This is a genomic window from Pseudonocardia kunmingensis (assembly GCF_006716445.1).
Taxonomy (GTDB): domain Bacteria; phylum Actinomycetota; class Actinomycetes; order Mycobacteriales; family Pseudonocardiaceae; genus Pseudonocardia; species Pseudonocardia kunmingensis.
In genome coordinates, this window is record NZ_VFPA01000006.1 from 1 (window position 1) to 57318 (window position 57318).

The 57318-nt window shown below is 71.6% G+C and carries 50 protein-coding genes and 2 pseudogenes (1 of these 52 only partly in view); 30 read left to right on the top strand and 22 right to left on the bottom strand.

The features are described 5' to 3' along the window. The 3 genes from FB558_RS36610 to FB558_RS36620 all read right to left on the bottom strand — a co-directional run. Positions 1-851, bottom strand: an 851-nt coding sequence (locus FB558_RS36610) for an ABC transporter permease (protein WP_142062111.1), incomplete at its 3' end; no start/stop codon positions are given. Positions 852-860: 9 nt separating this feature from the next. Continuing rightward, positions 861-2477, bottom strand: a complete 1617-nt coding sequence (locus tag FB558_RS36615) for an ABC transporter substrate-binding protein (protein WP_142062114.1) — start codon at positions 2475-2477, stop codon at positions 861-863. Positions 2478-2541: 64 nt separating this feature from the next. Continuing rightward, on the bottom strand, positions 2542-3807 hold the full coding sequence (locus FB558_RS36620) for an aminotransferase class III-fold pyridoxal phosphate-dependent enzyme (RefSeq protein WP_246107032.1): 1266 nt from the start codon (positions 3805-3807) through the stop codon (positions 2542-2544). A gap of 164 nt (positions 3808-3971) precedes the next feature. Here FB558_RS36620 and FB558_RS36625 point away from each other — a divergent pair, with 164 nt between their 5' ends. Further along, a complete protein-coding gene (locus tag FB558_RS36625) occupies positions 3972-4565 on the top strand; it encodes a TetR/AcrR family transcriptional regulator (protein ID WP_142062117.1) in 594 nt (197 codons plus the stop codon). Positions 4566-4748: 183 nt separating this feature from the next. On the opposite strand, the gene FB558_RS36630 is transcribed toward FB558_RS36625, so the two are convergent. Genes FB558_RS36630 through FB558_RS36645 form a run of 4 tightly spaced genes read right to left on the bottom strand, consistent with a single transcriptional unit; the run spans position 4749 to position 8324 of the window. After that, positions 4749-5717, bottom strand: coding sequence for a glycine betaine ABC transporter substrate-binding protein (locus FB558_RS36630; protein ID WP_142062120.1), 969 nt, complete (start codon positions 5715-5717; stop codon positions 4749-4751). After that, the gene (locus tag FB558_RS36635) at positions 5714-6517 is read right to left on the bottom strand and encodes an ABC transporter permease (protein WP_142062123.1); all 804 of its coding nucleotides are present in this window, start codon (positions 6515-6517) and stop codon (positions 5714-5716) included. The genes FB558_RS36630 and FB558_RS36635 overlap by 4 nt, the downstream gene beginning before the upstream one ends. Continuing rightward, positions 6514-7683 carry an ABC transporter ATP-binding protein gene (locus FB558_RS36640; protein ID WP_142062126.1) on the bottom strand — a complete coding sequence of 390 codons (1170 nt, stop codon included), beginning with the start codon at positions 7681-7683 and terminating at the stop codon, positions 6514-6516. The genes FB558_RS36635 and FB558_RS36640 overlap by 4 nt, the downstream gene beginning before the upstream one ends. Continuing rightward, positions 7680-8324: an ABC transporter permease gene (locus FB558_RS36645; protein ID WP_142062129.1), complete on the bottom strand. Its 645-nt coding sequence runs from the start codon at positions 8322-8324 to the stop codon at positions 7680-7682. The genes FB558_RS36640 and FB558_RS36645 overlap by 4 nt, the downstream gene beginning before the upstream one ends. A gap of 288 nt (positions 8325-8612) precedes the next feature. Here FB558_RS36645 and FB558_RS36650 point away from each other — a divergent pair, with 288 nt between their 5' ends. After that, complete coding sequence (locus tag FB558_RS36650) at positions 8613-9650, top strand: LacI family DNA-binding transcriptional regulator (protein WP_142062132.1); 1038 nt, start codon at positions 8613-8615, stop codon at positions 9648-9650. Between the two features lie 113 nt (positions 9651-9763). Here FB558_RS36650 and FB558_RS36655 read toward each other — a convergent pair whose 3' ends face one another. Beyond that, the gene (locus FB558_RS36655) at positions 9764-11287 is read right to left on the bottom strand and encodes an alpha-N-arabinofuranosidase (RefSeq protein WP_142062135.1); all 1524 of its coding nucleotides are present in this window, start codon (positions 11285-11287) and stop codon (positions 9764-9766) included. 200 nt (positions 11288-11487) lie between these two features. On the opposite strand from FB558_RS36655, the gene FB558_RS36660 reads away from it, so the two are divergent. From FB558_RS36660 to FB558_RS36675, 4 genes are read left to right on the top strand one after another with little or no spacing between them, the layout of a single operon-like run. Then, positions 11488-12765, top strand: coding sequence for an ABC transporter substrate-binding protein (locus FB558_RS36660; RefSeq protein WP_211367107.1), 1278 nt, complete (start codon positions 11488-11490; stop codon positions 12763-12765). 10 nt (positions 12766-12775) lie between these two features. Then, the gene (locus FB558_RS36665) at positions 12776-13726 is read left to right on the top strand and encodes a carbohydrate ABC transporter permease (RefSeq protein ID WP_142062141.1); all 951 of its coding nucleotides are present in this window, start codon (positions 12776-12778) and stop codon (positions 13724-13726) included. Further along, positions 13723-14604 (top strand): carbohydrate ABC transporter permease, encoded by an 882-nt coding sequence (locus FB558_RS36670; protein WP_170231717.1) that lies wholly within the window; start codon positions 13723-13725, stop codon positions 14602-14604. Before FB558_RS36665 ends, FB558_RS36670 begins: the two co-directional genes overlap by 4 nt. Positions 14605-14659: 55 nt before the next feature. Next, positions 14660-15817 carry a mandelate racemase/muconate lactonizing enzyme family protein gene (locus tag FB558_RS36675; RefSeq protein WP_142062143.1) on the top strand — a complete coding sequence of 386 codons (1158 nt, stop codon included), beginning with the start codon at positions 14660-14662 and terminating at the stop codon, positions 15815-15817. Between the two features lie 994 nt (positions 15818-16811). On the opposite strand, the gene FB558_RS36685 is transcribed toward FB558_RS36675, so the two are convergent. Further along, entirely contained in the window at positions 16812-17243 is a 432-nt protein-coding gene (locus FB558_RS36685) for a Rid family hydrolase (protein WP_142062146.1), read from the bottom strand. Positions 17244-17388: 145 nt separating this feature from the next. Between FB558_RS36685 and FB558_RS36690 the strand changes: the two genes are divergently transcribed. Together FB558_RS36690 and FB558_RS36695 are read left to right on the top strand one after the other, a co-directional pair. Continuing rightward, positions 17389-18387: a GlxA family transcriptional regulator gene (locus tag FB558_RS36690; protein WP_211367108.1), complete on the top strand. Its 999-nt coding sequence runs from the start codon at positions 17389-17391 to the stop codon at positions 18385-18387. Between the two features lie 225 nt (positions 18388-18612). Next, positions 18613-19935 carry a lysine N(6)-hydroxylase/L-ornithine N(5)-oxygenase family protein gene (locus FB558_RS36695; RefSeq protein WP_142062149.1) on the top strand — a complete coding sequence of 441 codons (1323 nt, stop codon included), beginning with the start codon at positions 18613-18615 and terminating at the stop codon, positions 19933-19935. A 180-nt stretch (positions 19936-20115) separates the two neighbouring features. Here the strand turns inward: FB558_RS36695 and FB558_RS36700 are convergent, their stop codons facing one another. Continuing rightward, positions 20116-22047 carry a S9 family peptidase gene (locus FB558_RS36700; protein WP_142062152.1) on the bottom strand — a complete coding sequence of 644 codons (1932 nt, stop codon included), beginning with the start codon at positions 22045-22047 and terminating at the stop codon, positions 20116-20118. Between the two features lie 166 nt (positions 22048-22213). Between FB558_RS36700 and FB558_RS36705 the strand changes: the two genes are divergently transcribed. After that, a complete protein-coding gene (locus tag FB558_RS36705) occupies positions 22214-23164 on the top strand; it encodes an AraC family transcriptional regulator (protein ID WP_142062155.1) in 951 nt (316 codons plus the stop codon). A gap of 97 nt (positions 23165-23261) precedes the next feature. Continuing rightward, positions 23262-24173: a DedA family protein gene (locus FB558_RS36710; RefSeq protein WP_246107033.1), complete on the top strand. Its 912-nt coding sequence runs from the start codon at positions 23262-23264 to the stop codon at positions 24171-24173. 41 nt (positions 24174-24214) lie between these two features. On the opposite strand, the gene FB558_RS36715 is transcribed toward FB558_RS36710, so the two are convergent. The 4 genes from FB558_RS36715 to FB558_RS36730 are packed head-to-tail and all read right to left on the bottom strand — an operon-like array spanning position 24215 to position 28600. Then, complete coding sequence (locus FB558_RS36715) at positions 24215-25051, bottom strand: carbohydrate ABC transporter permease (protein ID WP_142062158.1); 837 nt, start codon at positions 25049-25051, stop codon at positions 24215-24217. Beyond that, positions 25048-26043: a carbohydrate ABC transporter permease gene (locus FB558_RS36720; RefSeq protein WP_142062161.1), complete on the bottom strand. Its 996-nt coding sequence runs from the start codon at positions 26041-26043 to the stop codon at positions 25048-25050. The genes FB558_RS36715 and FB558_RS36720 overlap by 4 nt, the downstream gene beginning before the upstream one ends. Before the next feature lie 2 nt (positions 26044-26045). Continuing rightward, on the bottom strand, positions 26046-27356 hold the full coding sequence (locus FB558_RS36725) for an ABC transporter substrate-binding protein (RefSeq protein WP_142062164.1): 1311 nt from the start codon (positions 27354-27356) through the stop codon (positions 26046-26048). Further along, positions 27353-28600: an aminotransferase class V-fold PLP-dependent enzyme gene (locus FB558_RS36730; RefSeq protein ID WP_142062167.1), complete on the bottom strand. Its 1248-nt coding sequence runs from the start codon at positions 28598-28600 to the stop codon at positions 27353-27355. Before FB558_RS36730 ends, FB558_RS36725 begins: the two co-directional genes overlap by 4 nt. 211 nt (positions 28601-28811) lie before the next feature. On the opposite strand from FB558_RS36730, the gene FB558_RS36735 reads away from it, so the two are divergent. Then, on the top strand, positions 28812-29555 hold the full coding sequence (locus FB558_RS36735) for a FadR/GntR family transcriptional regulator (protein ID WP_142062170.1): 744 nt from the start codon (positions 28812-28814) through the stop codon (positions 29553-29555). Positions 29556-29676: 121 nt separating this feature from the next. Next, the gene (locus FB558_RS36740) at positions 29677-29913 is read left to right on the top strand and encodes a hypothetical protein (RefSeq protein WP_142062173.1); all 237 of its coding nucleotides are present in this window, start codon (positions 29677-29679) and stop codon (positions 29911-29913) included. A gap of 48 nt (positions 29914-29961) precedes the next feature. Here FB558_RS36740 and FB558_RS36745 read toward each other — a convergent pair whose 3' ends face one another. Then, a complete protein-coding gene (locus FB558_RS36745; RefSeq protein WP_142062176.1) occupies positions 29962-30663 on the bottom strand; it encodes a GntR family transcriptional regulator in 702 nt (233 codons plus the stop codon). A gap of 141 nt (positions 30664-30804) precedes the next feature. Between FB558_RS36745 and FB558_RS36750 the strand changes: the two genes are divergently transcribed. The 9 genes from FB558_RS36750 to FB558_RS36790 all read left to right on the top strand — a co-directional run bounded on the left by FB558_RS36750 (position 30805) and on the right by FB558_RS36790 (position 40962). Next, positions 30805-32970, top strand: a complete 2166-nt coding sequence (locus FB558_RS36750; protein WP_170231718.1) for an acetate--CoA ligase family protein — start codon at positions 30805-30807, stop codon at positions 32968-32970. A 70-nt stretch (positions 32971-33040) separates the two neighbouring features. Then, a complete protein-coding gene (locus tag FB558_RS36755; protein ID WP_142062182.1) occupies positions 33041-34021 on the top strand; it encodes a Bug family tripartite tricarboxylate transporter substrate binding protein in 981 nt (326 codons plus the stop codon). A 5-nt stretch (positions 34022-34026) separates the two neighbouring features. Beyond that, positions 34027-34542 (top strand): tripartite tricarboxylate transporter TctB family protein, encoded by a 516-nt coding sequence (locus FB558_RS36760; RefSeq protein WP_142062185.1) that lies wholly within the window; start codon positions 34027-34029, stop codon positions 34540-34542. Between the two features lies 1 nt (position 34543). Continuing rightward, positions 34544-36076, top strand: coding sequence for a tripartite tricarboxylate transporter permease (locus FB558_RS36765; RefSeq protein ID WP_142062188.1), 1533 nt, complete (start codon positions 34544-34546; stop codon positions 36074-36076). A gap of 13 nt (positions 36077-36089) precedes the next feature. Next, entirely contained in the window at positions 36090-37256 is a 1167-nt protein-coding gene (locus FB558_RS36770) for an acyl-CoA dehydrogenase family protein (protein ID WP_142062191.1), read from the top strand. Further along, positions 37253-38272 (top strand): acyl-CoA dehydrogenase family protein, encoded by a 1020-nt coding sequence (locus FB558_RS36775; protein ID WP_170231719.1) that lies wholly within the window; start codon positions 37253-37255, stop codon positions 38270-38272. The genes FB558_RS36770 and FB558_RS36775 overlap by 4 nt, the downstream gene beginning before the upstream one ends. Continuing rightward, positions 38269-39048, top strand: coding sequence for an enoyl-CoA hydratase/isomerase family protein (locus FB558_RS36780; protein ID WP_142062196.1), 780 nt, complete (start codon positions 38269-38271; stop codon positions 39046-39048). Before FB558_RS36775 ends, FB558_RS36780 begins: the two co-directional genes overlap by 4 nt. Continuing rightward, the gene (locus FB558_RS36785) at positions 39048-39965 is read left to right on the top strand and encodes an enoyl-CoA hydratase-related protein (RefSeq protein ID WP_246107034.1); all 918 of its coding nucleotides are present in this window, start codon (positions 39048-39050) and stop codon (positions 39963-39965) included. The genes FB558_RS36780 and FB558_RS36785 overlap by 1 nt, the downstream gene beginning before the upstream one ends. 10 nt (positions 39966-39975) lie before the next feature. Then, positions 39976-40962, top strand: coding sequence for an NAD(P)H-dependent flavin oxidoreductase (locus tag FB558_RS36790; RefSeq protein WP_211367109.1), 987 nt, complete (start codon positions 39976-39978; stop codon positions 40960-40962). A 6-nt stretch (positions 40963-40968) separates the two neighbouring features. On the opposite strand, the gene FB558_RS36795 is transcribed toward FB558_RS36790, so the two are convergent. Genes FB558_RS36795 through FB558_RS36805 form a run of 3 tightly spaced genes read right to left on the bottom strand, consistent with a single transcriptional unit; the run spans position 40969 to position 43319 of the window. Then, a complete protein-coding gene (locus tag FB558_RS36795; RefSeq protein ID WP_142062205.1) occupies positions 40969-41727 on the bottom strand; it encodes an SDR family NAD(P)-dependent oxidoreductase in 759 nt (252 codons plus the stop codon). Positions 41728-41757: 30 nt separating this feature from the next. Next, a complete protein-coding gene (locus FB558_RS36800) occupies positions 41758-42927 on the bottom strand; it encodes an acetyl-CoA acetyltransferase (protein ID WP_142062208.1) in 1170 nt (389 codons plus the stop codon). After that, positions 42924-43319 carry a Zn-ribbon domain-containing OB-fold protein gene (locus tag FB558_RS36805; RefSeq protein WP_142062211.1) on the bottom strand — a complete coding sequence of 132 codons (396 nt, stop codon included), beginning with the start codon at positions 43317-43319 and terminating at the stop codon, positions 42924-42926. Before FB558_RS36805 ends, FB558_RS36800 begins: the two co-directional genes overlap by 4 nt. A 64-nt stretch (positions 43320-43383) precedes the next feature. Between FB558_RS36805 and FB558_RS36810 the strand changes: the two genes are divergently transcribed. The 6 genes and pseudogenes from FB558_RS36810 to FB558_RS44980 all read left to right on the top strand — a co-directional run bounded on the left by FB558_RS36810 (position 43384) and on the right by FB558_RS44980 (position 48890). Next, positions 43384-44571 (top strand): CaiB/BaiF CoA transferase family protein, encoded by a 1188-nt coding sequence (locus FB558_RS36810; RefSeq protein ID WP_170231720.1) that lies wholly within the window; start codon positions 43384-43386, stop codon positions 44569-44571. Next, positions 44562-45695 (top strand): acyl-CoA dehydrogenase family protein, encoded by a 1134-nt coding sequence (locus FB558_RS36815; protein ID WP_142062217.1) that lies wholly within the window; start codon positions 44562-44564, stop codon positions 45693-45695. The genes FB558_RS36810 and FB558_RS36815 overlap by 10 nt, the downstream gene beginning before the upstream one ends. Then, positions 45692-46741: an acyl-CoA dehydrogenase family protein gene (locus FB558_RS36820; RefSeq protein WP_142062220.1), complete on the top strand. Its 1050-nt coding sequence runs from the start codon at positions 45692-45694 to the stop codon at positions 46739-46741. The genes FB558_RS36815 and FB558_RS36820 overlap by 4 nt, the downstream gene beginning before the upstream one ends. 2 nt (positions 46742-46743) lie before the next feature. Beyond that, positions 46744-47499 (top strand): enoyl-CoA hydratase/isomerase family protein, encoded by a 756-nt coding sequence (locus FB558_RS36825; protein ID WP_142063229.1) that lies wholly within the window; start codon positions 46744-46746, stop codon positions 47497-47499. Positions 47500-47858: 359 nt separating this feature from the next. Further along, positions 47859-48326 (top strand): annotated as a pseudogene (locus FB558_RS44975) (acyl-CoA dehydrogenase family protein); the annotation flags it as partial. A 139-nt stretch (positions 48327-48465) separates the two neighbouring features. Then, positions 48466-48890, top strand: a pseudogene (locus tag FB558_RS44980) (acyl-CoA dehydrogenase family protein). Positions 48891-48918: 28 nt separating this feature from the next. Here FB558_RS44980 and FB558_RS36835 read toward each other — a convergent pair. After that, on the bottom strand, positions 48919-51273 hold the full coding sequence (locus tag FB558_RS36835) for an arylsulfatase (RefSeq protein WP_142062223.1): 2355 nt from the start codon (positions 51271-51273) through the stop codon (positions 48919-48921). A 221-nt stretch (positions 51274-51494) separates the two neighbouring features. Between FB558_RS36835 and FB558_RS36840 the strand changes: the two genes are divergently transcribed. Further along, positions 51495-52406, top strand: coding sequence for a LysR family transcriptional regulator (locus tag FB558_RS36840; RefSeq protein ID WP_142062226.1), 912 nt, complete (start codon positions 51495-51497; stop codon positions 52404-52406). 245 nt (positions 52407-52651) lie between these two features. Then, the gene (locus FB558_RS36845; RefSeq protein WP_142062229.1) at positions 52652-52990 is read left to right on the top strand and encodes a hypothetical protein; all 339 of its coding nucleotides are present in this window, start codon (positions 52652-52654) and stop codon (positions 52988-52990) included. A gap of 154 nt (positions 52991-53144) precedes the next feature. Here the strand turns inward: FB558_RS36845 and FB558_RS36850 are convergent, their stop codons facing one another. Together FB558_RS36850 and FB558_RS36855 are read right to left on the bottom strand one after the other, a co-directional pair. Next, positions 53145-54335 (bottom strand): FAD-dependent monooxygenase, encoded by a 1191-nt coding sequence (locus FB558_RS36850; RefSeq protein ID WP_142062231.1) that lies wholly within the window; start codon positions 54333-54335, stop codon positions 53145-53147. An 8-nt stretch (positions 54336-54343) separates the two neighbouring features. Then, the gene (locus FB558_RS36855; RefSeq protein WP_142062235.1) at positions 54344-55789 is read right to left on the bottom strand and encodes an MFS transporter; all 1446 of its coding nucleotides are present in this window, start codon (positions 55787-55789) and stop codon (positions 54344-54346) included. 83 nt (positions 55790-55872) lie between these two features. On the opposite strand from FB558_RS36855, the gene FB558_RS36860 reads away from it, so the two are divergent. Then, positions 55873-56508 carry a TetR/AcrR family transcriptional regulator gene (locus FB558_RS36860; RefSeq protein WP_142062238.1) on the top strand — a complete coding sequence of 212 codons (636 nt, stop codon included), beginning with the start codon at positions 55873-55875 and terminating at the stop codon, positions 56506-56508. Between the two features lie 360 nt (positions 56509-56868). Here the strand turns inward: FB558_RS36860 and FB558_RS36865 are convergent, their stop codons facing one another. Further along, on the bottom strand, positions 56869-57318 hold the 3' portion of the coding sequence (locus tag FB558_RS36865) for an IclR family transcriptional regulator (protein ID WP_142062241.1). The gene runs 387 nt beyond the window's last position; only the last 450 of its 837 coding nucleotides appear in the window; the start codon falls outside the window, past its right edge; its stop codon occupies positions 56869-56871.

Consider the following 57318-nt stretch of genomic DNA (forward strand, 5'->3'; position numbering starts at 1 on the left):
GAGATCGTCTCGATGAGGACGGCTCCCATGATGAGCAGGCCGACGGAGACGCCGACGATCGTGATCACGGGCGTGATCGCGTTCCGCAGGACGTGGCGGTTGAGCACCTGGCTGCGCGTCATCCCCTTGGCCCGGGCGGTGCGGGCGTAGTCCGATCCCTGCTCCTCCAGCATCTGGGACCGCACGATGCGGATCACGGTGCCGAGCAGCGCGAGGCTCATGATGAGGGCGGGCATGAGCAGGTGCTGGAAGGCGTCGACGAACAGCGGCCAGTCCCCGGCGAGGAGGGCGTCGACGGTGTAGAAGCCCGTGAGGTCCGGGGGTGGGATGACCCGCGCCGACAGCCTGCCCGGGCCGGGGGCGACCCCGAGGGTGGCGTAGAAGAGGAAGAGGAAGACCAGCCCGACCCAGAAGACCGGGAGCGAGGACCCGAGCAGCGCGAGGACCCGCACCACGCCGTCGACGACCTTTCCCTTCATCCGGGCGGCCAGCACGCCCAGCAGGGTTCCGAGCACGATCGCGAACAGCAGGGCCATGGCGGCGAGTTCGAGCGTGGCGGGAAGGCGCTCGGCGAGGTCCGCGCCCACCGGGGCCTTGGTGCGGAACGAGGTTCCCATGTCGCCCTGCAGGAGGTTCGTGATGTAGGCGACGTACTGCTCGGGCAGGCTCTTGTCGAGCCCCCACCGTTCGGTGGCCGCCTGCACGACGTCGGGGTTGCCGAGGTTGCGCTCGCCGACGATCGAGGCGAGCGGGTTGTCGACGACGGTGTGCGAGAGCAGGAACGCGATGGTCACGATCCCCCACAGCAGCAGGGGTATCAGGGCGAGGCGCTTGGCGACGAAACGGATCATCGGCTCGGGTCACCCCGCGACGAAGCGGATGCGGGTCAGGTCGAGGTTGCGGGTGATGTCGATGTTGTTGCCGGTGACGTCGGCCGAGCTGGCGAGGAGGTACTTCGGGTTGACGACCGGAAGGATGACGGCGTCGCCGTACATCTGCTCGGCCAGCCGGCGGTAGATCGCGGTGCGCTGTTCGCCGGTCTCGGCGAGCGCGGCCGCCGCCAGTCGCTGTTCCTCGGGGTTCACCGGCAGGCCGGCCCGCTCGGCCCAGGTCGAACCCTCGACGAGCCCGAAGTACTGGACGTACTGGATCGCGTCCGGGTGGTCCGGGGCGAAGTAGACGGCCGTGACCGGGATGCCATCGGCCAGGCGGTCGGCCCAGGCCTGGTACTCCAGGGGCTGGAGGTCGAGCTGGATCCCGACGCCCTGCAGCGACTGCTGGATCGACTGGAGCATGGTGGTGAAGGAGACGCCGTAGATCGTGAAGTTCGGGTACACGGCCTGCAGCGCGAGGCCGTCGCCGTAGCCGGCCTCGGCGAGCAGCGCCTTGGCGCCTTCGGGGTCGTACTCGGGCAGGGGCAGACCCTCGGTGCCCTCGAAGCCGTTCGGGATGGCGGTCGCCTGCCGCTCCCCGTTGCCCGCGACGGTCGCGTCGATCACGGACGTGTAGTCGATGGCCTTGCGGATCGCCTCACGCACCCGCAGGTCCTGGAGGGCCTCGCCGCCCGGCTTGCCCGGGGACAGGGCGAGGTAGACGAAGTTCGAGGACGGGACGACCTCGGTCGCGAGCGTCGGGTCGTTCTCGATCTGGGCCAGCGCGTCGAAGCTGGGCTGCATCGCCACGTCGATGTCCCCCTGCTGCAGCTGCTGGAGCTGGGCGGAGGAGTCGGTGACCTCCTTGATGGTGACGTCGCTGAAGTTCGGCGTCTCGCCCCAGTAGGCGTCGTTGCGCCGCAGCACCAGCTGCGACCCCTCGGCGTAGGAGTCGAGCACGTACTGGCCGCTGCCTGCCGAGTTGTCGAGGAACCACTGCTCGGCACGGTCGGTCGACGCCGCGTCGGCGTCCGCGGTGGCGCCGTTCGCCGCGGCGACGTCGGAGTTGATGATGCCCGTGTAGCCGCTGGAGGTGATGTTGAAGAACGCCGAGTTCGGCAGCTCCGAGGTCACCACGACCGTCCGGGCGTCCGGCGCCTGCACGTCGGAGATGCCGGACATGAAGTAGCTCGGCGATCCGGCCAGGTTCTTCAGTCGCTCCCAGGACCACTCGACGTCTTTCGCCTCGACGGGGGAGCCGTCGGAGAACACGGCGTCGGGGCGCAGGGTGAAGGTGAACTGCGTGTTGTCCGCGTTCGCCGTCCAGCTCTCGGCGAGCAGGGGTTCGAGGCCCCCGTCGGGGCTCGCCCGCAGCAGCGTCTCGTAGACCGCCGCGTTGTAGATCTGGCAGGTGTCGCACAGCGAGCGGGAGATGTCGAGGGTGGTGACGTCCATCGCCCGGCCGAGGATGATGCCGGTGCGTTCCTGCGTCGCCGGACCGGTGCTCGAACAGGCGGTCAGCCCGAGGGCGACCACGACGGCGGCGGCTGCCCGTGCGGCGCCGGCCCGGGACTTCCTGGCCCTGCGCGAGTGGATCGGACTCATCGGGGTGTCTCCTTCGTGGTGCCGGTTCCGGCGGGGGACGGGGGAGCGGCGCGAGTGGCGGCGGTCAGGAGCCGGCGCGGCGCGCGGCGGCGACCTCGGCGAAGGCGGCGTCGGTCAGCGTGAGCACCTCGTCGACCAGTTCGACGGTGTGCGCGGTCGACAAGAACATGTTGTGCCAGGGGTGCAGCAGGACGCCGCGCCGCGCCGCCGCGTCGGTGAACGCGAACGCGGTGGACTTGTCGGGGTCGTCGGCGAAAATCAGCAGCGGCATCTGCACCGGTCCGGTGAGGCGCACGGGCAACCCGTACCGGTCGCCCTGCGCCTCGAGCCCGGCCCTGAACCGCTCGCCCGGCTCCTTCATCAGCGCAGGCGCATCGATCTCGATCGCGTGCTGCACCGTGGCGATGGCCGCCGCCATCGGCACCGCCGAGTACCAGAAGGAGCCGGTCACGTAGATCTCGGAGGCGGCGGCGCGCAGGGCGTCGGCACCGACGAGCGCGGCGATCGGGTAGCCGTTGGCGAGGGCCTTCGAGAAGGCGGTCATGTCGGGTCGGACGCCGAGCCCCTCCCAGGCGCCGCGCACGTCGAGCCGGAAGCCGGTGCGGACCTCGTCGAGGACGAGCACCGCCCCGATGCGGGTGGCCAGGGCACGGGCGGCCCTGGCGAACGCGGGGTCGACGGGCTCCTGCGCCACGAACGCGTCGTGGCGGAACGGGGCGACGATGATCGCGGCGACGTCGCCGTCGTGGGCGGCGGCGGCCGCTTCCAGCGACGCGGGGTCGTTGTAGGCGAACTCGACGATGTTGGCCCGGTCCTGCGGCGTCACCCCGGCGTAGCGCGGGGTGAACCAGTCGTTCGCGCCGTGGTAGGCGACGGCGGCCTTGAGGAGCTTCGTGCGGCCGGTCGCGGCGCGCGCGATCCGCACGGCGGTCGACGTGGCGTCGGTGCCGTTCTTGGCGAACATCGCCCAGTCGGCGTGGCCGATCGCCGAGGTCAGCAGCTCGGCCAGCTCGACCATCCGCGGGCTCGGGCCGGACAGCGTGTCGCCCATGGCCGCCTGGCGGGACGCGGCGTCGTCGACGAGCGGGTTGCGGTGGCCCAGGAGCATCGGGCCGAAGGCGCACAGGAAGTCGACGTACCGGTTGCCGTCCGCGTCCCAGGTGTGGGCGCCCTCGCCGCGCGCCCAGAACTGCGGGAAGGACGGCGGCATCGTCCGCTCGTTCGCGAGCATGTGGCCGTACATCCCGCCGGGGATGACCTTCGCCGCCCGGCCGCGCAGCTCCCGGTCGTGACGCGACCGCCGCAGTGGGGGATCGGCAGCAAGGGTCACGGGGTCTCCTCGGTGGCTGGGCCAGGCGGCTAGGATTTAGTTCGAACGTTCGGAATACCTTAAGGGCGGATTATCTTCGTGTGAAGTGCCACGGGGACGGCGTGCGAGCGCGTCGCCGTCCCGCCGCACTCGCCTCGAGCCCGAGACCCCACCCGAGGAGATCCATGCCGAAGATCGTCGATCACGACCAACGCCGGCAGGAGGTGCTGGCGGCGACGTGGCGGGTGATCGCTCGGGTCGGCCTGGACGCGACGACGATCCGCCGCATCGCCGACGAGGCGGGCCACTCGGTCGGGGTGCTCACGCACTACTTCAAGGACAAGGAGGACATCCTCATCTCGGCCCACCTGCTGGCCTTCGCCCGGGCGCGCGCCCGGATCGTCGAGGCGACCGAGGGGCGGAGCAGCCTGGACGCCCTCCGGCTCGCCATGCTCGAAGCACTCCCGCTCGACGAGGAACGGCTCCTCGAAGCCCACGTCGACGTCAGCTTCCTCGGGCACTCGGTCGGCAACGCGCACCTCCGGGAGATCCGCAGCACGTCCAACGCCCGTTCGCGCGTCCTGTGGGGTGGTTTCGTGGCCCAGGCGCAGGACTCGGGCGAGGTGTGCCGCGACGCGGACGCGAGCCTCATCGTCGACGAGATCAAGGCGCTGATCGAGTCCCTGTCGATCCAGGCGATCATCGATCCCGAGCGGATGACCCCGGAGCACCAGGTCGCCCTGGTGTCGCGGTTCCTCGCGCGGATCTCGAGCAGCTGACCCCAACCGTCGCGTTCATGCCGTCCCCTCGGACGGCTGGGGCCCGCGTTCCCGCTCGAGTCGCGGCACCGGACCCGGTCAGCCCCGGATCGTCGGTCCCCGTGGGAAGGCCGGTGTCCGGCGATCTCGGACACCGGCCTCCGGCGCTTCAGGGGGAGGGGGAGGAACCGCCCTCCGGGTCGATCAGGCGGTGTCGGCGCCGATGAACCCCTTGGAGACCATCCAGTCCTTCGCGACGATCCCGGGGTCGTCGCCGTCGACGTCGACCCGCTTCCCCAGCTCGATCATCTCGTCGTTGGTCAACGCCATCGCGACGGGCTGCATGACCTGCTCGATCTCCGGATAGCGCTGGTAGGTCTCCTCCCGGAGCACCACGCAGATGTTGTACTGCGGGAAGAACTTCCGGTCGTCCTCCAGCACCCGCAGGTTGAGGCCCGCGATCCGGCCGTCCGTCGTGAAGATCTCACCGAAGTTGCAGGTGCCGCCCGCGATGCCCGCGTAGATGGCGCCGGTGCCGAAGGTCTTCACCTCCGTGGTCGGGAAGCCGTAGGCGGCCTGCACCCCGGGCAGGCCGTCCTGCCGGCTCGCGAACTCGGTCTCCACGCAGAAGATCGCCTCGTCGGGGTTCTCCTGCAGGAACGCCGTCATGTCCGAGGTCGTGCGCAGGCCGTGCTCCTGCGCGTAGGCCTCGGTCACCCCGAACGCGTAGGTGTTGTTCAGCTCGGAGTACGGCAGCCAGCGCACCCCGTTCTGGGCCAGGTCGGCGTCCCGGACGGCCTCGTACTGCGCCTGCTCGTCGGGGATCGGCTCGGTGTTGCCCAGGTAGTTGATCCAGCCCGTACCGGTGTACTCCCAGGTCAGGTCGATGTCCCCGTTGAGGAGCGCGAGCCGCGAGTTCGATGATCCCTGGATGTTCGTCAGGTCGCGCACGTTCGCCCCCGCTGCCGACAGGGCGAGCTCGGCGATGTAGCCGACGAGGATCTGCTCGGTGAAGTCCTTGGAGCCCACCGTGATCGTCGCGTCCTCCAGCGCGGGAACCGGCGTGATGGTGCCGGGCGTGACGGTGAACGGGATGGCGGTGTTCTGCGACAGCCCGCAACCGGTCACGACGAGCATCGCTGCGGCCACCAGCGCCGCCGCCCGCCGTCTCATGAGACCCCCTTCGGCGCGAGCCAGCGCTCGGCCATCCCGCCGAGCCAGTCGACGAGCAGCGCCAACCCGATCGCCAGCGCCGCGCCGACGTACATCACGGAGTTGAGCTGCAGCTTGTACCCGGTGTCGATGAGCTGGCCGAGCCCGCCGCCGTTGACGAAGAACGCCAGCGTGGCCGTGCCGACCGCCAGCACCAACGCCGTCCGCAGGCCGGCCAGGATCAGCGGGACCGCCAGCGGCAGCTCGACCCGCATCAGCACGCCCGTTGCCGACATCCCGACGCCGCGGCCCGCGTCGATCAGCGCCGCGGGCACCTGCTGGATGCCGACCATCGTGTTCCGCAGAACGGGGAGCAGGGTGTAGAAGACCAGCGGGATCGACACCGCCCACAGGCCCTCGATGCCCGACCACAGGAAGAACAGGACGATGACGCCCAGCGCGGGCGCGGCCTGACCGATGTTCGCGATCACCAGGAACACGGGGCTCAGCCGCTTGAACATCGGCCGGGTCAGCGCGATGCCCAGCGGTATCGCGATCGCGACCACCAGCACGCTCACCACCAGGGTGATCAGCACGTGCTGGCCGGTCAGGGTGAGGATCGTCGGCAGGTTGAGGGTCTCCCGCTCGTTCGCGTTGAGGTCGCTGCTCAGCGCCCAGACCACGACGGCCCCGACGATCGCCACGACCGCGATCGGCTGGATGAACAGCCGCAGCCGGTTGGACCGCGCCTCGACGCTCGGCCGCTGCGGGGTCGACCGGGTGCCGCTGACGCCGGGCAGGGTTTCCGCGACGGCCGTCATGCGTTGTGCTCCTCGCGGAGATTCGCGATCACCTTGGTCACCGTGTCGATGTCGATCGTGCCGAGCAGCTCGCCGCGGTTCCCCGTGACGACCGCCCGGCCCCCTTCGGTGAGGATCGCCTCCAGCGCGTCCTGCAACGTGGACTGGGTGGACACCGAGTCACCCACGGGCTTGCCGGCGCCGTCGAGCGACTGCCGGCCCGGCAGCTCCCGGATGTGCACCCAGCGCTGGGGGCGTTGGCGCGCATCGAGGATCAAGGCGTACGCGCTGCCCGCCTTCTCGAGCTTCTCGATGACGGCCGCCGGACGTTCGTGGTCGCCGACCGCGAGCACCGCGTCGCTGTCGTACTCGACGTCCCGCACCCGGGTGAGGGTGAGCTGCTTGAGCGAGGCGCCCGAACCGACGAACCCCGCGACCATGTCGTTGGCGGGGTTGGCCAGGATGGCGTCCGGGGTGTCGTACTGCTGGATGGTCGAGCGGTCACCCAGCACGGCGATCTTGTCGCCGAGCTTCACGGCCTCGTCGAAGTCGTGGGTGACGAACACGATCGTCTTGCCCAGCTCGGACTGCAGGCGCATGAGCTCGTCCTGCAGGTTGCCGCGGGTGATCGGGTCGACGGCACCGAACGGCTCGTCCATGAGCAGCACCGGCGGGTCGGCGGCGAGCGCTCTCGCCACCCCGACGCGCTGCTGCTGGCCACCGGAGAGCTGCGCCGGCAACCGGTTCGCGAAGGTCTTCGGGTCCAGGCCGACGAGGTCCATCATCTCCTCGACCCGGTCGGCGATCCGCTTCTTGTCCCACTTGAGCAGCCCGGGCACCAAGGCGATGTTCTGCGACACCGTGTAGTGCGGGAACAGCCCGACCTGCTGGATCGCGTAGCCGATGGTGCGGCGGAGCTGGTCGGGGTCGATGTGCAACGCGTCCCGGCCGCCGATGGTGATCGTGCCCGACGTCGGCTCGACCATCCGGTTGATCATCCGCATCGTCGTCGTCTTGCCGCAGCCGGACGGGCCCACCAGCACCACGACCTTCCCGGCGGGGATGGTCATGCTGAACTCCTCGACCGCGGGGGCGGCGGTGCCGGGGTAGCTCTTGGTCACCTTGTCCAGGCAGATCTCGGCGCCGCTGACACCCTGCTCGGTCGGCTCCTGCAGTGTTCCGGTCATCGGATCCCCTTCGGCACGGTCATGCGGGCGATCAGGATGAAGATCGCGTCGAGGACGAGGGCGAGCACGACGACGCCGAGGGTGCCGGCGAGCGCCTGGTTCAACGAGTTGGCCGACCCCGCGCGGGTCAGACCGGAGAACACCTCGGAACCCAGGCCGAAGCCCTTGGCGTACGCGGCGATCACCGCGATGCCCATCAGCATCTGCGCCGAGACGCGCATCCCGGTGAGGATCGCAGGCCAGGCCAGGCGCAGCTCGACGCGGGTGAGCACGCCCACCCGCCCCATCCCGATGCCCTTCGCCGCGTCGGACACCGACGGGTCCACCCCGGAGAGCCCGACGATCGTGTTGCGCACGATCGGCAGCAGCCCGTAGAGGGTCAGGGCGATCACGCTCGGCGTCACCCCGAGGCCGACGACCGGGATCAGCAGACCCAGGAGCGCGAAGGACGGGATCGTCAGGACCGTGCTGGACAGCGCCGTCGCGATGGCGGAGCCTGCCGGGCTGCGGTAGACCAGGATCCCGACACCCACCCCGATCACCGCGGCGAGGATCGTGCACTGGACGACACCGCTGACGTGCAGCCAGGACTGCAACGACAGCCGGTCCCACCGCTCGGCGATGTACTGCCAGAGGCTCACCCTCCGACCACCTCCCCTACCGTTCGCCGGCCGTGGCTCGGCCCGGCGGTTCGCGAACCCTATTGCGGTCCGCCCGCAGATGCTGACCATGAACGTCGGGGCGGCGCCGCCGATCACCCACCGCATCCCCGCCGATATGGCGGCTCCCGCCCGGGCCCAGGCCCACGACCTGCAGTAACGCGGACGTGCCTCCGGTCGGCGCGGGGTCGTCCCGCGCGCGGCGCGGCCGGGCATCGGTGACCCAGTCGTTACGTAGGCTGTCCGCCAGGGCGGCGGAGAAGGTGACGGGTGAGCGGAGCAGCGCGTCGGCGGGCCGGCGTGACCATGACCGAGGTCGCCCAGCGGGCCGGGGTCTCCACGATGACCGTGTCGAACGTGCTCAACGGCCGTTCGCAGCGGGTCAGCGAGTCGACGCGGCGTCGGGTGCTGGCGACTATCGACGAGCTCGGCTACCAGGTGAACATGACGGCCCGGAACCTGCGGGTGGGCCGGACGGGGACGGTCGGCCTCGCGGTGCCCGGCTTCTCCCCGGACTACTACGCGGAGCTCGCAGCCGCGCTGGGGGACCGGTTCGCCGCGCACGGGCTGCGGCTGGCGGTCGAGCGGACCGGTGCGAGCCGGGCCGCGGAGCTGGACGCGTTGACCGCGGCCCGGTTGAGCAGCTACGACGGGTTCGTGCTCAGCGTCGTGGCCGGCGACGCCGCGGATCTGGAGAAGCTGCGGGTCGACACGCCGGTGGTGCTGATCGGGGAGCGCGCTGTTCCCGCCCGGTTCGACCACGTCCTGATGGACAACGTCGGAGGGGCGCGGCTGGCGACCCAGCTCCTGATCCGTTCGGGAGCGCGGCGGATCGCGCTGCTGGGCGGCGTCGTCGGGAGCGAGGAGTCGATGCCGGAGTTGCGGACGCGCGGATACCGCGAGGCCCACGACGCCGCCGGGCTGCACGTCGCCGACGAGCTGATCGTCTCCTGCGAGTTCGCGGTCGCCGACGGCTACGCGGCGACGCGCGGGCTGATCGATCTCGGGGTCGCGTTCGACGCGGTCTTCGCCCTGACCGACTCGTCGGCGATCGGCGCGCTGCGCGCCCTGGCCGAGACCGGCCGCGGGGTCCCGGACGACGTGCAGGTGGTCGGCTTCGACAACGTCGACCACAGCCGGTTCACCACTCCCGCGCTCACGACGGTGGAGCCCGGGAACGCCGAGATGGCCGACGCGATCTGCGAGCTGCTGGTCGAGCGGATCGCGTCGCGCCCGGCGCCGGTACCCGCGCGGGTGATCATGCCGCAGCCGCGGATCGTGCAGCGGGAGTCCACCCGCAGGTCCTGACGGCCATCGCAGGCGCGCAACTCCACGTCGCACCTACTCCCCGTCGCACCTTGGAGCCGTACTGCTGATTTCCGGGCCTGCGGACAGCAGTACGGCTCCAAGGTGGGCTCGGGTCAGGCCAGATCCAGCGCGACGGTGGCGAACGAGTGCGGTGGGAGCACCGCGGTCAGCCGGCCGGACTCCAGTTCGACGGGGAACTCGGCCGGTGCCACGGCGTCCCCGGCCCTCATCGTGTTGTGGGCGTGCGGCTTGTCGGCCGTCAGGATGCGGGCCCGGGCCGCGGTGATCTCCCGGCCGCGCAGGTCCAGGCGCACGGTCGTGCCGGTGTCGAGCGCGAGGTTGCTCATCGAGACGAGCGCGGTGCCGTCCTTCGTGCTGGCGGACACCGAGAGCACGTCGAGCTCGTCGTCGCCGACTGTCACCGCTGCCGGCCCGTCGATGACGTGCACCGGCACCGAGGCCGCGTCCTGGTGCCCCTTGTTCATCTCGAACACGTGGTAGGTCGGGGTGAGCACGAGACCGCCGTCGTCATCGGTGAGGATCATCGCCTGCAGCACGTTGACGGTCTGGGCGATGTTCGCCATCCGCAGCCGGGCGGCGTGCTTGTGGAAGATGTCGAAGTGCAGGCTCGCGACGAGCGCGTCGCGCAAGGTGTTCTGCTGGTGCAGGAATGCCTTGTTCGTGCCCGGCTCGGCCCGCCACCAGGTTCCCCACTCGTCGCACACCAGGCCGATCCGCCGCAGCGGGTCGTAGGCGTCCATCACCGCGCTGTGCCCGGCGATGACCCGGTCGATGTCGGCCGCCTTGAGCATGGTGCGGTAGTGCTGCTCGTCGGTGAACTCCACGGCCGGGCTCGTGGCGATCCCGTCGCCGTCGTGGGTGTAGTAGTGGAACGAGATCGCCTGGAACACGTCGCGGGGCGTGGATGTGCACCCCAGGCAGTTGACGGTCTTCATCAGCGCCTCGGTCCACCTCAGGTCGTCGTCGGCGGCGCCGGCGGCGATCCGGTGGAGCCGGTTGCCGTCGTGATCGCGGCAGAAGGTGGCGTAGCGCGCAGCCAGGTCGGCGTAGGTCTCCGCGCGCATGTGCCCGCCACAGCCCCAGGCCTCGTTCCCGATCCCCCAGAACCGGACCTTCCACGGCGCGTCCCGTCCGTTGGCCTTGCGCAGCCGGACCGCGGGTGAGCCGCCGTCGCGGGTGAGGTACTCGACCCACTCGCTCATCTCCTGGACGGTGCCCGAGCCGACGTTGCCGTTGACGTAGGGCTCCGCGCCCAGGAGCTCGCAGAGGGCCATGAACTCGTGGGTGCCGAAGTGGTTGTTCTCCTCGACGCCACCCCAGTTCGAGTTGACCGTGATCGGTCGGTCCTGTCGCGGGCCGATGCCGTCGCGCCAGTGGTAGGTGTCGGCGAAGCAGCCGCCCGGCCAGCGCAGGTTCGGGATGTCGAGAGCGCGCAGGGCCTCGACGACGTCGAGGCGGAGACCGCCCTCGTTCGGGATCGCGGAGTCCTCGCCCACCCAGAAGCCGCCGTAGATGCACCGTCCCAGATGCTCGGCGAAATGGCCGTAGAGGTGCTTGCTGATCGTCGGGCCGGAGACGTCGAGATCGACGACCACGTGAGCGCTGGACGCGGGCATGCGGGTCCTCCCAGTTTCCGAAACTTTCGGTTCGGATGTTCGAGTCGGGGTGTCTTCACAAGGCGAGGTTTGACGATATACCGTGCTCGACGTCATGCGGCGCCGTAGCTGTAGGACGCCGCCGGGCCGTGAGACGTCGAAAATTTCGAGCAGCTGCGATCGCCATGACCTGCACACCGCCTATCTGGAGGCACACCGCTGTGAATCTCCGCACTGCTGCCACGCTCCTGGCCGCCGCAGCGCTCGCCATGACCGCCGCCTGCAGTCCCGGCTCCGCCGCCGGCGGGGGAGGGGGCGGGGGCGACGGGAAGTCGTTCGAGTTCTGGTCGATGTCCGGGATCGACCAGCAACGGTCCGTCGACCAGTACACGCAGAAGCATCCCGACATCCAGGTGGGCCTCACCGAGGTCGGCAGCTCCCAGGAGACCGCGCAGGCGCTGACGACCGCGCTGGCCGGCGGGAAGGTGCCCGACCTCGTGCTGATCCAGGGCGACGACCTGCCCAAGTTCCTCGAACAGCCGCAGAACTTCTACGACCTGCGCGAGTTCGGCGCCGACGAGATCAAGGGCGACTACCTGGACTGGGTGATGGCGCAGGCCACCGCAGCGGGCGATGAGATCATCGGGATCCCCACCGACGTCGGCGGCCTGGCGGTCGCCTACCGCACCGACCTGTTCGCCGCGGCCGGGCTGCCGACCGACCGGGAGTCGGTCTCGGCGCTGTGGCCGACGTGGGACGACTTCATCGCGACCGGACAGCGCTACGTCGACGCCACCGGGAAGCCGTTCGTCGACAACGTGCCGACCAGCGTCTTCTACCAGGCCGTCAACCAGGTGTCGCAGAAGTACTACGACGACGCCGGCAACCCCATCTACGCCGACAACCCCGAGGTCAAGCAGGCCTTCGACCTGGCGCTGCGCGCGATCGACGCGGACATCTCCGCGAAGCTCTCCTACGCGTCGGAGGGGTGGAACGCCGCCCTGCCCCGGGGTGACTACGCCGTCGTCTCGGCACCCTCGTGGATGCTGAACAGCTTCCGGCGGATCGCGCCCGACACCGCGGGCAAGTGGGACATCGCCACGATCCCGGGTGGCGCGGGCAACTGGGGCGGCAGCTACCTCGCCATCCCGCGACGCGCGCAGAACCCGGAGGCCGCCTGGGCGTACATCAAGGAGATGCAGGCGCCGGAGCGGCAGCTGACGCACTTCCTCGACGTCGGGACGCTGCCGACCACCCCGGAGGTCTACGACGACCCGCAGCTCGTCGGCGAGACCGAGCCGTTCTTCTCCGGGGCGCCCATCGGCCAGATCTACACCCAGGCGGTGCTCGGGCTGGAGCCGTTCCACATGGGCCCGGACACGGCGACCATCGGTGCGGAGTTCCTCAACGCGCTCGTCGACGTCGAACAGACCGGCGGTGATCCGGCCACGGCCTGGGACCGGGCGGTGGGCAACATCCGCACGGCCATCGGACAGTGACCCTCCGCCGATGACCACCACGCTGCCCGGCAGGCAGATCCCGGCACCGGTGGGCACCGACAGGCCGCGGTGGCGGCTCCCCTTCGTGGAGAGCCTGACGCCGTACGCCTACATCGCCCCGTTCTTCGTGCTCTTCGGGATCTTCGGGCTCCTGCCGTTCCTGTTCACCTTCTACGTCGCGTTGTTCGACTGGAACCCGATCGGCGACCAGACCTTCATCGGGCTGGACAACTTCACCCGCATGCTGGGCGACCCGCGGTTCTGGAACGCCACGACCAACACGGTCAGCATCTGGCTGCTGTCGACGATCCCGCAGCTGGCGCTGGCGCTGCTGCTGGCGCACGTGCTCAACCACGCCCGGTTGCGGTTCGCGCTGTTCTTCCGGATGTCGATGCTGGTGCCCTACATCACGTCGGTCGCGGCCACCGTGATCGTGTTCGCGCAGTTGTTCGACCGGAACTACGGGTTGCTCAACTGGCTGCTGGGCTTCCTCGGGCTCGGACCGTTCGACTTCGTCCAGACGACCTGGGGGAGCCACCTGCTGATCGCGATCATGGTGGCCTGGCGCTGGTTCGGCTACACGACGCTGCTGTACCTCGCCTCGCTGCAGGCGGTGCCACGCGACGTGTACGAGGCGGCGTCGATCGACGGGGCCGGCGGGTGGAAGCAGTTCGTCCACATCACGATCCCGTCGCTGCGACCGGTGATCATCTTCACCGTCGTGACGTCGACGATCGGCGGGCTGCAGGTCTTCACCGAGCCGCTGCTGATCTCGGGAGGCGTGCTGACCTGCGGGCCCGTGCGCCAGTGCCAGACGCTCTCGCTGTTCCTCTACGAGCAGGGCTTCGGCCAGTACGAGTTCGGCTACGGCTCGGCGATCGGCGTCGCGCTGTTCGTGATGGTGATCGTGGCCGCCCTCGTCAACTACCTGCTGTCGAGCCGGATCAGGGCGGACCGATGACGATGGAGCCGACGCCGATCACCGGGGCACCTCCGGGACGCGGCCGCCACCAGGGCCGGCTCGGGCGCGTCCGGTGGTGGAACTACCTGCTGCTGGGCGGCGCCACGTTCCTGTGCCTCTTCCCCCTGTACTGGATGTTCATCGTCGCCTCCACCGACTCGGCGACGGCGACGCAGATGCCGCCGGAGGTCGTCCCCGGCGGGAACTTCTTCCACCTCGCCGGGCTCGTGTTCGACACGGTGCCGTTCCTGCAGTCGATCCTCAACAGCCTGTTCGTCGCCACGTCCATCGGCGTCGGGCACGCGGTGCTGTGCGCGCTCGCCGGGTTCGCGTTCGCGAAGCTGCGCTTCCGCGGCAACAACGCGCTGTTCCTGGTCGTCGTGCTCACGATGACGGTGCCGACGCAGCTCGCGGTCATCCCGCAGTACATGATCATCTCTTGGCTCGGCTGGGTCGACACCTTGCAGGCGCTGGTCGTCCCGGGGCTCGCGAGCGCGTTCGGGATCTTCTGGATGCGCCAGCACATCAGCTCGACCATCAGCGACGAGCTGATGCAGGCCGCCCGCATCGACGGGGCGAGCACGTGGCAGATCTTCTGGCGGATCGCCTTCCCGATCGTGCGGCCCGCGGCGTTCGTGCTCGGCCTGTTCGGGTTCGTGAGCGCCTGGAACGACTTCCTCTGGCCGTTCATCGTGCTGAAGTCACCGGAGCGGTTCACCGTGCAGATCGCCATCAAGGCCCTGCAGAACGAGCGGACGATCGACCTGGGCCTGGCCATGTCCGGCTCGTTCCTGGCGACCCTCCCGCTGCTCGTGCTGTTCGTCCTCGTCGGGCGCAGGATGGTCGCGGGCATCCTGGACGGGGCGTTCAAGGGGTGAGCGCCCGCCGGGGCGAGCCGGTCCGCGTCGAGTTCGAGCTGGAGGAGCGAAGTCCTTGAAGATCACTCAGGTGCTGCCGTGGCTGGTCGGGTCCGAGGGCACGGGATGGGGCGAGTACCTGTTCGTGGAGGTGCGCACCGACGAGGGGATCAGCGGCTGGGGCGAGATCACCACGACCACGCCCACGGCCAACCGCGGCATCGCGGCCATGGTCGGGCAGATGACCGACCTGCTCGCGGGCGACGACCCGGCGCGGATCGAGGACACCTGGCACAAGATCTTCCGCGCGTTCACCTACACGGGCAGCCGCGGAGCGGGCACGAACGTGGTGAGCGCGGTCGACATCGCGCTCTGGGACATCCGCGGCAAGGTCCTCGGCCTGCCGATCTGCGAGCTGCTCGGCGGCCGGGTCCGGGACGACCTGCTGATCTACACCCACCCGGACCAGCGACGCTTCGGCGCCCCCGAGGGGGTGGCCGAGGAGATCCGCGCGATCGTCGACTCCGGTCACACCGGCATCAAGTTCGACCCGTTCCCGAGCCGGCCGGGCGTGCCGCTGGCGCAGGACCGCTACCTCGACGGCCGGATGAGCCGCGCCGAGGAGCGGCAGGCCATCGCGCTGACCGCGCTGATCCGGGAGGCCGCGGGCCCCGACGTCGAGCTCCTCATCGACGCCCACGGCCGGTTCGACGTGCCGACCGCCATCCGGCTCGGCCAGGCGCTGGACGAGGTCGGCGACATCCACTGGTACGAGGAGCCGGTGCCGCCGGAGAGCTACCACGCCCTGGAGCAGGTGCGTGAGCGCGTGCGCGTCCCGATCTCGGTGGGGGAGCGCCTGCACACCCGGTGGGACTTCGTCCCGGTCCTCGAGAGGAGGCTCGCCGACTTCGTGATGCCCGACGTCACCTGGACCGGCGGGATCTCCGAGCTGAAGAAGATCGCGACCATGGCCGAGGCCTACTACGTGCCGATCTCACCCCACGACGCGGCGGGCCCGGTCAACCTCGTCGCGGGCGGGCACGTGATGGCGACGGTGCCGAACTTCTACCGGATCGAATCGAGCCGCCACGACCTGAGCAGCTACAACCAGTTCCTGACCGCCCCGCTGGACAACCGGGGCGGGCGGCTCACGCTCCCCGCGGGGCCCGGACTGGGGCTCGACTTCGACGTGGACCACCTGCGCGCCAACGCGCGGGACGGGTTCCACGGCTGATCCGGTCAGCAGGTCCGGGCCGCCGGTGTGGCGGGCAGCACGACGGACGTCCGCCCATACCTCAACGCTCCGGCGGGTACCAGGCGCCTGGTCGTAGAACCAGGTCGTCCCCGGTTCGCGGTCGTGGACGAAGGTCGCGAGCCAGCGCTGCTCGCCCACGTCCGAGCTCACCCAGCCCAGGACGCCGTCGGAGAGCTCCTCCAGGGCGGCCTGGACCTGGGCGAAGTGCGGGTCGACCGGCACGATGCGGGGGCGGTCGCCGGTGAAGCGGGCGGCGATGACCTCGCCGGTGCGGCGGCTGGCGAAGACGGTGGGCGGCAGGGTGTCCGACGCCGCGCTCACGGTGTCCAGGCTGTGCCCGTCCACGGCGGCGACCACGGTCTGCTCGCCGGTCTCGCGGTCGAGCCGCACCAGCCGCAGGTCGTCGGAGTCCTGGTAGTCCCCGATCAGCGCGGCGCTGCCGTCCGGCGTCGGGAGCACGAAGACGCCCATCGGGTGCTCCGGGCCGCCGGCGCGGTGGATGATCCGCCTGCTGCCGGTGTCGGGGTCGGCGGCGGCGATCTCGTAGGTGCCCTCGGCGTCCTGCGACAGGTACCAGGACGCCCGGCCGGTCCGGTCGACGAGGAAGGTCTCCGCCGCGTCGGTCCGCTCCACGAGCGGGCTGGTCTCGCCGGTGGCGACGTCGATCCGGAACACGTCGACGAACAGCGGGCGGGGGTTCATCCAGGCGAGGACCGTGCCGGGCACCGTGGTCTCGGGGTCGACGGCGAACACGCGGGACCCGGGACCGAACGGGGTGAGGTCGACAGCGGGGGAGTCCGGGTCGTCGAGGTCGACGCGGTGCAGGTGCCAGTCCTCGTTGCCGTCGGTGTCCTGCAGGTAGAGCAGCCAGCGGGGGTCGTCGGTCCTCCGGGCCCATCGGACACCGTGCCGTTGCGGCACGGTCAACAGCGTCGACCCCTTCGGGTGGCACCGGCGTCCCGGCCCCGGACCATCAGACCCGGGCGACCATCTTGATCTCGACCAGCAGCTCGGGGAACGCCAGGCGCGGGGTGCCGATCATCGTGCTCGCCACCTGCGGATCCGGCCGCCCGTACGCCTCCTTGCGGACCGGACCGGCAGCGGCGTCGCCCGCGGCGGCGTCCACCACGTAGAGGACCTCGTCGACGACGTCGTCCAGCGAGGCGCCGAACCGCTGCAACAGCCGTGCGGCATTGGCGTAGCACTGCCGCATCTGCGCGCCGGTGTTGCTGAAGTCGGTGACCCGCCCGTCCGGGCCGACCGGCGCCGGCGCGACGAGCTCCGGCCCGTCGTGCGCGACCTGGCCGGACAGGTAGACGGTGTCCCCGCGCTGCACCGCCTGGACGTACCCGTAGCTCTCCTCCCACGCGACCCCGTGCGACTCGACCCGGTTCTCGCTGCTCACGACTCTCTCCCTGCATGTGATCGGGAACTTCTGCCGCGATCGACGCTACGGAGGCCTCGTGGGCGCGAACCAGGCTCGATCGTGCCGTCGATGGCAAGGATCGTGCCGCTCGGGCCTACCCTCGTCACGACGGTGAGGAGGCGGAGTGAGCTCCGGAGACGGCATCTCGGTCGTGGCGATCCTGGCGATGCCGCGCCTCTACCCGCTGGACGTCACGATCCCGGCACACGTCTTCGGCCGCCACCCCGGATACCGGGTCGTCGTCTGCGGTGCGGAGACCGGTGCCGGTGGATCGGGTCCACGGGCCACCGACGGCGTGGTGACCGAGGTCCGGGCCACGCACACGCTCGAGGACGCGACGCTCGCCGACATCGTCGTGGTCCCGGGCTACGAGGGGCCGCACCTGCCGGTGCCCGAGTGGTACCTGCGCACGCTGCGCGCCGCGCACGAGCGGGGATCCCGGATCGTGGCCCTGTGCACGGGGGTGTTCGCACTCGCGGCCGCCGGCCTGCTCGACGGGAGGACCGCGACGATCCACTGGCGGTACTCCGGCGAGCTGCGGTCCGCCTTCCCGGGTGTCGCCGTCGTCGAGAACCGGTTGCTGGTCGAGGACGGGCGCATCGTCACCTCGGCGGGCGCGAGCGCCGGTGTCGACGCCTGCCTGCACCTCATCGAGACGGACTTCGGCACCGTCGCCGCGGACGACGCCGCGCGCGAGGTGGTCTCGGCGCCCGCCCGGTCCGCGGCGGAGCCGCAGTACCACGACCACGACATGGCGCGGCCGGGCGCCCGGGACGACCTGCGCGCCACCCTGGAGTGGGTGACCGGCGACCTCGCCGCACCGATCACCGTCCAGCGGATGGCCGAGCGCAGCCGGATGTCGCGTCGCACGTTCGTCCGGCACTTCCGGCGGGCGAAGGGCATGCCGCCGATGCGCTGGGTCGTGCTGCAGCGGGTGATCCGCGCCCGCCGGCTGCTCGAGACGGGCGACTGGACGGTCGAGCGGATCGCCGCGGAGACGGGGTTCGGCACCGCGGCGAACTTCCGGGTGATCTTCCGGCGGGAGGTGGGGGTGACCCCGACGGCCTACCGGCGGCTGCGCGGCACGGACGTCGAGGACGTGTCGGCTGTTCGCAGCGCCTGACCCTCCGGGCCCGCGCTCGAAGGCGCGCCTCTCGAAGTTAGCTGAGGCTGGCTTACCCGCGGTGGTGAGGTAGGCAGTGATCCGTGTCCAGCGCTTCGGCCTGCCCGTGATCGCTCCCGGCCGCGCGCCCGGTGAGCTCGGGGCTGCCGCACGGTGATGTCCGTCGCCGGCCTGTGGCCGGTCGGTCACTTAGGCTAGGCTACGCTCAGTCGGAGAAAGGTGATCATGTCGGTCGTCATGTCCGAAGAAGCGGTGCCTCCCCGGATCGCGGAGCCGCACAGCGGGGGCGACGAGCCCCTCGATGTCGTCGGAGTGGGGTTCGGGCCTTCCAACCTCGGCCTCGCCATCGCCATCGAGGAGTACAACGCGGAGAGCGCGCGGCCGATCCGGGCCGAGTTCGTGGAGGTCAAGGAGCAGTTCGGGTGGCACACCGGGATGCTCCTGCCCGGCACGACGATGCAGATCTCCTTCCTCAAGGACCTGGCCACCCAGCGCAACGCGCGCAGCCGCTACAGCTTCGTCAACTACCTGGCCGAGCGCGACCGGCTCGTCGACTTCATCAACCACCAGACCTTCTTCCCCACCCGGCTCGAGTTCCACGACTACCTGTCCTGGGCGGCGGAATCGGTGTCGGCGACGGTGCGCTACGCCACCCGGGCGCTCGCGGTGCGCGACGCGGGTGACCGGTTCGAGGTCGACGTGGACGGCCCCGGTGGTGCCGTCGCCCTCCCCGCGCGGAACGTCGTTCTCGCCGGCGGGTTGACGCCGCGACTGCCGAACGGGATCCGTCCCTCGGTGCGGCAGTTCCACAACCACCGGTTGCTCGAGCACCTCGACGAACTCCCCGAACCGCGGCACCACCGATTCGTGGTCGTCGGCGCGGGGCAGAGCGCGGCGGAGGTCACCGAGTACCTGCACGACCGCTTCGCCGCCGCCGAGGTGCACGGGGTCTTCGCCCGCTACGGCTACAGCCCGGCCGACGACAGCCCGTTCGCGAACCGGGTGTTCGATCCCGCGGCGGTCGACGACTTCTTCTCCGCCGATCCCGGCGTGCGCAGGCAACTCCTCGACTACCACCGGTCGACGAACTACTCGTGCGTCGACCTGTCACTGATCGAGACCCTCTACCGGCGGGAGTACGCCGAGCGGGTCTCCGGTGAGCGGCGGCTGTTCATGCACGGCGCATCGGGGGTGCGCACCGTGCAGGAGGACGCGGCCGGCGTGCGCGTGGAGGTGGTCCACAAGCCGACGCGACGGGTGACCGCGCTCGACTGCGACGCCGTGGTGTACGCCACGGGCTTCGACCCGATGCCGCTGCGCGACATCCTCGGGGACCTCTGCGATCGGGAGCTCCTCGACGACGAGCCGCAGGTCACGCGGGACTACCGCCTGCAGGCGGAGCGGCTCCCGGGCGGGATCTACCTCCAGGGCGGCACCGAGCACACGCACGGCCTCACGTCCTCGTTGCTGTCGAACATCGCGGTGCGGTCCGCCGAGATCCTGCAGTCGATCACGGAGTCGCTGCTCCCGGCCGGCGAGCGCGCGTAGGCGCCCCGGCGCTCAGCCTGCGAAGACGTGCACCGCCGACCGCGGCGGGTCGTGCGGATCCCTGCCGGGGTCCCCGGTCCTGGCGAACGCCACGCAGGCGCCGTGCACGCGGGTGGCGAGCCGCCCGCGTTCCAGGAACGCCGGCAGCCGGCACAGCGGGATCGCCTCGTGCGAGCGGCCTCAGGCGCGGTGCGGGTCGGTGCGGCGGCCGCCGAGGTGTTCGGCGAAGTGCCGCTCGATGGCGCGGTAGAGCCGGACCCGGTTCTCGGGGTTGGCGAAGCCGTGGCCCTCGTCCTCGGCGAGGAGGTACTCGACCGGGATGCCGCGTCGACGCAGGGACTCGACGATGTTGTCGGACTCGGCCTGGACGACGCGGACGTCGTTGGCACCCTGTGCGACGAGCAGGGGGGTGCGGATCCGGTCGACCATCGTGATCGGCGACCGGGCCCGCATGTCCGCTTCCTGCTCGGGGATCTCGGGGTCGCCGACGTAGCGCTGCCAGTTGTTCACGGTGAACGCCCGGGTGAACGGGGGCAGGGTGCGCATGAAGTGGGCGAGGTCGGAGATGCCGACGTAGTCGACGGCGGCGGCGAAGCGGTCGGGGGTGACGGTGACGCCGACGAGCGCGGCGTAGCCGCCGTAGGAGCCGCCGTAGATGCCGACGCGGTCGGGGTCGGCGTAGCCCCCCGCGACGGCCCAGTCGACGGCGTCGAGGAGGTCGTCGTGCATCGCACGGGCGAACTCGCCGATCGCGGCGGTGACGTGGCGTCGCCCGTGGCCCAGCGAGCCGCGGAAGTCGACCTGCAGCACCGCGTAGCCCCGGTTGGCGAGGAACTGCGCATCGCCGCTGTATCCCCAGGCGTCGTGGGACCACGGCCCGCCGTGCACCACCAGCACCAGCGGGAGGTTCCGCGGCTCGACGCCGACCGGGAGGGTGAGGAAGCCGTGCAGGGGCAGCCCGTCACGGGCGGGGAAGCCGACGGGCTCCATGGGAGCCATGGTGTCGGGGTCCCGGTGCGGGTAGGCGCGGAACAGCAGCCGGGCGTCGCCGGTGGTGTGGTCGTAGAACCAGGTGACGCCGGGGTCGCGGTCGTGGACGAAGGTCGCCACCCAGCGTCGTCCTGACTCGTCGGAGGACACCGTGGCGAGCACGCCGTCGGAGAGCTCCTGCAGGGCGGCGTGGACCTCGGCGAAGTGCGGGTCGAGGACCTCGATGTGCGGGCGGTCGGCGACGAAGCGGGCGGCGAGGACCTCGCCGGTGCGCCTGCTCGTGTAGATCGGTGGCGGGAGGACGCCGGGCAGCATCGTGCCGCTGATGTCGAGGTCGTGGCCGTCGACGGCGGCGATGACGGTCTCCTGCCCGGTCTCGTGGTCGATGCGGACCAGCCGCAGGTCGTCGCCGTCCTGGTAGGACCCGACGAGCAGGCCCCTCCCGTCGGCGGTGACCTCCTGGGGGTGGATGCCCATGGGGTGCTCGGCGCCGCCGAGGCGGCGCAGCAGCCGAACCCGTCCGGTGGTGGCGTCGATCGCGGAGATCTCGAGGTTCCCGTCCGGGGCGAGCGCGGTCCGGAAGGCGGGCTCGCCGCTGCGGTCGAACAGCACGGAAGCGGTCGGGTCGTCCTGTTCCCGGTGCAGGGTCGTCTCGCCGGCGGCGACGTCGATCCGGAACACGTCGAAGAACAGCGGGCGCCGGTTCATCGTGACCAGCACGCTCCCGGGGTCGGACGGCAGCGGTTCCGCGCCCACCACCCGCGACCCCGGCTCCAGCGGGGTGAGGTCGACGGCGGGGGAGTCCGGGTCGTCGAGGTCGACGCGGTGCAGGTGCCAGTCCTCGTTGCCGTCGGTGTCCTGCAGGTAGAGCAGCCAGCGGGGGTCGTCGGTCCAGTAGTAGGTGGTGATCCCGCGGCGGGTGTCGTGGGTGACGGGGACGGCGTCGTCGTGGGTCTGGTCGATGTCGCGGATCCAGACGTTGCGCCGTCCACGGTGGGGGGCGAGGTAGGCGATGCGGGTGCCGTCCGGGGAGAGCGAGGGGTTCGCGAACTCCGGGTCGGCGAAGAACTCCTCGACGGGGATCAGCTCGGGCGTCGACGCGCGCGGCGTGGTGGCAGTCATCCTCTACTCCAGCTCGGTTGCAGGACGGCCGGTATCGCGGCGGGCGTCACCGGGGTGCGGGCTCCACGGAACACCGTGCCGTTGCGGCAGGGTCAAATGCCGGTCCGCCCGGACGGACCCACGGGTGCGGAGCCGGATCCCTGTGTGATCGTCTAGGGTCGGCGGGGTGGACGCCTTCGGTGACCTGTTCCGCGGGGTGCGTGCCCACGGGTCGTTGTTCGGCAGCTCGACGCTGACGGCGCCGTGGTCGCTGCGGTTCGTCGACGGCGCGCCGTTGACGATGTGCATCGTGCTCGACGGGGCGGGGTGGGTCCTCCCGGAAGGGCATCCCGCCGAGCACCTCGCCGCCGGTGACACGCTGATCGTGAAGGGGCCCTCGCCGTTCGGTTTCGTCGACGAGATCGGGACCGCGGCCGAGCCGGTCGACTGCGGCGAGCACTGCGCGACGCCCGAGCAGGGCGGCACGCGGCACCGGCTCGGCTGGAACGACCCCGCACCGGCGGGGCCGGGCGACGCGACGACCCTGGTCGTGGGGGCCTACCCGGTGCGGGGCGAGATCGGAAGGCGGCTGCTCGACGCGCTGCCCGACGTCCTGCGCATCGCGCCCGACGGCACCGCCGGCGCCGTGCGGGACCTCCTGGTCGCCGAGGTCGCCGTGGACGCCCCCGGCCAGCAGGCCGTCCTCGACCGGCTGCTGGACTGGATGCTGGTCTGCTGCCTGCGCGCGTGGTTCGACCGGCCCGGCGGCGAACCGCCTGCCTGGTACGCCGCGCACCGCGACCCGGTCGTCGGCCACGCGCTGCGGCTGCTGCACGCCGAACCGGCCACCCCGTGGACGGTCGGTGAGCTGGCCGACCGGACCGGCGTGGCGCGGGCGACGCTGGCGAAGCGGTTCACCGACCTGGTCGGCGAGCCGCCGCTGACCTACCTCACCCGCTGGCGGATGACGCTCGCGGCCGACCTGTTGACCCAGCGCGCGCAGGCCACGATCGCCGAGGTCGCACGGACGGTGGGCTACTCCGACGCGTTCGGGTTCAGCGCGGCGTTCAAACGGGTCCGCGGGGTCGCGCCCAGCGAGTTCCGCCGCCGGGCCGTCCCGAGCGGGAGCGGCGTGTGAGCCGGGCCACCCGATGAGGGGTCGGGCTTGACCCTGCCGCAACGGCACCGTGTCGACTGTCCCCTGACGGGGCAGGACGCCCGAGGAGGGGGGAGCGATGACCGGGACGAACGGCGGCGCAGGCGGTCCGGAGGACGAGACGGCCCGGTTGCCGCGCATCGATCCGGGTGCCGGTGGGAGCCCGACGGGGCCGGTGCGGGTCATGTCCGCGGTCGAGGGGTCCGCGGACAGCGCGCCGCCACCGTCGTCGGGGCGTGCCCGCAAGCGGTTCCGGTGGCGGAGCAAGGACTACTCGCCGGAGGAGCTGGAGCAGGCGCAGCAGGCGTGGCGGGCCGCCATGCCGTGGGACCACCCGATGTCGCGGGGGGACAAGGTCCTGGTCTTCTCGACGCTCGGGGTCGTGCTGCTGATGGTGGCCACGATGCCGGTGCGGCCCTTCCTGCTGGCGTCCCACCCGATCGCGTTGAGCGCCGTCACCGGCAGCCTCTCCGCGATCGGTGCGGGGGCGGCGTTCGCGCGGATCGGCGAGGGCGAGCTGTGGCTGGTGATCGCCGCGGGCGTGTTCGGGATGATCAAGTTCGACTGGCTGTTCTGGCTGGCCGGACGGCGGTGGGGCGCCAAGATCGTCGAGTTGTTCGCGCCCGGCGGCGCCGCGAAGCGGCTCGTGTCCCGGGTCCGGTCCTGGCCGGCCTGGGCGATGCCGCTGGTCGTCATGGCGGCGGCGCTGCCCGGGATCCCCGCACCGGCGGTGTACGCCGTGGCCGGGCTCGCCGGTATGCGGCTGACCTCGTTCCTGATCTTCGACGCGCTCGGGGCCGCGCTGGTCGCGGGGCTCGTCGCGGGCCTCGGTCACGGGGTGGGCCAGCACGCGGTCGACGTCGTCCTGATGATCGACGAGTACGCGTTGTGGATCACGCTGGCGCTGGTCGTCGTGGTGTCGGCCCGGGCGGCGCACCGCGGCCACCGGGAGGACCGGGCGAAGCGGTCGGGCGGGCGGCCGGCGGCGTAGGGCGGTGTCTGCGCCGCGGTTCCCCGGTCACGCGCACCGCCTCAGCCCTTGACCGCCCCGGCGGTGAGCCCCTGGACGATGTGCCTGCTGGCGAACGCGAACAGCAGCATCGTGGGCGCGATGGTGAGCACGGCCGCTGCCGACATCGACCCCCAGTCGATGTTGAAGCTGGAGATGAACCCGTTGAGCGCGGTGGGGATGGTCTTGTTGCCGTCGCTGTTCATCAACGTCACCGACAGGAACAGCTCGTTCCAGCAGTTGACGAAGTTGAAGATGAACGCGGCCACGATGCCGGGCCGCATCACGGGCAGCAGCACCCGGAACAGGGCCCCGAAGCGGGAAAGGCCGTCGATCATCGCCGCCTCTTCCAGCGCCTCGGGGATGTTGGCGAAGAAGCCGCGCAGCATCACCGTGCAGAACGGGATGCACACGGCGACGTAGACCAGGACGAGCCCGAACCGGTTGTCGACCAGGTCGAGGTCGGTCATCAGCAGGTAGAGCGGCCCGAGCGCGATGAAGGCCGGGATCATCTGCGTGACCAGGGCGGCCATCAGCAGCGCGGACTTCGTGCGGAACTCGAAGCGCGCCAGCACGTACCCGGCCAGCATCGAGATCACCGTGGCCGCGGCGGCGGCCAGGGTGGAGATGACCAGGCTGTTGGCGAGGTAGACGCCGAAGTCGGCCTTGTCGAACAGGCCGCGGTAGTTCTCCAGTGAGAACGTGTCGGGCCAGTAGGCGATGGGCCAGGCGAAGACGTCACCGGGCGCCTTGAGCGACGTCACCGCGATCCAGTAGAGCGGGAAGACGGTGAAGAGCAGCCAGAGCCCCAGGAAGGTGAACTTCGTGGCCCGGCCGGCCGTGGTCTCCTTGCCGATCACGAGCCGATCACGCCCTTCACCTCTCGCCGCTCGCGGGTGGCCAGCAGGAAGAAGACCGCGAACAGCAACAGCCCGGCGACGATGAGCAGGCCGAGCGCGGAGGCCCGGCCGTAGTCGCCCTGCTGCGTGGTCTGGATCATCCAGGTGGTCACGATGTGCGTCTGGTTGTTCGGGCCGCCGCCGGTCATGCCGAAGATCAGGTCGGGGAAGTTGAAGGTCCAGATGATCCGCAGGAGCACGGTCAGGACCAGCGTGGTGCGGATGTAGGGGATGATGATCTGGAACAGCGTGCGCGCCTTGCCCGCCCCGTCCAGCGCCGCGGCCTCGTACAGCTCGTCCGGGATGGACTGCAGCGCGGCCAGGATCATGATCGCGAAGAACGTGACGCCGTACCAGACGTTGGCGATCACGACGGCGACCATCGCCGTGTCGGGCGCGGCCAGCCACGGGATCGGCGTGTCGATCAGCCCGGCCTTCTGCAGCAGGTCGTTGACCGCCCCGAACTCGCTGTTGAACAACCAGCGGAACAGGATGCCGATGAGGAAGCCGGAGACCGCCCAGGGGAAGAAGACCAGCGCCTGGTAGAGGCCGCGGAAGCGGAACTTCCGGCGCAGCCACAACGCGAGCGCGAAGCCGATCACCAGCTGGGGCACGATGGAGCCGACCACCCACACGGCGGTGTTGGCGAGGACCGTGCCCCACGCGGGGTCGGCGAACACGTCGCGGAAGTTCTGCAGGCCCACCCACGAGGTGTCGGTGAGGTCGGTCAGCTTCCAGTTGCGGAAGGCCATCTGGCTGCCCGCGATCACCGGGTAGTACGTGAAGATCGCGACGAAGATCGCGGCCGGGGCCAGGTAGGCGGCGATGACCAGGCCGCGGCGGGTGGTGAACTCGCGCTTGGGGCGCGCGGCGCCGCCCGGCCGTGACGGGGCGGACCCCGCGGGCGAGCGACGCCCCGCCTCCTGCGCCGTCGTCGCTGACGTGGCGGGCACGCCTAGTTCCCCTGCTGCCACTTCTGCGTCCAGAACGCGTCCCACTCGGCCAGCAGCTCGGTCGGCGTCATCGTGCCGAGCAACACCTGCTGCACGTCGGCGTCGGCCTTCTGCTCCCACTCGGTCCACCAGGCGACGCCACGCGGCTGCGTGATGTTGAGGTAGGTCTGCGGGTTCTCGGTCATCGTCACGTAGCTCGCCCACGGACCGGTCCGGTAGAACTCGTCCTCACCAGCCGACGTGAGCGTCGGCACCAGGCTGTTCCCCTTGGCGAAGGCGGCAGCGGCGTCACCCCCGGCGAGGAACTTCACCAGCTCGAGCGCCTCGGGCTTGTGGGTGCTCGCGGCGGCGACGCCCCAGCCCGCGCTGGCCAGCGGCTGGACGGTCTTGCCGCTCGGGCCGGTCGGCAGTGGGGCCGTGGTCCACTGGTCCTGCGAGATCGCCTGGGACTCGCGGACCGTGGCGATCACCTCGGGGTCCTGCAGCAGGAAGGCGGTGGACCCGTTGGAGAAGGCCTCGACCATCTCCGGGTAGCCCCAGGAGACCGACGACTCCGCGGACGCCGTCCGGAACAGCTGGAAGTAGGTCTCGACGGCCTGCTGCGCCTCCGGCGCGGAGAAGATCGTGCTCCCGTCCGTCAGCTGGAAGCCGTTCGCGGGGTCGATCCGGTCGGCGACGTAGGCCGAGATGGCGGCGGTGACGTTGCTGTTGGCGTTGGAGCCACCGCGGAAGGCGTAGCCGTAACGGCGCTGGGCCGGGTCGTGGATCGCCGAGGCCTGCTGCAGCAGCTCGTCCCAGGTGGAAGGCGGCGCGCTGAAGCCGGCCTGCGCGATCAGGTCCGTGCGGTAGAACAGGCTCAGCCCGTAGAAGCCGTAAGGCACGTAGAAGGTCCGGCCCTCGCCGTCCTGGGCGGCGTTGACCGCGTTCTCGGTCATGGCCTGCCAGCCGTCCCAGCCCTCGAGGTCGGCCTTCATGTCGTGCAGCCACCCGTTGGTCGAGAAGGGGCCGACGGTGATGTCACGCACCTCGAGCACGTCGATGCCGCTGCCCGACATGAGCATCTGCTGCAGCTTCTGGTCGGCCTGCTCGGTGGGCGGCGAGATCAGGTTGACGTCGACGTCCGGGTGCTGCTGCTCGAAGTCCTCGATCAGGCCCTCGAGCAGCTCCGTGCGGGTGGGGTTCGTGAGGCTCTCCACCATGTTGAGCGTGACCGTCCCGCCGTCGCCGTCGCCGCCGCCGCCGAACGCGGAGCAGGCGGGGAGGACCATCGCGGCGGCCACGCCGAGCGCGAGAGCTGCCTTGGTTCTTCTCATGGGCTGACCTTCTCCACTGGTTGGGCGGCCGCGCGGGCCCACCCGGCGAGGACGGGGACGCAGGCGTCGGCGAAGTGCTCGTAGTCGGCGGCGGTGTTGTAGACGTGCGCGGACAGGCGCATGTAGGCGGTGCCGTCGAAGCTGGTGAAGGCCGCCTCGACGCCGAGCTCCCGGGCCACCCGGTCGCGCAGCCCGTCGGCGGCCTCCCGGCTGTCGGCCAGGCCCGCGGGCAGCCGCACCAGCCGCATGCCGGGCACCGGCATGCCGACGTCGACCGCGCGGGGGTCACCGGTCAGCGCGGCGAACGCGGCGCCGACGACCTGCTCGGCGTAGTCGGCGAGCGCCGCCATGTAGGCCCGGGCGGTGTCCCAGCCCCAGGTCCGCTCGACGAAGTCGAGCGCCACGGGCGCCGCCAGGTAGTTGGTGGCGTCGACCGTGCCCTGCTGGTCGAACCGGTCGGGGTAGGGGTCGGCGGCAGCCCACGAGTCGATCAGGGGGTGGAGCCGGTCGCGGAGCGGGCCCCGGGCGACGAGGGCGGCGGTGCCGCGGGGTGCGCAGCCCCACTTGTGCAGGTTGCCGACCCAGAAGTCGCAGTCCACCCCGTCCAGCGGCGTGTCGATCAGGCCGGGGGCGTGCGCGCCGTCGACGAGCAGCGGGATGCCGCGGCGCCGGGCCTCCGCTCCGATCCGCTCCACCGGCATGCGGCGCGCGGTCGCCGAGGTGATGTGGTCCACCACGACGAGGTCCGTGGCGTCGCCGAGCTCGGCGACCACCGCGTCGTACGCCTGCTCCTCGCCCGCGTCCAGGGGTACCCGGGCGGTGCGGACGCGGCCGCCCCAGCGGCGCGCCAGCCGCTCGGCGCCCATGGTCACCGCCCCGTAGCCGTGGTCGGTGACCACGATCTCGCCGCCGCGGCGGCGGGGGAGCGCGGCGTACACGGCGCTGATGCCCGCGCTGGCGTTCGGCACCAGCGCGAGGTCGCCTGGGGCCACCCCCAGGAAGGCGGCGATCTCGACGCGGGCGGCCGCGATCCGCTGCGGCAGCGCCGGGAACCAGACGATCGGGGCGCGCTCCATCTCCGCGCGCAGCTGGTTCTGCCGTTCCTGCGCCGGGAGCGGCACGGCACCGAACGAGCCGTGGTTCAGGTGCCGCATCGCGGGATCGAGGGTCCACGCGTCGGCGGCAGGCCGGCCACCGGCGAGCCGCAGCGGGCGCGGGGGGGCGATGACCTCGATCTTGCTCACGGATCTCCACATCAGACGGCGCGGGCCGGGACGTCCGACGGTCTGCTCAACACGTCGGATGACTGAGCACTGTGGCAGCCGATTGTGGTCGACGCAAGGGGTTCAGCCGAGAAGTCATTGGACGACTTGGTGTCCGAACCTCGAACACTTCTGATGACTCGGTACAGTGCGTGCTGTGCCGCGGTCGCTCGGCGGCGGCCGGGAGGGACCGATGTCCGCAGTCGACAAGGCGTTCCACGGGCTACGCCACATGATCGCGACGGGTCGCCTCGGTGCGGGCGAGCGCATCCCGCCCGAGGGGGACCTCTGCGCGGAGCTGGGCGTCTCGCGGGGCTCGCTGCGCGAGGCCGTGCGGATGCTCGCGGCGCTGGGCGTCCTGGAGCCGCGCCACGGCTCAGGGACCTACGTCTCCCCCCTGCGCCCGGAGGACGTCATCGGCAGCCTGGCGCTGACCTTCCAGCTCCTACCGCTGTCCGGGCTGTTGGAGATGTACGAGATCCGGCGGGTTCTCGAAGCACACGTCGCGGCGAAGGCCGCAGCCCGCCGGACGCCGGAGACCGTGGAGACGCTCTCCGCGCTCATCGAGGCGATGGAGGCCACCGACGACCCGGCCGAGGCGTCGGAGCTCGATCACCGGTTCCACGCCGAGATCGCCCGCTCCGCCGGGAACCCCGCCCTCGCCTCCCTGCTCGCGGTCTTCCGCTCCCGCTCGCGCAAGTACCAGGTGTTCACCCTCCCCGAGGGCCCGGACCTGCGGCGCAAGAGCGACGAGGACCACCGGGTGCTCGCCACGGCGATCGCCGACCGCGACCCGGGTGCCGCCGCCGGGGCCGCCGAGGCGCACGTCGCCCAGACGGAGCGGTGGCTGCGCGACCTCATGCCTCCGCTGGAGGAGGACGGCGCGCCGCGCGGAGGCCCCACGGGCTCCGCGGACGCAGCCGCGGAGCACCACTGACCGCGACGCAGGGACCGCTCAGTGCGGTACGGCGGGGTGTCCGGCGTTCGTCGCACGCCCCGCCACCGTCCGCGATGTCGGCCTTGTTGCCGTCCGGCGTGAGCAGGGGTTGTAGAAGCGGGTGATCTGGGCGCTCGACCGCGGCACGAAGTGGAAGATCAGCGAGCGCCGGAACCGGTCGGTGGTGCGACCTACGCGGGGATGCTGCCAGTTGTCCTTTTTTCTCGTCGCGCTCGTGACGACCGGCCGGATCGGGGCCCCGGCGTTCGCCGGCGTTCTCGCGCTCGCCGTCCTGCGCGCGGTGCATTCGGGGCCGGGCGGTGACGGTGCTGAGGAATTCCGGGAGGCGCTGCGCTGACCGCAGTGGGGAGTTCGCCGTCGATCGCCGGTCCGCCTCCTGGGCCCGTCAGCGGGGACGGGAGCGGCCGAGGCGCCGGATGACCAGCTCCTCGGTGGCGGCACGGTGCGCGTCGCTGGCCGCGATAAGCGCGTCGACGTCCTGGTCGCGGACCGCCTGGATGATCCGCTGGTGGGCGTCGTGGACCTGGAGGGTCGCGGTCTCCTGGTCCAGGTAGAGCGACCGGTAGAAGCTCGACATGTACCAGAGGCGCGAGACCTCCTGGCGCACCAGCGTGAGCGCGGAGTACTCGAAGAGCCGGAAGTGGAAGTCGAGGTTGGCCGACTGGTAGGCGTCCGGCTCGTCGGCCGGTGAGAGAGCGTCGAGGCAGCCGTCGAGCCGATCCAGCTCGTCGGCGTCGACGGTGGCCAGGTCGATAGATCGGATGATCTCGGTTTCGAGCAGCCGTCGCATCAGGTAGATCTCGCTCAGGTCCTCGCTGCTGAACCTGCCGACCGTGAACCCGGTGTTCGGCTTGTGCACGAGCACGCCCTCGGCCTGCAGGGTCGAGAGCGCCTCCCGCACGGGGATGCGGCTCATGTCGAGCTGGGCGGCCAGCTCGGCCTGGTGCACCTTCTGCCCGGGCAGGAGCTCACCGGTGGCGATCATCCGCCGGATCTCGGCGAGGCAGCGCGCCACGCCGGTGGCCTTCTGCGTGGACTTCCGCGGCACCTTCCGACTGGCCTTCGGGGAGGTCTGCGAGGTGGGCATGCGGGCTCCGAGGATCGGCGGCGGCGGCACGAGAGTATGCCAAACTTTTTCGTATACATTATTGCAGTCACGCGCGGGCGGTGCTTCCATGTGCCGACGACGGTGTCACGCGACACACGCGCTGCCGGAAGGGGACACCACGTGACGGTGAACTACGTCGAGCCGCGCGTCAGCGGGACGGTACCCACGTCCCACGTCGACCTGACCGGCCTCGACGCGCTCGCCACGCCGCGCGGGATCGCGATCTTCGGAGCCTCCTCGGATCCGACCAAGATCGGCGGGCGGCCGCTGCGCTTCCTGAAGGAGTCGGGGTTCGGCGGCGGGATCCACCCCATCAACCCGCGTTACGACGAGGTGCAGGGGGTGCGCGCCCACGCGAGCCTCGATGACGTCGACGGCCCGGTCGACCTCGCGGTCGTCGCCGTGCCGCGCGACCACGTGCTGCCCGCGATCGAGGCGTGCGGCCGCAAGGGCGTCAAGGTCGCCACGGTGTTCAGCGCGGGCTTCAGCGAGCAGGACGACGAGGGGGCCGAGCGGCAGCGCCGACTGCTCGAAACCGCGAAGGCGGTCGGGGTCCGGATCCTCGGGCCGAACACGATCGGCAGCCTGAACCGGCGCACCGGTGCGGTCGGCACGTTCGCGGCCGCGACGGGCGTCCGCCCCACCCGCCCGATCCACGGCCGGGCCGCGCTCGTGTCGCAGAGCGGTGCGATGGCCGCGCACTGGGTGGTCGAGGGCCTCGACCGCGGCATCGAGTTCCCGACCTGGATCGCCACCGGCAACGAGGGTGACATCGACTTCGCCGACGCGCTGGCCTGGGTCGCGCTCCACGACGACGCCCCGGTCATCGCCGCCTACTTGGAGGGCGCGCGCGACGGCGACAAGCTGCGGGAGGCGCTCGCCATCGCCCAGCAGCGCGGCAAGACCGTCGTGATGCTCAAGGTGGGCACGTCGGAGGCGGGCGCGCGGGCCGCGGCGTCCCACACCGCATCGCTGGTCGGCGCCGACCAGGTCTTCGACGCCCTGTTCCGGCAGTACGGCGTCATCCGCGTCCACTCCATGGACGAGGTGCTCGACCTGACCTACGCCGCCACCGTCGGGAAGGCCCCGGAGGGCGACCGCGTCGGGCTCTTCACCACCTCGGGTGGGATGGGCATCCTGATGGCCGACGTCGCCACCGAGGCTGGCCTGCAGGTGCCGCCGGTGCCCAACGCGCTGCGCGCCGAGCTCCGCGCGATCTGGCCGCCCGCCGGGGTCAACAACCCGATCGACCTCACCGCGCAGGTGATGAACTCCGAGACGCTGCTGGGCGACTTCGCCGACGTGGTGCTGCGCGAGAAGCAGTACGACTGTCTCGTCATGGCCCTGACCTACATGGGCAGGCTGGAGCCCTGGACCGACCTGGTCGTCTCGATGCTGGGCCGGGTCCGCGAGGCCCACCCGGACGTCCCGCTCTTCATCGCGATGCTCGCCACCCCGGAGGTCCGCAGCGCGGTGGAGGAGCTGGGCATCGCGGTCTTCCCCGACGTCAGCGCCGCGGTCCGGGCCGCGGGCCGGCTCGCCACCCACGCTCTCGAGGCCGGGCGCGCCACGGACGACCGCGGCGGCGGCGCGGCGCCGCGCATCGCCGCCGACGGCGCCGTGACCGAGGTAATGGCCAAGACGATCCTGGCCGAGGCCGGGGTGCCGGTCGTCGAGGAGCGGGTGGTCACCTCCGCCGAGGATGCCGCCGCGGCGGCCGAGGCCGTCGACGGACCGGTGGTGCTGAAGGTCGTCTCGCCCGACATCCCGCACAAGACCGAGGTGGGTGGCGTCGCTCTGGACGTCCGGAGCGGGGACGCAGCCGCGGAGGCGTACACCCGCATCCGCGCGGCCGCCCACTCGGCCCGCCCGGACGCGCGCGTCGACGGGGTGCTGGTGGCGCCGATGGTCACCGACGGCGTCGAGACCATCCTCGGTGCGTTCAACGACCCGACGTTCGGCCCGGTCGTGCTGTTCGGTCTCGGTGGCGTCCTCGTCGAGGTGCTCGGAGACGTCACCTACCGGCTCGCCCCGTTCGGCCCGCAGACGGGGATGGAGATGATCCGCGAGATCCGCGGCTTCGCCGTTCTCGACGGCGCGCGCGGCAGGCCACCGGTCGACCTCGACGCGCTCGCCCAGGCGCTCAGCGCGCTCTCTCGCCTCGCCCACGCGAACCGGGACGTGCTCGACAGCGTCGAGGTGAACCCCTTCCTGGCCCGCCCGCGCGGCCACGGCGGCCTCGCGGTCGACGCGTTGATCACGACCCGCACCGGCCGGCGGTCCTGACCCCCCGGAGTCCCGACGCCCGCGCGTGGCGATCTGTCATCCGAACAACGACGTTGAGGAGAGCAAGGCCATGAGACGTTCCCGGATCTGCGCGACGGTGCTCGTGCTCGCGCTGGCCGCGGCCGGCTGCGCCAACAGCGATCCGACCGCGGGCGCGGACGAGTACCCGGCCGACGAGATCAGAATGGTCGTGACCTACGCCGCCGGCGGTCCCACCGACCTGGGTGGGCGCGCGGTCGCGAGGCACATGGAGGAGAAGTACGGCGTCCCCGTCGTGGCCGAGAACGTCGAGGGCGCTTCGGGTGGCATCGGTACCGCCGAGGTCGCCAACAGCAAGCCCGACGGCTACACCATCGCGATGACCACGGCCTCCGCGGTCAGCCGCGTGCCGCTGATCGAGGACGTCGGCTACACCTTCGAGGACCTGACGCCGATCGGCACGGTCACGGTCGGCCCCGGGATGGTCTACGTTCCCGCCGGCTCGCCGTATCAGAGCGGTGAGGACCTGTTCGCGGCGGCGAAGGCGAACCCCGACACCATCACGGTGGGTACCCCGGGTGCCCAGTCGCCGCAGCACGTCGAGCTGGTCCGGATGAAGGAGCTCTACGGCGTCTCGTTCCGCATCGTCCCGTTCGAGGGCGAGTCGCCCGCGATGACCGGGCTGATCGGGGGCAACGTCGACGCGGTGTTCGGCTCCAACGCGCAGGTCTCGCTCGCGCAGGTCGACGAGGGCAAGGCCCGGGTCGTGGCGGTCGGCGCCGCGGAGCGGCTGGAGTACGTCCCGGACGCCCCGACGCTGGTCGAGCTCGGCTTCCCGGAGCTGACCTTCGGCAACTCCACCTTCATCCTGGCCGCGCCCGCGGAGACCCCCGCCGAGATCGTCGCCTCGCTGGAGTCGGCCTTGCAGGAGGCGCTGGCCGACCCGGAGACCGTCAAGGTGCTCGGAGAGGAGCGGGTCGCGCCCGAGTTCATCGGCTCCGAGGAGCTGTCCGGCCAGATGCGGGCCGAGGTCGACCAGATCGGTCCGATCCTGCAGAAGCTCTTCGCTTGAGCGCGATGAAAGCCCCGGAGGCAGCGGCGCCCGCGACCGGGGGCGGGGAGACCGGCCGGCCGCCGGTGCCGTTGTGGGGCACCAAGCTGCCGCTGGCCGCCGTGGTGGCCATCTCCGCCGTGTTCTGGTCGGCCGGCCGCGACCTCGACGTCGGCTCGCTCACCCAGCCCGGCCCCGGGTTCTGGCCGCTGGTGCTCACGGTGGCGCTCGCCGTCACCGCGCTGCTCGGCCTGGCCATCGACACCGAGGCCGGGACCGAGCGGTTCGGCGCCGAGTCGTGGCGGGTCGGGGTCGGGGTGGTGGTGCTCTACCTCTTCATCGTCCTGTTCAGTTACGCCGGCGTGATCCTGCCCGGGATCCTGCTGGTGATGTTCTGGCTGAAGGTGCTGGCCCGGGAGAGCTGGAAGGTCGCGGTCGGCGTCGGCGTGGTCGGGACGCTGCTGAGCTACCTGCTCTTCGTGGTCGCGCTCGGGGTCGCCCTGCCCGACGACCTGATCGCCCAGCTGTGGGGTGGCCGCTGAAATGGACGCGCTGGGCTCCCTCCTGGAGGGCTTCGACGTCGTCTTCCAGCCGCAGAACCTGCTCTTCGTCGTGCTCGGGGTCGTCATCGGCACCGTGATCGGCGTGCTGCCCGGCCTCGGGCCCACCGCCACGATCGCGCTGCTGCTGCCGATCACCTTCGGCATGCGGCCGGAGTCGGCGATCATCATGCTGGCCGGCGTCTACTACGGGTCGATGTACGGCGGCACGATCACCTCGGTCCTGCTGCGCATCCCGGGTGAGGCTGCCACCGCGGTCACCGCGATCGACGGCTACGAGATGACCAGGCAGGGACGCTCCGGGCCTGCGCTCGGCATCGCCGCGTTCGGCTCGTTCATCGGCGGCACGGTCGCCGTGCTCGGCCTGGTGTTCGTCGCACCGCAGCTGGCTGCCGTCGCGGTCCGGTTCGGGCCGCCGGAGTTCGCCGCGCTCACCGTGCTCGGCCTGGTCCTGGTCACCTACCTCGGAACCCGCTCGACGTACAAGAGCGTGCTCGCCGCGCTGCTCGGCCTGCTGCTGGCCACCGTCGGGCAGGACACGATCAGCGGGACCTCGCGGTTCACCTTCGACAACCCCGACCTGTTCTCCGGGCTCGACCTCGTCGCGATCGCGATGGGCGTCTTCGGGGTCGGCGAGATCCTGCACGCCTTGGAGGACCGCAACCGGCAGGGCGGCCGGATCGGCGCCGTCGGGCGGATCCTCCCGACCCGGGCGGACTGGGCCCGGTCGCGCGGCCCGATCGCCCGCGGCACCCTGCTCGGGTTCCCGATCGGGATGCTCCCCGGTGGCGGCGGCGTGATGTCCTCGCTCACCTCGTACGCGGTCGAGAAGAAGGTCGCCACGCGGCCGGAGGAGTTCGGCCGGGGTGCGATCGAGGGCGTCGCCGGACCGGAGACGGCCAACAACGCCTCCTCGATCTCGGCGTTCATCCCGCTGCTGACCCTCGGGCTGCCGTCCAACGCCGTCCTCGCGCTGATCCTCGGCGCGCTGATGATCCAGGACGTCACCCCGGGACCGTCGATGATCACCGACCACCCCGAAGTTTTCTGGGGCGTCGTGGCGTCGATGGTGATCGGCAACATCATCCTGCTCGTGCTCAACGTCCCCCTGGTCGGCCTCTTCGTGCAGCTGTTGCGGGTCCGGATGGGGGTCATCGGCGCGATGGCGCTGCTGATCTCGATGATCGGCGTCTACACCGTCAACGGCAGCACCTTCGACATGATGGTGATGCTCGGTGCCGGGGTGCTCGGCTACCTGATGCGCAAGACGGGCTTCGAGGCGGCGCCGCTGGTGCTCGCGTTCGTGCTCGGCGCGATCCTCGAGACGGCGTTCCGCCAGTCGATGCTCACCTCCGGCGGCGACGTCAGCATCTTCGTGACCAGGCCGTTCTCCGGTGCGCTGGTCGCATGCACCGTCCTGGTCCTGGTCGGCACCGTCGTCGGTGCCGTCCTCCGGCGCCGCAGGGGCGACTCGACCGGCGTCCTCACCCGGACCAAGCAGATGGCAGAGGACTGAGGCGGGAACTGCGATGGACCTGTTGTTCACCGACGAGCAGAACCGGTTCCGCGAGGAGCTGCGGGCCTGGTTTGCGGCCCACGGCCCGAAGGAGGCGCTCGCGCCCCCCTACGCGGAGCCCGGCTTCTCCCAGCACATGGAGTGGGAGCGCACGCTGTACGAGGCCGGGTACGCCGCCCCGGCCTGGCCGGTCCACGCGGGCGGCCGCGGCCTGGACGCGTGGCACCAGCTGATCTACGACGAGGAGTACGCGCGGTTCGGGCTGCCCGAGCGGCTCAACAAGATGGGCCTGGTCCACGGCGGCCCGACCGTGCTGGCCCACGGCACCGACGAGCAGAAGCAGCGGTGGCTGCCCGGCATCCTCAGCTGCGAGAACATCTGGTGCCAGGGCTTCTCCGAGCCCGAGGCCGGCAGCGACCTCGCCAACCTGAAGACCACCGGCCGCGTCGAGGGGGACGAGCTGGTCGTCGACGGGCAGAAGACCTGGACATCGCAGGGGATCATCGCCGACACGATGTTCGCGCTGGTGCGCACCGATCCGACGGCGCGCAAGCACCGGGGGATCAGCTTCGTCGTCATCGACATGAGGACGCCCGGGGTCGAGATCCGTCCGCTCACCCAGCTGCACGGCAACGCCGGCTTCGCGGAGGTCTTCTTCAGCGGGGTCCGGGTGCCGCTGGGCAACGTCGTCGGCGAGCTGAACGACGGGTGGCGGGTCGCGCAGACCTCGCTGCAGCTGGAGCGCGGGACCGGGCGGGGCACCCACACGCGGATGGCGATGGCGTTGCACGACGTCGCCGACGACGTCGCCCGGCTCGCGCCCGACGACACCGGTGTCCTCGGCAGGCTCGGCGACCTGGCGGCGTGGACCTACGCCTACGAGCAGGCGGCCTACTGCTCGACGGACATGACGGCCCGCAACCTCCCCGACGACCACTTCTCCAGCGTGGTGAAGATCCGCCTGACCGAACTGCAGACCGCGATCCACGAGGAGCACCTCGCCGTGCTCGGGCACGGGGCCGAGATCCCGGACTGGATGGGACCGGACCGCGAGCTGCGCGGGATGCACCGCAACTACTGGCACGGCCGGGCCGCGGAGATCTTCGCCGGTTCCAACGAGATCCAGAAGAACATCATCGCCGAGCGGATGCTCGGCCTGCCGAAGGAACCCCGACCGTGAAGTTCTCGTTCGACGACGAGCAGATCGCCCTCGCCGAGGCGGTGGCCCGGCTGCTGGAGAAGGAATGCGCGCCCGAGGCGATGCGCTCGCTGTGGGACGACCCGACCGGCCGCTCGCCGGCGCTGCGGCGGGGGCTGGCCGGGATCGGCCTGCCCGGCATCCTCGTCCCCGAGGAGCACGGCGGCGCCGCCGGGAGCCTGCTCGACCTCGTCCTCGTGCTCGAGGAGATCGGCAAGGCGTGTGCGCCCGACGCGCTGCTCGAGGCGCTGGTCACCGGGCCCGCGGCCCTCGCGCTGGCCGGCTCGCCGGCGCAGCGGGCGGACTGGCTGCCCGCCATCGCCGCCGGGGAGCGCCGGGTGACGCTCGCGCTGCACACGCTCGACTCCGTCCCGGACGCGCACGTGGCCGACGTGCTGGTGTTCGCCGACGGCGACGGGCTCGCGCTGGCGCCCACCGCCGCGCTCACCCTGACGCCGCTGCGCGCCGTCGACCCGGCGCGCCGCCAGTTTCGGGTCGAGGTGCCCGCGGGAGTCGCCGAACCGCTTCCCGGCGGCCGGGAGGCACTGCCGGCCATCGCCGCGCTGGAGGCGTCCGGCTCGGCCGCGGTGCTGATCGGTCTCTCGCAACGGATGCTCGATCTGACCGTCTCCTATGCCGGGGTGCGGGTGCAGTTCGGCCGGGCGATCGGCTCCTTCCAGGGGGTCAAGCACCAGCTCGCCGCCGCGACCGTCCTGGTCCGCATGGCCCGGCTGGCCGCGCACGCGTCCGCGTGGAGCGTCGCCACCGGGCAGCCGGACGCCACCGCCGCGGCCCGCGCGGCCCGCATCTGCGCCCTCGACGCCGAGTTCGAGGCCAACCGGGTCGCGCTGCAGATCCACGGCGGCATCGGCTTCACGTGGGAGCACGACCTGGGGATGTGGCTCAAACGCGGCAAGGCGCTCGAGCAGGCCCACGGCGGTCGGCACAGGTTGTCGGTCCAGGCCGGTCGGGACGCGCTGGCGAGGAGGGCGTCGTGAGCGACGAGGCCGTCCTGACCGGGCTGCGGGAGAACGTCCTCACCGTCACCCTCAACCGGCCCGCGGTGAAGAACGCGATGACACCGGCGTCGTGGGCCGCGCTCTTCGACGTCTTCCGGGACGCCGGGTCGGACGACGAGGTCCGGGCCGTGGTGATCGAGGGCGCCGGTGACGCGTTCTGCAGCGGCGCCGACATCTCCGCGTCCGCACCCGGTCACCCGCTCACCCGGGTCCGCACGATCGGCCGGACGGCCGAGGAGGTCTGCACCCTGCCCAAGCCGGTGATCGCGAAGGTCCGGGGCGTCGCCGTCGGCGCGGGGCTCGGCCTCGCCCTGTGCGCGGACTTCGTGGTCGCCACCCCGGGCGCGCGGTTCTCCGCGATCTTCGCCAGGCGGGCGCTCTCCCTCGACTTCGGCAGCAGCTGGCTGCTGACCCGCGTGATGGGGCTGCAGCAGGCGAAACGGCTCGCCTACCTCGGCGAGATCATCGGCGCCGACCGGGCGAGGGAGCTCGGCATCGTCACCGAGATCGTCGACGACGACGAGATCGACGCGCACGTCGACGACCTGGCGGGCCGGTTGGCCGCGATGCCGCCGATCGCGGTGGCGCAGAACAAGGAGCTGCTGCACGCCGGGCTGGGTTCGTCGCTCCGGGACGCGATCGACGGCGAGGCCCGGGCCCAGGCGGTCAACTACGGCACCGCGGACCTCGCGGCCGCCCGGCGTGCGTTCACCGCGAAGACCGCGGCGACCTACACCGGCGAATGGGGCGGCTGATGACGACCGGGACCACCGAATTCACCGAGATCACCTATGCGGTCGCCGACCGGATCGCGGTGGTGACCCTGCACCGGCCGGACCGGCTGAACGCCTTCACGCCGGTGATGCGCGCCGAGCTGGTGGCTGCGATGGACCGCGCCGACGCCGACGACGACGTCCGCGCGGTCGTGGTCACCGGCGCGGGCCGCGGCTTCTGCGCGGGCGCGGACCTCGGCGCGAAGGGCGACGCCCCGTTCAGCTACGCCGGTCACCGCCGCGCCGCCGGCGCGACCAGCAGCGACGACACCATCGACGGGCTGCCGCGAGACGGCGGCGGCGTGGTGTCGCTGCGGGTGGCGGCGATGGCGAAGCCGGTGATCGCGGCGATCAACGGTGCCGCGATCGGCGTCGGCATCACGATGACCCTGCCCATGGACGTCCGGATCGCGGCCGAGGACGCGAAGTTCGGCTTCGTCTTCGCCCGTCGCGGCATCGCCCCCGAGGCCGCGTCGAGCTGGTTCCTGCCGCGGCTGGTCGGGATCTCGCAGGCGATGCGCTGGACGATGACCGGCTCGGTCTTCGGTTCCGACGAGGCGCTGCGCGCGGGTCTGGTCTCGGAGGTGGTGCCCACTGCGGACGTGCTCGACCGGGCGCTCGCGGTGGCCCGCGAGGTCGCGGAGAACACCTCGGGCGTCTCGGTCGCGGCCACCCGCCGGTTGCTGTGGTCGATGCTCGGCGAGGCCTCGCCCTGGGAGGCGCACCGGCTCGAGACCCACGTGATCGCCGCGCTGAAGCAGGGCCCGGACGCGGCCGAGGGGGTGGCGGCCTTCCTCGAGAAGCGCCCCGCTGCCTTCACCGCCCGCGTCCCCCATGACCTTCCCGACCGCGTCCCGAGCTGGCCCGATCGGCCGGACCGGACCGTGCACCCGAACTGACAGGAGAGCCGTGCTGCGTACGTCGTTCACCGAGGTCTTCGGGGTCGAGCACCCGATCGTCCAGGGCGGGATGCAATGGGTCGGCCGGGCCGGACTGGCCGCCGCGGTGGCCGAGGCCGGTGGCCTCGGCATCATCACCGCGCTCACCCAGCCGACCCCGGAGAACCTGGTCAAGGAGATCGCGCGGGCGCGCGATCTCACCGACCGGCCGTTCGGGGTGAACCTGACCATCCTGCCCTCGATCAACCCGCCGCCGTACGACGAGTACCGGCAGGCGATCATCGAGGCGGGCATCACGATCGTCGAGACCGCGGGCGCCAACCCCGCCCCGCACCTGCCGTCCTTCCACGAGGCCGGGATCAAGGTCCTGCACAAGTGCACGAGCGTCCGGCACGCGCTCAAGGCCCAGGCGATCGGCGTCGACGGCATCAGCATCGACGGCTTCGAATGCGCGGGCCACCCCGGCGAGGACGACATCCCCGGCCTGGTGCTGATCCCGGCCGCCGCCCAGGTGATCGACATCCCGATGATCGCCTCGGGTGGGTTCGCGGACGCCCGTGGTCTGGTCGCCGCGCTCGCACTGGGCGCCGACGGGATCAATATGGGGACCCGGTTCATGTGCACCGTCGAGTCCGGCATCCACGACGACGTCAAGCGCCGCATCGTCGAGGCGACCGAGCGCGAGACGGAGCTGATCTTCCGGCCGTTGCGCAACACCGCGCGGGTGGCCGGCAACGAGGTGAGCCGCGAGGTGGTGCGCCTGCTCGACGGCGGCGCCACGTTCGACGACGTCCGTGAGCTGGTGGCGGGCGTCCGCGGCCGGGAGGTCTACGAGACCGGCGACCTCGACGCGGGGATCTGGTCGGTCGGCATGGTGCAGGGGCTGATCGACGACGTGCCCACCGTGGCCGAGTTGATCGATCGGATCGTCGGCGAGGCCGAGGAGATCATCGGGTCGCGGCTCGCCGGGCTGCGCGCCGACCGGCACAGCGCCTGACTGGTGTCAGCGCACCATCACACGGCCGCCGTCGACCGACATCGTCTGGCCGGTGAAGTAGCTTGCGGCGGGGGAGGCGAGGAAGACGTAGACGCCGCTGAGCTCCTCGGGCTCGGCCCACCGGCCGAGCGGGATCGTGTCGAGGTAGGTGGACCGGAACCGCTCGTCGGTCCGGATCGTCTCCGTCATCGGGGTGGCCGCGGCCGGGGCGACGGCGTTGACGATGATGCCGTCCGTGGCCAGCTCCCGGGCGGCCGAGCGGGCCATGCCCATCAGCCCGGCCTTGGCAGTGGCGTAGTTGATCTGGCCGATGGTGCCCTGGATGCCGGCCGCCGAGGTGGTGAAGATGATGTTGCCCTGCTTCGCCTCGCGCATGCCGGGGGTGACCGCCTGCAGCCAGTAGAAGCTGCCGTTGACGTGGACCGCCAGCACGCTGTCCCACTGCTCGTCGGTCATCTTCCACAGCATCGCCGGGCGGGTGATCCCGGCGTTGGAGACCAGGATCGTGATGGTGCCGATCTCCGCGGCCACCCGGGCGGCCGCGGCGTCGACGTCGGCGCGCCTGCTGACGTCGCAGCCGACGCCGATCGCGGTGCCGCCGCTGCGCCGGATCCGCGCGGCGGCCTCGGTGGCCCCGTCCTCGTCGATGTCGACGACGGCGACCCTGGCGCCCTCGCCGGCGTAGGCCTCCGCGACCGCGAGGCCGATGCCCTGGGCGGCGCCGGTGACCACCGCGACGCGGTCCTGCAGGGTGGGGGTGCCCATGGAGGTCCTCCTGTGCGTGGGGCGGATCGGTCAGAGGGTGCTCAGGTCGCCGAGGAGCGCGGTGACCTCGCTGGAGAGGGTGCCGCCGTTGCCGTGCGCGAGCGCCACGTGCACGTCGTCGACCTGCCGCTCGCCGGCCTGGCCGCGCAGCTGCCGGACCGCCTCGATGATCGTGAAGATCCCGTACATGCCGGGGTGGCAGAAGGAGAGGCCGCCGCCGTTGGTGTTGACCGGCAGCCTGCCCCCCGGCGCGATCGCGCCGTCCGCGACGAACGCGCCACCCTCGCCCTTCGCGCAGAAGCCGAGGTCTTCGAGGAAGAGGATCGTGTTGATGGTGAAGGCGTCGTAGAGCTGCACGACGTCCACGTCCGCGACGCCCAGCCCGGCCGCCCGGAACGCCCGCTCGCCCGACTCCTTGGCCGCGGTGGTGGTGATGTCGGTGGTCGCCGAGATGTTCATGTGCCAGCCGGCCTCGCCGACGCCGAGGATGGGGACCGGCGGTTGCGCCAGGTCCGCGGCCCGCTCGGTGGAGGTGACGATCACCGCGCCTGCGCCGTCGGTGACCAGGCAGCAGTCCAGGACGGACAGCGGGCTCGACACCATCCGCGACCCGAGCACGTCGTCGACGGTGAGCGGGTCGCGCTTGTACGCCGCGGGGTTGCGCTGCGCCCACCGGCGCGCCGCCACGGCCACCTCGGCGAGCTGCGCGCGGGTGGTGCCGTACTCGTGCATGTGGCGGGCCGCGGTCAGCGCGTAGGCGGACACGGGCATCCGCGGGCGGAACGGCGCTTCGTAGGACTTCGTGAGCGCGGCGCCGGAGGTCATCAGGCCACCGGAGGAGGAGCGCTGGGTGCTGCCGTAGACGATGAGCGCGACGTCGCAGAGCCCGGCGTCGATCGCGGCGGCGGCGTGGCGCAGGTGGGCCACGAACGAGCTGCCGCCGGTGGCGGTGGTGTCGAAGTAGCGCGGCCGGATCCCGAGGTACTCGCTGACGGTGTTGGCCGGCAGGTTGAAGAACGCGGAGTGGCACAGGACCGCGTCGATGTCGCTCTTCCGCAGCCCGGCGTCGGCCAGTGCGGCGGCGGTGGCCTCGCCGATGAGGTCGAGGGACGAGATCCCGGGGCCGACCTCCCCGATGCCCGCCTCGGCGATCCCGACGACCGAGGCGACGCCGCGCAGTGCCGTCTCGTCCCTGGTCATGACACCGGCCGGAAGTAGGGGAGCGGGCCGTCCTCGGCGTCGCGGAAGACGACCTGGACGCGGGAGTCGATGGCGACCTCGTCGGCCGGGACGTCGACGACCTGGGACATCATCCGGAAGCCCTCGTCCAGGTCGATCAGGGCGACGGCGTGGGGCTGCTGGTGGCGCGGCTGCAGCGTCGTCACCGAGTAGACGCTGCCGACGCCTGCCGACGCCGTCCAGGTCAGCTCGACGCTCCCGCACGCCGGGCACAGCACCCGCGGCGTGAACACGGCGTGCGCGCAGGCGGTGCACCGCTGGTAGCCCAGCACCTGCGCGGCGGCCAGCCGCTCGTACGCGATCCCGGGGGGAGAGTCGCCGACGATCTCGGCCACGTCCTTCTCGTCGCTCATCGCGCTCCCAGCATCCGTGATGGACAGTGCATTCACAAGAGTATACATTATTGCTGTGCTGTCGATGAGTGAGGACGAACCCCGGTCGGGCGCGCCCGGTCCGTTGCACGGCGTCCGCGTGCTCGACCTGACCCGCGTCGTCATGGGGCCGCTCGCCACGCAGGTGCTTGCCGACCAGGGCGCCGACGTGATCCTCGTCGAGGCGAAGGGCGGCGACACCAACCGCGTCATGGGTCCGGGCCCCCATCCGCAGCTCTCCGGTATCGCGTTGAACCTGCTGCGCAACAAGCGCTCGATCGACCTCGACCTGAAGTCGGACGACGGGATGGCCGTCCTCCGCAGCCTCGTCGCCACCTGCGACGTGGTGGTGTCGACGATGCGTCCGCAGGTGCTCACCCGGCTCGGCCTCGACTACGACAGCCTGCGGGAGATCAAGCCCGACCTGGTCTACTGCCAGGCGCAGGGGTTCCCGCTGGCGGGCGAGCGCTCCGAGGAACCGGCCTACGACGACATCATCCAGGCGGCCAGCGGGGTCGCCGACATGGTCGAGCGGGTCTTCGGCCGTCCGGCGCTCCTGCCGACGATCTTCGCCGACAAGGTCTGCGGGCTGGTGATGGCGCAGGCGATCTGCGCCGCCCTGTTCCACCGGGAGCGCACGGGCCACGGCCAGCACGTCGAGGTGCCGATGCAGCAGGCGACGAGCGCGTTCATGCTGGCCGAGCACGGCAGCGGGGCGATCAGCGAGCCCCCGGTGGTGGCCGAGGGGCGCGAGGCGACCGGGTACCCGCGGGTGCTCTCGCCCGAGCGCAGGCCGCACCCCACCAAGGACGGCTACATCCACCTCTTCCCGTACCTGCCCAAGCACTACCGCACGCTGTTCTCCGACGGCGGCGCCACGGACGCCGACACCGACCCGCGCTACACGGACATGCGCTCGACGTTGCTCAACTCGGACTCCCTCTACCGCGACGTCCGGGCGCTCACCCCGACCCGCACCACGGACGAGTGGCTGGAGTACTGCCGCACCCACGGCATCCCGGCCACCCGGGTCGCCTCCCTCCAGGACCTGGTGGACGAGCTGCCGCTGGCCTCCCACCCGCACGTCGGCGCGTACCGGGTGATCCCGCAGATGGCGAACTTCTCGCGGACGCCGGGTGGGCTGCGGCGCCCGGCGCCCCTGGCGGGTGAGCACAACGCCGAGATCCTCGGCGAGGTGGCCTGTCGTGGGGAGGAGGCAGGCGAATGCGCCTGACGGCAACGGTGCTGAGTCCCGCCGAGCAGCAGCTGCAGGGCGAGGTCCGGACGTTCCTGGACGAACGGCTCCCGCCGGGCAGCTACCCCCTCGGCCTAGGCATGGCCGGCGCGGTCGATCCGGAGTTCTCCCGCGACCTCGGGAAGCGCGGGTGGCTGGGCATGTCCCTGCCGAAGGAGTACGGGGGAGGGGGCCGCACGGCCGTGGAGCGGCTGCTCGTCGTCGAGGAGCTGCTCGCGCGCGGAGCGCCGGTGGGCCACCACTGGATCGCCGACCGGCAGTCCGGCCCGAACATCGCGATGAACGGCACCGAGGCGCTCAAGCGCGAGATCCTGCCGGGGATCGCCTCGGGCGAGTACTCCTTCGCCATCGGGATGAGCGAACCGGATTCGGGGTCCGACCTCGCATCGCTGCGCACGCGGGCCGAGCCCGACGGCGGGGGGTGGCGGGTCAACGGGACGAAGGTGTGGACGACCGGCGCGGACACCGCCACCCACATCCTCGCGCTCTTCCGGACCAGCGACGACCGGCACGGCGGGCTGACCCAGTTCGTGGTGGACCGGCACACCCCGGGCCTGACCGTCTCGCCCATCCCGTTCATCGACGGCACCGCGGACTTCTGCGAGATCTCGTTCGACGACGTGCGCGTGCCCGACGGCCGCCGCCTCGGCGAGGTCGGAGCCGGGTGGGCGCAGAACACCAGCGAGCTCGCGCTGGAGCGCGGCGGCGTCGACCGGTGGATGTCCCTCATGCCCGTACTCGGGCACTGGGCCCGGCAGCAGGGCGCCGATCCCGACCCCGACCCCGACGCCGTCGCCGCGCTCGGCTCGATCACCGCGCGGTGCTGGGCGTTCCGGCAGATGTCGCTCGCCGTCGCGCGCGCCGTGGACGCGGGGGAGTCGCCGGTGACCGAGGCGGCGCTGGTGAAGGAGATGGCCTGCCGGTTCGAGCAGGAGTGCGTCGACGTCGTGGCCCGCCACCTCGGCCGCGCCCCCGACCCCGGATCCTCCGACCCGTACGAGGCCCTGCTGGCCAGGGCCGTGCTCGTGTCGCCGTCGTGGACCATCCGCGGCGGTACCACCGAGATCCTGCGCTCGGTGATCGCGAAAGGACTGCGCCGGTGAGCGCCGCACCGACCGTCGACCCCGACCTGGTCGACCTGGTGGACACCTTCTTCCGGGACACGAGCGGCCATGAGGTCGTCGCCGCCGCCGAGGAGTCCGGCATGCCGGACGACCTCTGGTCCGCCGCGTCCGGCCTCGGGCTGACCACCGTCGGGCTGGAGGAGGCGGCGGGCGGGGCCGGCGGGTCGCTGCTCGACACCGTCACGGTGCTGCGCACCGCCGCCCGGCACGCCGCGCCGCTCCCGCTGGCCGAGCACCACGTGGCCGGCTGGTTGCTCGCGGCCGCGTCCCAGACGATCCCCCCGGGCCCGCTCACCGTCGCGACGGACCCGCGCGACGATCTCGCGGTGCGCGATGACCGGGTGAGCGGCACCCTGCACGACGTCGCCTGGCTCCCCGGAGCCACGGCGATCGTCACCGTCGCCGGCACCGACCTCGTCGTCGTGCCTGCCGGGTCGTTCGAGACGGTCGCGGGGCGCGACCTCGCCGGGATGCCGCGCGGCACCGCCCACCTGGACGGCGCCGCGGCCCGGGTCCTCCCGGGCCGGATCGATCGACGTGCCCTCTCGATGCGGACCGCGTTGCTCCGGTCGGCGCAGCTCGCAGGCCTGATGGAGGCCGTCGACGAGCTGACCCGCCGGTACGTCGCCGAGCGGGTCCAGTTCGGTAAGCCGATCGGTGCGTTCCAAGCGGTCCAGCACCGCGTGGTGACCGTCGCGCAGATGGCGGCGATGTCCGCGCTCGCCGTCGATCAGGCCGCGCTCGCCGCCATGGACCGCGATGCCTCGTTCGAGATCACCGCGACCAAGCTGGTCGTGTCCGAGAACGCCTCGACCGCCGCGCGGGCCGCCCACCAGGCCCACGGCGCGATCGGCATGACCCGCGAGTACCGCCTCCAGCAGTTCACCCGTCGCCTGGTGGTGTGGCGCTCGTCCGACGGTGCGGAGCGCGGTCTCGCGCCGGCGCTCGGCACCGCCGTCGCCGCGGCGCCGTCCCTCCCCGCGCTGATCGCGGACGCCCGTCCTGACCTGGAGGTCCGGCTGTGACCATGCTGAACGTCGAGGTGCGCGGTCAGGTGGCCGTCCTGGAGATGAACCGGCCGCCGGCCAACTTCTTCGACCACGACATCCTCCACGCGATCACGACCGCGATCTCCGAACTCGCGGCCGACGGCTGCCGCGCCGTCGTGCTGGCCGCGGCGGGCAAGCACTTCTGCGCCGGGGCCAACTTCGGCGAGGGCGCGATGGGGGACGAGCGGGTGGCGAGCTCGTCGCGCCTCTACCGGCAGGCGGTGCGCCTGTTCCGCGCGGAGATCCCGGTGGTGGCCGCGGTACAGGGGCGCGCGGTCGGCGGTGGGCTCGGGCTCGCCTGCGCCGCCGACTTCCGGGTCGCCTCGCCGGGCTCCCGGTTCCTCGCCAACTTCGCCGCACTCGGCTTCCACCAGGGCTTCGGGCTCAGCGTGAGCCTGCCGCAGATCGTCGGCCACCAGCGGGCGGCGGAGCTGCTCTACACCGCGCGCCGGGTCACCGGCGCGGAGGCGCACGCGATCGGCCTGGTCGACCGGTTGGCCGAGGACGGCGACATCCGCGCCGCGGCGCTGGCGTTCGCGGAGGAGATCGCCGCGCAGGCGCCGCTCGCGGTGGCCTCGATCCGCGAGACCCTCCGGGGCCCGCTGGCCGAGCAGGTCGAGAGCGTGCGCGAGCGCGAGCTCGCCGAGCAGGCCCGGCTCTGGCGGACCGGGGACAGCGCCGAGGGGATCGCCGCCAGCCTGGAGCGCCGCGCGCCGGTCTTCCGCGGTCGCTGATCGGGGCGGCCGTCAGCCGCCGAGGTCGGTGCTGATCTCCTGCGCCTTGCGGGTGAGCACCGGGATGAGGGCGTCGGAGGCCGCGGACAAAGGCCTCCGCGGTCTTCGCACGAGTGGCGTGACCTGCACGACCATGGTGTCGTGAACGGGGGCACGGAGGACGAGAGGACACCATGCGCGAGGCGATCTCGGACGGGGATCCGCGAGGCGCCGGTCCCGGTCGTGTCCGCACCGTTCCACACGCCCGAGCGGGAGGCCCTGCAGGAGCAGGCCCGCGAGTTCGCGATGGGTCGTGTGCTGCCGTTGGCGAACGAGCTGGACCCGCGCAAGGGGAGATCCCGCGGGAGCTGCTCTACGAGATGGGCGCGCTGGGCTCCTTCGGGAGCACCGTCCCGGCCGAATACGGCGGGTTGGGTTTGGGTGCGTTCGAGTACTGCATGGTCGCCGAGGAGCTGGCGTGGGCGTGGATGAGCTTCGGGTCGGTCATCGCCCGCGCGCAGGGCACTGGCACCGGTGTCGTGGACGAGAAGCGGCGCGCGGCGCTGCTGCGCCGCAGCGCCCGCGGCGAGTGGATCGCCACGATCGCGCTGTCCGAACCGGACGCCGGGTCGGACCTGGCTGCGGTGCAGACGCGCGCCGAGCGTGACGGTGACGAGTTCGTGGTCACCGGGCGCAAGCGCTGGACCGGCAACGCCAAGGCTGCCGACTTCATCCAGATCCTGGTCCGCACCGGCGACCCCGGGCCGGGGGAGCGGCGCTCCGCGGGCCTGGCCACGCTCGTGCTGGAGAAGGAGCGCGGTGAGTTCCCGCCGGGAATCACCGGCACTCCGATCGACAAGATCGGGTACCACGGCTTCGTCACCTGGAACCTGGAGTTCGACGGCGTGCGGGTGCCGGTGGCCAACCAGCTCACCGGCGGCGGCGAAGGCTTCGCGTCCACGCAGGCGTGGCTGAAACATCGCCCGCGTGCACACCGCGGCCCGCGCGGTCGGGCTGGCCCGCGCCGCCGTCGAGGACTGCATCGCCTACCTGCAGCAGCGGCGCCAGTTCGACCACCCGATCGGCGACTTCCAGGCCATCCGGTTCACACTCGCTACGATGGCCTCCCGCGTGGAGCAGGCGCGGTCGTTCTACCAGCACGTGGCGCACCGCATCGACCAGGGTGAGCCGTGCGAGCGGGAGGCCGCGATGGTCAAGCTCGTCGCCACCGAGATGGCCGCCGAGGTCACGGCGACGGCATCCAGCTGCACGGCGGCAACGGCTACACCACCGAGCACCAGGTCGAGCGCCACTGGCGGGACGCCCGCCTCACCACGATCTTCGAGGGCACCAGCGAGATCCAGCGCAAGATCGTGGCCGACCGGCTGCTCCCGCGCAGCCCACTCGGGTGACGCGTTCGGCCGGGATGGCGCAGCCCGATCACTGTGACGTCATGACCCTGTGGTGCAGGCCGCCGGCCCGATCGTCGGGGCTCTCCTCGCCGAGGTCGATCCGGACGGTGTGGATCTCTCCGCGGAACTCGTTGTCGATCTCCGGGTAGTCGTCGGTGACCGGCGTGCCCAGGTCGACCCCGACGTCGAGCGTCTCGTCGAAGGAGAAGTAGTAGGGGATCGTCTGCGGGACACGGCCCTCCGCCTGCTTCTCGCCGTCGACCGTGAGCACGACCGTGCCACCCCTACCGACCCCGCCGCCGTCGTAGTGGAAGTCCATGCGGATCTCGTGGCGGCCCGGCGGGAGCGGCGCGCGGGTGCGCGTCCGGTCGAGCCGCAGGCCGAAGAAGTTGTAGGCGTAGCAGACGTAGCCGTTCGCGCAGTACAGCGACCACCCCCCGAACCGGCCCCCCTGGGCGACGATCACACCCCCGGTGCCGGTCTCGGTGGTCCCGACGTCGGCCACGATGCTGTGCGAGCGGTTCTTCACGTTCGGCGTGGTCTCCTCGGTGAACCGGCGCATCCGGCCCCGGTAGGTGACCGACTGCCGCGCGCCGAGCAGGTCCACGCGTCCGGCCAGGGTGGGGTTCTCGCGCTCGGTGACCCGGTTGTCCAGCGGGAACACCTGGTGCTTCGCCGCCTCCACCAGGAACAGCTCCTGCAGCGCCCGCAACCGGTCCGGGTACGCGTGTGCCAGGTCGCGGGCCTGGGTCCAGTCGGTGTCCAGGTCGTAGAGCTCCCAGACGTCGTCGGAGAACCGCCTGCCGGCCGTCGGGATCATCTCCCACGGTGTGCCGTGCCGGGTGACGGCCATCCACCCCTCGTGGTAGATGCCGCGGTTGCCGCACATCTCGAAGTACTGGGTGCGGCGCCGGTCCGCGGCGGCGGGCGCGTCGAACGTGTAGCGCATGCTGACGCCCTCGATCGGCTGCTGCGCGACCCCGTTCACGCTCGCCGGCTCCGGGACGCCTGCGCACTCGAGCACCGTGGGGAGCACGTCGATGACGTGGTGGAACTGGTGGCGCAGCCCGCCGCGCTCGGCGATCCCCTTCGGCCAGTGCACGATCAGCCCGTCGCGGGTGCCGCCGAAGTGCGACGCCACCTGCTTCGTCCACTGGTAGGGGGTGTTGAGCGCGAGCGCCCAGCCGGCCGGGGCGATCGGGTAGGTGCGCGGGCCGCCGATGGCGTCGATCTCGGCGATCATCTCGTCCGGGTCGTCGACGATCCCGTGCCCGAGCCGGTGTTCCACGACGGTGCCCTCGATGCCGCCCTCGCCGGAGGCGCCGTTGTCGCCGAGCAGGTAGACGAACAGCGTGTCGTCCAGCTCGCCGAGCTCCTCGAGCGCGGCGACGAACCGGCCGACCTGGGCGTCGGCGTGCTCGGTGAACCCCGCGAAGGTCTCCATGAACCGGACGCCGAGCGCCCGCTGGTTCTCGCCGAGCTCGTCCCAGCGCGGCACCCCCTCGGCCCACGGGGCGAGCTCGGCGTCCTGCGGGACGACGCCGAGCTCCTTCTGCCGGGCGAGGGTGAGCTCGCGCTGGCGGTCCCACCCGTGGTCGAAGCGGCCCCGGTACCTCTGCTGCCACTCCGGTGCGACGTGCAGCGGGGCGTGCGAGGCGCCGAAGGCGAGGTAGGTGAAGAACGGGCGGTCCGGGGTGAGCGTCCGCTGGGTGCGCACCCAGTCGATGGCGTGGTCGGCCAGGTCCTCGGACAGGTGGTAGCCGTCCTCGGGGCGCCGGTCCGGTTCGACGGGAGTGGTCCCCTGGTACAGGAGCGGGTACCAGTGGTTCATCTCCGCGCCCATGAACCCGTAGAAGGCGTCGAAGCCCTCGCCGGTGGGCCAGCGCTCGAACGGGCCGACCGCGCTGATCTCCCGTGGCGGGGTCTGGTGCCACTTCCCGAACGCGGCGGTGCTGTAGCCGTTGCCCTGCAGGATCTGAGCGATCGTCGCCGCGCTGCGCGGCCGGAACCCGGTGTAGCCGGGTGCGGACGTGGCCATCTCGGTGGTGCCGCCCATGCCCACCGAGTGGTGGTTGCGCCCGGTCATCAGGGCCTGGCGGCTGGGCGAGCACAGCGCGGTGACGTGGAAGCGCGTGTAGCGCAGGCCGCCGTCGGCCAGCCGCTCGGCCGCCGGCATGCGACACGGGCCGCCGAAGGCGCTCGACGTGCCGAAGCCGAGGTCGTCCATCAGCACGATCACGACGTTCGGTGCACCCGCCGGGGGCTGGACGGCGCGCACCGGCTCGAACGCCGCCTTCTGGTCGTCGATGCCGACGGCTGTGACCACGCTCTGCCGCCGCTCCGGCTCCGGCAGGATGTGGCGGCCGGCGCTGAAGCTGTGCACGCTGATTCCCTTCCCTTTCGCTACGATGGGATGTCGCCTCTATTGACGAGTCAATTGCCGACGAGTCGACCCGAAATTCGGGCGCCCCAATCGGATGCGTGCATGCTCACATACTTCTCGCGGCTCGGGCAACCGTGCCGGGCGCCCGGTCGAGACCGATTTTCGATCCGACCGATAGAAGGAATCTATGGGAGGATCCGGACGGCCTCGGGAGGACGCACATGGATCGTCGGCAGCTGGAGTACTTCCTCGCCGTGGCGGCCCACGGCAGCTTCACCGGTGCGGCCGCGTCCCTGCGCGTGGCGCAGCCGTCGCTGTCGCACGCGATCAAGGCGGTCGAACGCGAGGTCGGGGCCGTGCTGTTCCACCGGCTCAGCCGCGGCGTCCGGCTCACCCCGGCCGGCGAGGCGTTGCTGCGACCGGCCCAGCAGGTGCTGCGGGACTTCGCCGCGGCCCGGGCCTCCGTGCAGATGGTCAGCGACCTCACCGCGGGCCGCCTCGCCATCGTGGCGCAGACGACCCTCGCCGTGCACCCGTTGGCCGGCCTGGTCGGTGCCTTCCGGCAGGCCCACCCGGCGATCACGATCGGGATCGAGGACCCCGAGCACGGGGCCGCCGTGGTCGAGATGATCCGGACCGGTCACTCCGAGCTGGGGCTCACCGACTTCTCGGCGCCTGTGGGGGACCTGCGGTCCTACGAACTGCCCGACCAGGAGGTCCTGGTCGTCCTCCCGCCGGATGCGGACATCGGGGATGGCGTGTCGCTGACCGTCGCCCAGGTGGTGGGGTACGACCTCATCGTCACGCCGCCGGGTACCGCGAGCCGCGCGCTACTGGAGTTCGCCCTGTCCGACGCCGGGGTGCCGCTGCGGGTCGCGGTCGAGACGCCCCACCGGGCGGCCATCGTCCCGCTGGTGCTCGCCGGCGCGGGTGTCACCCTGCTGCCCCGGTCGATGGCCGAGGACGCGGCCCGGCAAGGTGCCCGGGTCGCGGGTCTCGACCCGCCCGTGGTGCGCAGGGTGCAGCTGCTCTGGCGACGCGAGCCGCTCTCGCCCGCCGCACGGGCGTTCCTGCGGATGGTGGTCTCGCAGACCGGTGGTGACCGGGGGGAAATCCCCGAGCTCGCCCGATAAAGAACGCCTATGGCTTCATTGGGGTCGTGCACATCGGTCTGATCGGCGCGGCGGCGGTGCCCCGCGGGCCGGCGCACCGTGAGGCTCCCACCTCGATCTGCCGCGCCGGCACGGCGGATCTCAGCATCATCACAGCGAGGCGTGGCACGGTCGGGGCACGACCCGGCAACTCCGTTGCTGCTCCCGCGGGTGGGCATCGGCGTTGACCGGCTCGCAGCACGGGACGGCAACGAACGGAGATCCACATGAACCAGGACGGGCCCAGGGGGCGCGACCCGGTCTTCCGGAGGCATCGGGAGACCTTCGCGGCACTCGCGGTCGGGCTGGTCTGCGTCCTGCTCGGCGTCATCTTCTCCTACGTGGCGGCGTCCTCGGGGGAAGCGCCCTCCAGCGATGAGCCCGCTGTCGAGAAGGACGACGAGAGCGGCGACGACAGCGGCGACGACAGCGGCGACGGGAGCAGCGACGAGAGCGACGACGAGAGCGAGAGCAGTAGCGGCGATCCGCGTCGGTACCACGTGATCCTCGCGAACGACGGCAGCGACTCCGGCATCACGCTCGACGTCGGTCGCACCGTGGCCTAGGGACCGGTCGGAAGCGCTACTCCGGGCCGCGCCGAGCCCTCGCTCGACGTCGTCACCCGCGCGCAGGAGCGCGGGCAGATCCGCGCCGACATCGACCCCGAGGTCGTCGTCGACCAGCTGTGGGGGCGGGCTACCACGCCGGGGCCGCTCGCCCTCACGCCACGACGGCCGGGAGGGTGAGTGCCGTGTGCGCGGGCCGTCCGGTCTCCGGCGGCAGCGTGCTGAGGCTGCGGAGCCGCTCGTTGCGCCGCGCGAGGGCCTCGGCGGTCGTCGGGCAGAGCGTCGCGTTGCCCACCCCGACCTGCGCCTGGTTCAGCTCGACGAACCCGCGGGTCTCGCGTTCGTAGGCGGCGAACGCCGCGGTGTGGTCCCGATGGGTGGCCAGCGTTCCGGCGAGCATGTAGGCGCCCACGAGCGCGAGGCTGGAGCCCTGCCCGGTCAGGAACGACGGGGCGGCGGCGGCGTCGCCGACGAGCGCCACCCGACCGCTGGTCCAGCGCGGCTGGCGGATCTGGCTGACGACGTCGAAGAACAGGTCGTCCGCGTCGCCCATGGCGGCGACCATGGTCGGGATCTCCCAGCCGTCGTCGGCGAACGTGGCGGCGACGAGGTCGCGTTGGGCCGCGGGGTCGCGGAACGCGTCGTAGGGCGGTTCCGGGTGCGTGAAGACGAGGAGGCCGTGGACCTCGTCGCTGTCGCGGACGGCGTAGTGCGCCGCGCTCCGGCCGATGGTGTTCCAGAGCACGCCCTCGTGGGAGAGGCCGAGGACGTTGGGCATGGTGAACCCGGCGAAGCAGTAGCCCAGGTAGTGGTGGAACTGCTGCTCGGGGCCGAACACGAGCTCCCGGGTCCGTGAGTGCAGGCCGTCGGCCCCGACCACCAGGTCGAAGCTGCGGAGGGCGCCGCTGCGGAAGGTGACGTCCACACCGTGTGCGTGCTGGGTGAGGGCGTCGACGGAGTCGTCGAACACGAACTCGACCTCGTCGGCCACCGTCCGGTGCAGGACGCTCGTCAGATCCCCCCGCCGCACTTCGAGGTCACGTCCCTCGACCCCGCCGATGACCGCTTGCGGATGGAGCGACGCCACGGTGCTCCCGTCGGCGTCGAGGAAGGTCAGGAGGCGCGTCGCGACGTGCGCCTCCTGCAGCTGCGGCAGGATCCCCATCCGCCGGACCACCTCCAACGCGGTGCCCCGCACGTCGATCGGATAACCGCCGTCGCGCACCCCGGGAGCCTTCTCCACCACCGTCACCGCGAACCCGTACCGGTGCAGCCAGTACGCAACGGCCGGGCCGGCGATGCTCGCGCCGCACACCAGGACCGTGCCCTTCGTCGCTGTCGCCATCTTCCTCGTCAACTCCTCGACTCCGCGCGGACCGACCGCGGTCCACGCACCAACCGGACGGCCAGCACCGCGGCGGTCGCGAACGCGACGGCGGCGATCCCGATACAGCCGAACACCCCCGCAGCCGTGTTCACCGTGTCGCCGTCGATGACCACGGTGGTGGACGCGAGCACCGCCGCACCCACGAAGTCCAGGACCACCGCGCCGATCGCGGCCACGACCGTCACCAGGCTCGACACGACGCCCTGCCGCTCGGCGGGCGCCAGGCTGCCCGCCATGTTGAAGCCGGTCGTCCCGAGCGCTCCGACCGTGAGACCCAGCAGGAACGCGGACGCGAGCGCAGCGGGCAGCTGGGAGACCCCGAGGAGCATCCCGAGGACGCCCACCAGTCCGAGCATCACGGCGCCCGCCAGCGTCGCGGCCGGTCCGATGCGCGTGGCGAGCAGACCGGACAGCAGGCCCCCGAGCGTCGCGCCGATCGCGGGCAGGGCGAGCAGCAGCGCGACGGATGATCCCTGGTCGGCGAGCCCGTAGCCGAGCTGCTGGCCCGCTGAGACGTCGGCGATGAGCGGGATGAGCTGCAGCACGCTGTGGAACGAACCGAGGGCGAGGAAGAGGACGAGCAGCGTGAGCGCCAGCGGTAGGCCGATGTTCCGGATGTCGACCAGGGGTTCGGGCTTGCGGCTCGACACCAGGAACCACCGGGCCAGTGCCGCGGCGCCGGCGAGCAGGAGTGCCAGCGGAGCGACGCCGAGCCAGCCGAGCGTCGACCCGAGGCTGATGTAGCTGAGCACGCCGACCAGGCCGCCGCCGAGCAGCAGCGCACCGGCGACATCGATCCGGCCCGGTGTCCTGATCCGGGACTCGGGGATGACGAGGACCACGCAGACCGCCATCGCGGCCGCGACGACGGCCGAGAGGAGGAACAGGACCTGGAAGCCGAACTCCGCGGCCAGCCGCTCGACGAGGAACCGGAAAGCGATGTTGAGCACCGCGGAGCCGGAGGTCACGATGCCCACCACGACCATCGCGGTGCGGAGCGGGAAGACCTCGCGCACGATCGTGACGGCGAGGAACATGGCGGCCACGGCCGCGCCCTGCAACAGGCGTCCCGGCACGAACAGCCAGATGGTGGGGGCGACCGCACACAGCACAGCGCCGGCGCCGCTGACGAGCAGCGTCAGCACGAGCACCTTGCGCTTGCCGTAGATGTCGGCGCTCTTGCCCAGCAGCGGTGCCCACAGCACTCCCGCGAGTAACGCGCTGGCGTTGAGCCATGCCGCTTGATCGGTGTCGAAGTACTCGAGCATCTCGGGGAGCACGAGCAGCGGGGCGCCGATCGCCGAGTCGACCATGAAGTTCAGCAGGGCCAGGACGGCGACCACGCCGACGAGGCGCCCGTTCCATCCCGTGTGCAGTCCGGCACCGGTGTCGCCGGTGCTGCTGTCCTGCATGAAGGGCTCCTCACTGCGTGCGGTGGACGACGAATCCAAAACTACACCGTGCAGTGTGGAGTGCCTGAGAATACGATGAGGGCGTGGTGACTCCGAGATCGACCTGGCAGACGCCAGGCCGGCGCCGGCAGGCCGAGACCAAGCGAGCGGCCATCCTCGTCGCGGCCGAGGAGTTGTTCGTCTCCTCCGGGTACGAGCTCACCAGCGTCGACGCGATCGCGGCGCGGGCAGCGGTGTCCAAGCGCACCGTGTACGACCACTTCGGCGACAAGGAGTCCCTCTTCCGCAGCGTGCTCGTGCGCGTCAACGACGCCTTGGTCGCGGCCGTGCGCGCCGCAACGGAGCAGGAGCTCACCGACGGGCGGGACCTGCGCGAAGCCCTGCTCGCCTTCGCGCAGCGGTTGACGACGGAGACGATCCCGTCGTCGACATACGGGGCGTTCCGGCGCCTGAACGCCCGAACCTCCCCGGCGCCGCGATTGCCGACGGCGGGGAGCGAGGAGGCGCGACGGATACTGGAGGAGCGGTTCGCGCAGCTCGCGGCGCAGGGTGAGCTCGAGGTGCACGATCCGCGCCGTGCGGTTCAGCACTTCGTCGCCCTGACGTTGCGCCTCGCCGTCGACGCGATCGACCAGGACCCGGCGGGCACGGTGAGCAGGTCGGAACTCCAGGAGATCATCACCGACGGCGTGGACGTGTTCCTGCGCGCCTACCGCTGACCGGTCACGCCGCAGCCGGTCGCGTCGGTCCGGCGCCCCGCTCGGCGACCGCGGCCGCGGGAGGGCCCGCGCCTCCTCGAGCCGGCCGCCGGCCTGACGGATTCGTATTACTACATCGACCGAGAGCTCGAGCAACTCCGCGGCGACAGCGCGAATTCGACAAGTGGCGAACGGCCTGATGACCGCCTCGGCTACCTCTCGGTGTCGAAGCCGTGATCATTGCGGGATCCATCGATTCGCCCCGCCGACGGCGTTCGCCTCGATCTCGGATGGATCGATCGTTGCGAGGTCGAGCTTTTCGCCCTGAGCGGGGCGATCCGGTGGAACTCGGAATGATCTTGCTGGTGTCCGGCGCGACCTCTACCGCAGCTGACCGGCGCGGTGCGGGGAGTAGCCGAGGCGCAGGGACAGCTCGCGTGCCGCCTCGCGGGTGACCCGGCCCAGCTCGTCGAGGCGGGAGGTAGGGACGCGCTGCTCCGGTCCGGCGACCGACAGTGCGGCGACGGGCCGGCCGCGGTAATCGAGGACGGGGGCACCGGCCGCGCGGATGCCCGGCTCGTTCTCGGCGTCGTCCACGCTGTAGCCGTTCTGCCGGCACCGGTCGAGCTCGGCGAGCAGCCCGGACGCCGAGGTGATCGTCCGATCGGTGCGGCGCGGCAACCCCGCCGCCATGGCCTGCTCGACCACCCACTCGGGCGAGAACGCCAGGATGGCGCGCCCGAGCGAGCTGGTGACCGCGGGGTTGCTGCGCCCGATCCGCGAGTGCATCCGCACCGGGTGCGGGCTGTCGATCTTCTCGATGTAGACGAC

What these genes read in the sequence shown, in the direction of transcription:
- FB558_RS36630 (WP_142062120.1), bottom strand. Translation starts at nt 5,717, where the DNA reads ATGAGACGGCGGGCGGCGGCGCTGGTGGCCGCAGCGATGCTCGTCGTG.
- FB558_RS36800 (WP_142062208.1), bottom strand. Translation starts at nt 42,927, where the DNA reads ATGACCAGGGACGAGACGGCACTGCGCGGCGTCGCCTCGGTCGTCGGG.
- FB558_RS36745 (WP_142062176.1), bottom strand. Translation starts at nt 30,663, where the DNA reads ATGCCCACCTCGCAGACCTCCCCGAAGGCCAGTCGGAAGGTGCCGCGG.
- FB558_RS36810 (WP_170231720.1), top strand. Translation starts at nt 43,384, where the DNA reads ATGAGTGAGGACGAACCCCGGTCGGGCGCGCCCGGTCCGTTGCACGGC.
- FB558_RS36845 (WP_142062229.1), top strand. Translation starts at nt 52,652, where the DNA reads ATGAACCAGGACGGGCCCAGGGGGCGCGACCCGGTCTTCCGGAGGCAT.
- FB558_RS36840 (WP_142062226.1), top strand. Translation starts at nt 51,495, where the DNA reads ATGGATCGTCGGCAGCTGGAGTACTTCCTCGCCGTGGCGGCCCACGGC.
- FB558_RS36640 (WP_142062126.1), bottom strand. Translation starts at nt 7,683, where the DNA reads ATGACCGGAACACTGCAGGAGCCGACCGAGCAGGGTGTCAGCGGCGCC.
- FB558_RS36755 (WP_142062182.1), top strand. Translation starts at nt 33,041, where the DNA reads ATGAGACGTTCCCGGATCTGCGCGACGGTGCTCGTGCTCGCGCTGGCC.
- FB558_RS36670 (WP_170231717.1), top strand. Translation starts at nt 13,723, where the DNA reads ATGACGATGGAGCCGACGCCGATCACCGGGGCACCTCCGGGACGCGGC.
- FB558_RS36655 (WP_142062135.1), bottom strand. Translation starts at nt 11,287, where the DNA reads ATGCCCGCGTCCAGCGCTCACGTGGTCGTCGATCTCGACGTCTCCGGC.
- FB558_RS36760 (WP_142062185.1), top strand. Translation starts at nt 34,027, where the DNA reads ATGAAAGCCCCGGAGGCAGCGGCGCCCGCGACCGGGGGCGGGGAGACC.
- FB558_RS36765 (WP_142062188.1), top strand. Translation starts at nt 34,544, where the DNA reads ATGGACGCGCTGGGCTCCCTCCTGGAGGGCTTCGACGTCGTCTTCCAG.
- FB558_RS36805 (WP_142062211.1), bottom strand. Translation starts at nt 43,319, where the DNA reads ATGAGCGACGAGAAGGACGTGGCCGAGATCGTCGGCGACTCTCCCCCC.
- FB558_RS36710 (WP_246107033.1), top strand. Translation starts at nt 23,262, where the DNA reads ATGACCGGGACGAACGGCGGCGCAGGCGGTCCGGAGGACGAGACGGCC.
- FB558_RS36665 (WP_142062141.1), top strand. Translation starts at nt 12,776, where the DNA reads ATGACCACCACGCTGCCCGGCAGGCAGATCCCGGCACCGGTGGGCACC.
- FB558_RS36700 (WP_142062152.1), bottom strand. Translation starts at nt 22,047, where the DNA reads ATGACTGCCACCACGCCGCGCGCGTCGACGCCCGAGCTGATCCCCGTC.
- FB558_RS36725 (WP_142062164.1), bottom strand. Translation starts at nt 27,356, where the DNA reads ATGAGAAGAACCAAGGCAGCTCTCGCGCTCGGCGTGGCCGCCGCGATG.
- FB558_RS36785 (WP_246107034.1), top strand. Translation starts at nt 39,048, where the DNA reads ATGACGACCGGGACCACCGAATTCACCGAGATCACCTATGCGGTCGCC.
- FB558_RS36825 (WP_142063229.1), top strand. Translation starts at nt 46,744, where the DNA reads ATGCTGAACGTCGAGGTGCGCGGTCAGGTGGCCGTCCTGGAGATGAAC.
- FB558_RS36815 (WP_142062217.1), top strand. Translation starts at nt 44,562, where the DNA reads ATGCGCCTGACGGCAACGGTGCTGAGTCCCGCCGAGCAGCAGCTGCAG.
- FB558_RS36855 (WP_142062235.1), bottom strand. Translation starts at nt 55,789, where the DNA reads ATGCAGGACAGCAGCACCGGCGACACCGGTGCCGGACTGCACACGGGA.
- FB558_RS36795 (WP_142062205.1), bottom strand. Translation starts at nt 41,727, where the DNA reads ATGGGCACCCCCACCCTGCAGGACCGCGTCGCGGTGGTCACCGGCGCC.
- FB558_RS36735 (WP_142062170.1), top strand. Translation starts at nt 28,812, where the DNA reads ATGTCCGCAGTCGACAAGGCGTTCCACGGGCTACGCCACATGATCGCG.
- FB558_RS36635 (WP_142062123.1), bottom strand. Translation starts at nt 6,517, where the DNA reads ATGACGGCCGTCGCGGAAACCCTGCCCGGCGTCAGCGGCACCCGGTCG.
- FB558_RS36850 (WP_142062231.1), bottom strand. Translation starts at nt 54,335, where the DNA reads ATGGCGACAGCGACGAAGGGCACGGTCCTGGTGTGCGGCGCGAGCATC.
- FB558_RS36770 (WP_142062191.1), top strand. Translation starts at nt 36,090, where the DNA reads ATGGACCTGTTGTTCACCGACGAGCAGAACCGGTTCCGCGAGGAGCTG.
- FB558_RS36625 (WP_142062117.1), top strand. Translation starts at nt 3,972, where the DNA reads ATGCCGAAGATCGTCGATCACGACCAACGCCGGCAGGAGGTGCTGGCG.
- FB558_RS36695 (WP_142062149.1), top strand. Translation starts at nt 18,613, where the DNA reads ATGTCGGTCGTCATGTCCGAAGAAGCGGTGCCTCCCCGGATCGCGGAG.
- FB558_RS36615 (WP_142062114.1), bottom strand. Translation starts at nt 2,477, where the DNA reads ATGAGTCCGATCCACTCGCGCAGGGCCAGGAAGTCCCGGGCCGGCGCC.